This window comes from Blautia massiliensis (ex Durand et al. 2017) (assembly GCF_001487165.1).
Taxonomy (GTDB): Bacteria; Bacillota; Clostridia; order Lachnospirales; family Lachnospiraceae; genus Blautia_A; species Blautia_A fusiformis.
Genome location: NZ_LN913006.1, coordinates 462,672 through 520,342, shown reverse-complemented (window position 1 = coordinate 520,342; position 57,671 = coordinate 462,672). Strand labels below are relative to the sequence as shown.

The following is a 57,671-nucleotide window of genomic DNA, read 5'->3' as shown; positions in this document are numbered from 1 at the left end:
TTTTTTCTGATCTGCACCCAGATCCAGAAGAGCCGCAACTGTCATATCCCCGCTGATCCCGGAGGTACACTCCAGATATAATTTGTTTCTCATTTATTTTCCCTCCGCAAGCCGATTGATCTGGGTTGCCAGATATCCTGCCCCAAATCCGTTGTCAATATTTACTACTGCAATTCCGTTGGCACAGGAATTGATCATTGTCAGAAGCGCTGACAATCCATGAAAGCTGGCGCCATATCCCACAGAAGTAGGTACCGCGATCACCGGACGTTTCACAAGACCACCCATAACACTTGCCAGCGCACCCTCCATTCCTGCTACCGCAACCACACAGTTAGCCTCCTGGATAGTATCCAGCCTGGAAAAGAGTCTGTGCATACCACTGACTCCCACATCATAGATCCTCTCCACATGTGTGCCGAAATACTCTGCTGTCTGGGCAGCTTCCTCCGCAACAGAAATATCTGCTGTTCCGGCTGTACACACTGCCACCTTTCCGATATGCTCCTTCTCTTTTTCAATCTTCAAAATTCCGGAAACCGGATCATAAACCACATCAGGAAGAACCTTTTTTACCAGTTCATACTGATGTTCTGACGCCCTTGTTCCAAAGACTTCTCCATCTTCCTCATAAAGCTTCTGATAGATATTCAAAAGATGTTCGTCTGCTTTTCTCGCACAGTAAACTACCTCCGCAAAACCGGTCCTCGCTTTTCGGGTAGTATCCAGCTTCGCATAATCCATTTCTTCATATCCCTCTTTTTTCAGAAGGCCCTCTGCATGCTCCACAGAGAGCTGGCCTTTTTTTACCTCTTCAAGGATCTGCTGTAAAGTCATCTTTTTGCCTCCCTGTTTTCTTCGTAATATAATAACACAATAGCCAGACATTTGCATCATTTCCGCAAATCGTCTGGCTATCTGCTATTCAAACCGTTCACTGTCCGGTTCTTTTTATTTATGCGACTGCCTAGGCCGCCTTCTGTTCTTTATCTGATCATCTCCGTATATTTGGCCGAGATCTCATCAATATCTCCATATGCGATCAGTTTTCCTTTTTCAAGTATCATTGCTTTATTGCACAAGCGCTGTACCTGTTCCAGAGAATGGGATACAAACAGTACCGTAACGCCCTTATCAAACATACTTAAGACTTTCTTTTCACTCTTTTTCCGGAATTTGGCATCTCCTACAGAAAGGACTTCATCCAGGATCAGGATATCCGGTGATACCAGTGTGGCAATGGAGAATCCAAGTCTTGCCTTCATACCGGAAGAATAATTCTTAATAGGGACATCGATAAATTCCTTCAGTTCAGAAAACTCAACAATCTCATCAAATTTCGATTCCAGAAACTTCTTGGAATATCCGAGCATCGCACCATACAGAAAAATATTCTCACGTCCTGTATACTGCGAGTCAAAACCGGCTCCCAGTTCCAGAAGAGGGACCAGACGGCCGTTTCGGACCACCTTGCCTTCGGTAGGCTTGAATACACCGGCAATTACTTTGAGCAGAGTACTTTTTCCCGCTCCATTAAGTCCCAGGATTCCTACACGGTCACCTTTTTTTACCTCAAAATCAACATTCTGAAGAGCCCAGAATTCATTATATTTAATTTCTTTTTTTAAGAATTTAATCACGTAATCCTTCAGGCTGTCTACCTTTTCTTTACTGAGATTAAACTTCATACTTACATTATCTACAACTACTGCAGGTTTTTCCATATTTTTCTCCTGTTAAATATAAAGGATAAACTCATCCTGTTTCTTCTTGAAACAGAACATTCCGATGGCAATCGTCACAAGGCTGAATACCAGTGCGTATGCCGCATAATGCAGGTTCATCGGCTCCCCGAACATTCCTGAACGAAAAACATCGATGGTACAGTACAGCGGATTATATTTCAGGATCCATGAAAAACCACTTTTCAGCAGTCTGGACGGATAATAAAAGATCGCACAGGTATACATGATCAGCATCAGCGCTACTGACCACAGATATTCCATATCTCTGAAAAAAACGCCAATCGTAGCAAGGATCATTCCACAACCATAAGACAACAGAAATACCAGGATCAGCGCGATCGGGATCTGGAACATATAAAGTGTCGGCTCCACACCAAGTACTGCTCCTACCGGAACCAGCACGATCAGTGAGATCAGGAAGATCACATAGTTAAAAAGTACACTTGACAGCGGATAGAGATATTTTGGCACATAAACTTTCTTGATCATTGCCGAATTCGCTCTTACTGATTTCAATGCCGCTTTTGTGGCACTGGAATAGAATGTGTACAAAAGACGTCCTGTCAGGATATATACAGGAAATGTCCGATCCTTGTTTCCAAACAGGGTACCGAATACGATCGTCAGTACGATCATGGTAAGCAACGGCTCAAGAAGAGACCAGATGATACCAAGATAGGAACGTCTGTACTTCAGTTTGATTCCTTTTTTTACAAGCTCTCCCAGAAGAAACCTGTAACGTATAAAAGTATTTACGTATTCTTTCATAGCATCTCCAATATTCAATTTTATTTTTTCACACGGCTGTAAATCATAATATACTATTTTGAGAAATCTGGCAACCTTATTTTCGCCAAAAAAAGGCACGCCAAAGCGTACCTTTTTGAGAAATGTGTTAGTTATGATCTTATCTCTTGATATTGAATGCCCGGAATCCCGGATATACTGCTGCATCTCCAAGCTCTTCCTCAATACGGAGAAGCTGATTATATTTTGCCACACGTTCGCTTCTGGAAGGAGCTCCTGTCTTGATCTGGCAGGTATTCAGTGCCACTGCAAGATCTGCAATGGTTGTATCCTCTGTCTCTCCGGAACGATGGGAAGAAATCGCTGTATAGCCAGCTTTATGTGCCATTTTGATGGCTTCCAGAGTCTCGGATACAGAACCGATCTGATTCAGTTTGATCAGAATAGAATTTCCGCAGCCAAGGCTGATACCTTTCTCAAGACGCTCTGTATTTGTAACAAACAGGTCATCACCTACAAGCTGTACTTTTCCTCCAAGTTCTTTTGTCATGATCTGCCAGCCTTCCCAGTCTTCCTCATCAAGGCCATCCTCAATAGAGTAGATCGGATATTTTTCGATCAGATTTTTCCAGTGATCAACAAGCTCCGCAGATGTAAATTTCTTTCCGCATTTCGGAAGAACATACTCCCCCTTTTTGTTTCCTTTCCACTCACTGGATGCAGCATCCATGGCAAGTACAAAATCCTTTCCAGGCTCATATCCCGCTTTTTTCACTGCTTCAAGGATGTACTCAATGGCTTCCTCATCGCTTCCAAGGTCTGGTGCAAAACCACCTTCATCTCCAACGCTTGTTGCAAGGCCTTTTTCTTTCAGAAGTGCAGCAAGAGCGTGGAATACCTCCGTACACCAGCGAAGTCCCTCTTTAAAGCTTGGTGCTCCTGCCGGCATGATCATAAATTCCTGAACATCAACGGTATTCGCAGCATGTGCACCACCGTTTAGGATATTCATCATCGGAACCGGAAGTCTGTTTCCGTTCACCCCACCAAGAAATCTGTAAAGGGGGATGTCAAGAGAAATCGCAGCCGCACGTGCGCACGCAATAGAAACCGCAAGAATGGCATTTGCGCCCAGTTTTGATTTGTCCTTTGTTCCATCTGCTTTGAGCATGGCAGCATCCACTGCATAAATATCAGATGCATCCATTCCTGCCAGCGCATCATTAATTACTGTATTGATATTTTCAATGGCCTTCGAAACACCTTTTCCTCCAAAACGGCTTTTATCCTGATCTCTCAGCTCAAGTGCTTCGAATTCTCCTGTGGACGCTCCGCTTGGTGCTGCTCCTCTTCCGACCGTTCCATCTGCCAGATAAACCTCTGCCTCTACGGTCGGATTTCCTCTTGAATCAATGATCTCTCTTCCAATGACCTTCTCAATCTCTAAATAATCCATTTGATATTTATCCTCCTGTCTGGTCTTTTCGCCCTGTCCGTAACTCCTGTTCAGGCCGCATTTTGTCAGGGGATACGGCCCGCCACAAATTTTACGCATTAGTTAGAATCTGCTAACTGTTTACAAGTTTACTATATCTAACTTTAACGGTCAAGAGGAGTTATTGCCATTTTTTTCTCAATTACTCTTCTGATATTTCCATGTTTTTTCAGAACATTCCGCAGGATGTTGCGAATTTTACTTATTGACAAGGCTTTGCTGCTTATGATATCATAATCGCCGGTATCAAGCGGATATTCGTAAACCGCTCTGCTGCCTGTTTACAGCCAAATAACTGCTTCGCAGTTTGATCTGGTCAAAAAACCGAATATGGTTTATGACAAAATTCTGTCATATATTGGAAACGCACATTCTCCTGAATGATTAACGAACAACACATGCTCTGAGGTTTTACATTATCACTTAATCATTTTAAAGGAGGATTTTTTATGCCAAAAAACAAATTCCAGGAAGTTATCTTTACCCTTATCATGGTATTTTTCATGGTTTACGCCATGATCTGCTACAACATTTCCCTGAACACAGGGAGTATGACAAACCGTGTGTTCCTTGACGCTTTTCATGAACTGGTGATCATGGGACCGATCGCATTTATCCTTGACTTCTTCCTTGTATCCAAGCTTGCTTTTGGTTGTGCAATGCGCATGGTAGATTTCAAAAACTGCCATCCGTTCAGCAGGATCCTTGCGATCTCCGTTCCTTCCGTTGCTTTCATGTGCCCGTTAATGAGCCTCGCGGCAACCATTCTCTTTAAGAATGCCGGAAATCAGTTTGTAGCTGTATGGCTTCAGACAACCGCATTCAACTTCCCGATGGCATTCTTCTGGCAGCTGATCTATGCAGGTCCGATCGTACGTTTTATTTTCAGACATATCTTCCCTGAAAAGGAAAACGTAAAAGAAGCGACAGCAACTATGTAAAATTAAAGAAAGCACATTGCTATGGTTGAACCACCCCAAAAGTCATACTTTCCGGTGGCGGCTCATTCCATACAATGTGCTTTTTATTTTTCACGCGAATCTTTCTCATCGGATCTTCGAATCTCTCAGACTGTTTTCTTTAATTCAGGCATCTTAAGTATCTTCACGATCAGCGGGATCACCATAATGACCCAGACTATCGGTTCTGCTACGATCACGCCGGTATATCCGAGAAGTGGCACCAGAGTCACCGCGATCACTACTTTTCCGATCATCTCCAGCGCACTGGAAACCAGAGGGATCACCGTTTCTCCAAGGCCCTGCATAGCATTTCTGAGGACACTGATCACAGCCGTTACGAAATAAAAGATCGTATCAAATTTAAGATAATTGGCGGCATTGCGGATCACCGTTTCATTATGGCTTCCTGTGACCAGATAGATCAGCTGTTTTCCAATGGTAAAACTGAAGATCACAGTCATCACGGACCAGATACAGGTATACAGAACTGCAAGACCGATTCCATGGCGTACCCGGTCCATCCTCCCTGCACCTGCGTTCTGGCCGCAGAAGATCGCCATGGTCTGGCCGAACACGCCAAACATGATCATAAACATCTCTGTGATCTTACGAGCTGCTGTATGTGCCACAATGATATCTCTTCCCAGCCGATTGATGGAGGTCTGAAGTGCCAGTGTACCAAGATTTACAAGAGATCTTACAAGTCCCATAGAAAGTCCGGCACTCAGCATATTTTTCATCATATTTCTTTCGAGACCGAAAAAATCCTCTTTTTTCAGCCGTAGGATCTCATACCTGCGGATCATGTAAAACCAGCATATCAGAAATGCCAGCGTCTGTGAAAGTACCGTGGCAACGGCCGCTCCCTGAACTCCTGCTTTTACTACCAGAATAAAAAACAGATCTCCTGCGATATTTAAAGTTACAGACACCGCCAGGATCACAAGAGGCGTCACCGTATCCCCAAGTGCGCGCAGAGATGCCGCGCAGGTATCATAAAGAAACGTTGCCAGCATACCTGCGATAATAATAAAGATATACTGCCTGGCAGTTCCCGTCAAATGATCCGGAACATTCAGGAACCTCAGGATCGGATGCAGAAACAAAAGTCCCAAAACAGTCAGGATCAGAGAAATCACGCTGCCCATTACAAGAGACAGCGCAAAAGATTTTCGTACTTCTTCCCGGTTTCCGGCACCGAATTTCTGTGCGGTGACAATGGCAAATCCATTTGCAAGGCCCATCAGAAAACCGATGATCAGCCCGCTTAAAGGACTGGTGGCCCCTACTGCCGCCAGCGCATCTTCTTTAAGAAAGCTTCCCACGATCCGGGTATCTGCCAGGCTGTACGTCAGCTGCAGGAGATTTCCCAGAAATACAGGAAGCGCAAAGGACAGGATCAATGTGGAAGGCTTCCCTTTTGTCAAGTCTTTCATGTCATCCTCCCTCAGTCAACGATATCATTCTGAAAACGGGAAAGATGCTCATAAGGAAGGATCATCCTTCCGCGGAACAGTCCGCAGCCATCATTGATCAGGCTGTTGTTTACCGCACCAAACATATTAACGTCCAGCGCAGCAAGATCCAGTCCAAGAAGTCGCATACCCCGCTCATAAGCCTCATCAAAATAGATACATTCCCCCTGGGGAATCGCGTCCCTTCTCCTGCGTTCACTTTCCTGTTTTTTCTCATAGCTTAAATGGTTGGCGGAACCAATCTCCGCAACATCATCCATGTCTTTGGTCCGCAGCTGTACTTCCATATAGCTTCGGGAACTGTTATCATAAAACGTGATATGCAGGGACTGATAATCATCCTCACTGTTATTACAGATGTAATCCCTATAGTAAGGCTTTGCTTCCCTGCTGAGCAGTGGCGATGTACTTTCCTGCACTCCTCTGGCCGGCTCTGCGGTAAATCCTCTTTCTTCCAGAAATCCCGGAAGTATATTGGCGATCTCATAAAGATAACGAAGCTCTTCTTCTCTGACATTCTCACCATTTTTCAAATGACATCTGGGCATGGCGATAACGATCCTGTAGGCAATAAAATCGCGGAAACAGCTTAACCGTTCCTTGATCTGGGATACGGAAGGATATTCCCCATATTCTTTATAGTAGTCATAAATAAATTCTACTACATATCCGTTAAATTTTTCCTCCGCACGGATCAGGGATTTGATTCTTCCCTTGAAGGTAAACGCCAGAAACGGATATTCCCCTGCCATATATTTATAAAATTCCCGGATCTTCTGAGACTGGGCAGTGAGGAAATCATTATGCTCCAGAAGCTCCTGAATCTGGATCAAAAAATTACAGTGTACCAGATCGATCTCATTGTGTTTTTCCTTCGCCTCTGTCCTAAGATCCCGAATGTATTTCTTCAGTATCCGGAGAAGAGTATCTCCGGAATACAGATAATCGTTTAATGTTATCATTTGTGTTTCTCTTTTCTATTTTGGTCTTTTCAGGATCACATATTTACAACAACTGCTGGATAATCTGTGCTCCTGTCTTTTATTTATTTCAGTTTTTCATGGAAAAACTCTGCGATCCGGTTCCACACCTCATCCTGGAAAAACTGGATATCTGCATGGTCTGCACCATCCAGTGTCAGCAAAGTGACATCACAGTCTTTTTTCTCCAGAAGTCCGTATAAAGTTTCCGACTGAACATAAGGAACGACCTGATCGCAGTTGCCATGGATGATCAGAAATGGCGGTGCATCCTTCGTAACCTTGGAAACCGGACTGCTCTGGTATGCCTTTTCTTTATTTAACATGGAATTAAATCCAAGCAGAAGGGATTCTGCGGAAGAAGCACATTTTTCTGCAGATTCACATGGAAATGCGGAAAGATCCGTAGGCGGATACCATGGGCAGGCAGCCTGTACCTTACTGGATTCTTCCAGATACTCTCCCACATCCAGAGCCGGATCATTGTCCAGCGCAGCCATACAGGTAAGATATCCTCCGGCAGACTCTCCCATAACTCCTATTTGCTCTTTGTTGATGCGGAACCGGTCTGCATGGGCTTTCAGGTAACGGATAGCTGCCTTTACATCCTGCAGCGGCATGGGATACGGGCCCTGATTGGAAGTACGATACTCCACACTTGCCACTACAAAGCCACTGGATGCCAGTCTGCTCAGATAAAGATTATGTGCGGATTTATCCATCATCAGCCATGCGCCTCCGCAGATCCAGAGGATGCAGGGATAGATTTTTCCATCTTTTGTTTCCGGGTAGATTATATCCAGTTTCAGATCCCGCCTGCAATGTCCGAACCAGGAATCCACCTGTGCGTAAGTAATATCATTTACTGTAATATACTGAGGCTTCTCTACTGAAAGCTTCAGTGTCTTTTTTTCTGCTTTTATCATAATCTATCTACCTCTCTTCTTCTGATCATTTTAGTTTGTCTTTGAAATATTTTTCTTCTATTTTATCACAATACTGCTTTTTCTGCTTTTATTTTTCGGAGAAAAAGCACTCTTTTTCTGCAAAAGAAATATCTGCATTCTCATTTACAGACATGCCTTACCGCAGGATCTCGTCAATGGTGGAAACGGTACTGAAAGAACCTTTATTCCTTGAAATGATCTCTTTTACTTTCTGCAGTTCAAAATAATTTACATAGCAGATCAGAGTCTTGTTCTCTCCTGCGATCACGCCGGAAGAGTTGATGATGGTACAGGTTTTATTCAGTTCCTCCTTAATATCACAGATGATCGCATCAGGATCCTTTGTGATGATCGTCACCTGTTTCAGTGCCTCAAAATGATCTGTGAAATGATCGATGATGGAAGTCGCCACAATGTATACCAGAAGACTTAAAAGTGCGGAATCTCTGTCAAGAAGTACAAACACAGCTCCATATACACACGCATTAAATGCGATCAATATGTAGGAAATACTGTAGTCCTTTCCGGAATGATTGTAGATCTTTTTTACAATGATATTGGCAAAGATCTCAGAACCGTCAATACAGCCACCGTTTCGAAGGATCAGAGACAGTCCAACACCAAGGATCGCACCTCCAAAGACTACTGCAATAAAATGCTCTGTATTCAGCTCAAAAGGGATTTTTTCAAAGTAGGAAAGACCTATTGTGTAGACAACAAAGCCCACGAACGTTTTTGCAAAGAAATACTTACCGATAAGAATGACCCCAGCTATGAGAAACGGCAGAAACACAAGTAGCACACATAACGACAGATTATACCCTGTCAGCTTGCTTATGATAATGGCGATTCCGGCAGTTCCGTAATCGATGGCATCATTGGGAAGCAAAATACAGGCAACAGAAAAACTGGCCAGGATCGCTCCCACAATGATCATCAGATATGAAAACACTGTCTTAATCTTTTTGTTCATAAAGGCCTCCTCTTTGTAAGCAAAATTATTTGTCAACAATAACAAAAAGCTGTTATAATAGATTTTCTCTATTACAACAGCTTTGTTTTCCTACTTTTGGAATGGATTTATTATATTATAAGTTTTTTTCTCTGTCAACGCCCTCAGACAATTTCACAGCTTTTCTTTATCAGTAAACCTGCATCCTGCTTTCTCAGATCTGATACCAGCGGATCTCATTAGCTTCCAGATGAAGGTCAAAGCTCTTTCCATCCCCTGTGTAAACCGTAGTGTCCTGTGGCTCATAGGTGTTGTTTACCACACAATACTTTTTATTTTTCACATAAGCATGTACTTCCACATTATAATTGGAAGAAAACCAGCAGAAAAGCTCATTTTCTGCCGCTGCTGACCAGAGCACAGCACGATAAAGGATACGGCTGTTGCAGAAGCTGTACGGAAGTCCGCTGATGTAAACACCTCTGCCTTTTCCGAAGGTTTTTACTGCCATCTGGACTTCCTGGTCCTTCTGGATAAGGATCTTCGTATCCGGAAGTGCGAAGATATTCTTTTTCCCCTCACCGAAATCTACGGTTCCGTCTGTATCCTTCAGGATAAAATGCTCTTTATGCTCTTCCCAGTTGTATTTATCGGTATTAAGATTAAATCCTCTTTCTTCCTCTACACCAAGGATGTCATCCAGCTGGAAGAATTTTCCCTGCCACTGATGAGCTGCCGGTTCACCGACGCCAATAAATCCGCCGCCATTATAGACAAATTTCCGCACTGCTGTAAGGATTTCCGGATCTGCCCAGTTCTCACCACCGGACTGTGCAGTGTCCGCATCACCTACATTGATGATCACATCAAAATCATTCAGCAGATCTTTATCCTGACGGATATCATCAAAGCTGATAAAGGACACATCAAAAGGCGCACCACTTAATGCCTCGATAATTCCGAAATAGGAATAATTCTGCTTGTAATAGATGGCATGATGTACCATATGGTTGCCCCAGGAGCGCATTTTTCCCCAGCAATTTAAAACAGCCACACGTTTTACGCAGTATGGTGTGGTTCCCTGGATATTGTCGTAGAGCACACGGAATTCCTGGCAGACTTCCTTGATATACTGTACAAAATCCGGAAATTCCAGAGCCAGCTTCAGATAACCGCCGTATCCAATTCTCTGGATCGGGCTTCGAAGGATAGCTCTTCTTGCAGTCACCCAGTTTACTTTTGCCTCTTTTACAGGATCCCCGCCCTCATGGAAGGTGTCCGGGAAAAAGTACGGCAGAAATCTTCCCTCTGTATATTTTACATGTTTAATATCACTGAACAAACGTAAGGTCGCTCCGTTTCCGACGCTTCCCACTACCGCATCCAGCCCGATGGAAGCAAACTCATCCATAAAGGGCTCCATACCGATCCAGTGATCGCCCATGAACATCATGGCCTCTTTTCCGTATTCATGGACAATGTCTACCATTTCCTTTGCAAGCTTCGCCACTTCCCGTCTCTGGAAAGCCTGGAAATCTTTAAATTCTTTCGACGGGATCCGATAAGTGTTGTTCATATATCCCTGATCAATGATAAACTCCGGGCGGAACTTATATCCCACTTCCTGCTCAAACTGTTCCAGGATATAGGGACTCACCGAAGCAGAATATCCGAACCAGTCTACATATTTTTCCCGTGCCATCTCATCAAAGATCAGTGTGAACTGGTGAAAAAAGGTAGTAAATCGTACTACATTCACATAATCATGGGAATCCAGAAATCTGCGGAGGCGATCCATGGAATGTGCACGTGTTGCGGGCTGACGCACATCAAAAGTGATCTGAGGCTCTACATCCTTCCAGTCATTGACAACTGCATTGTACATATGTACCGGATCCCACATGATATATGCAAGAAAACTTACCGTATACTCATGAAACTCTTTCGCCGGCCTGATCACAACATTTCCGTTTTTTTCATCGTATGACCATTCCTCTGTACTGACAGCTTCCCCTGTAGTCCGGTCAATGACTTCCCACCATCTTCTGATATCATCTCTTGTATTCACAGCCAGCATATCCGGATACAGATGATCCATCAGATGGATTTCCAGAGTATCCGACACTGCCGTGTGAAAGGATGTCATGATATACATCTGCTGGATTTCTTCCGGATGGGCCTTTGCCCAGGCATTATCCTTTCTGGTGGTATAATAAGTTGCATAAATCTTTGCGCCGGTTTTCTTCAACTCTGCCGGAAATTCCGTTCCGTCACAGTCACGGATGGCATCTGCACCCCACTCGTCCAGCATTTTCAGTGTCTCCGGAATCACATCCAGATCTGTCGGAATAGTCACTCTTCCTTTTGTTTCGCTCATCGCTTTACCTCCATTGTAAAAACCCCTGTTTTTTTTATTTCTGATATTTTTTCACGATCGTCTGCATAGTATCCCATTTCTGTTCCATATCAGCCACCAGCTTAAACTGTGTGCGGCAGCGGTCTAGATTGTGTTCTTCCCGGTCGATCTTAAAATAATGATCTCCTTCCAGATAATCGGTAAGAAAGCGAATGCCGCATTCATAAGTCATCACCTTAGCTCCCATGGGAAGCATCTCGATCTCTTTTGCACTGAGCTTATCTCCACAGCTTTCCAGAAAGCCTTTTACATAGATTTCATAGAGCTCCATATCACAGGAAACTTTGCTTAAATCTTTCTCATCCTCCAATGCAGTGCTGGCCCCGAAACGAATGGAATCTCCAAAATCATTCATGGCAAGTCCCGGCATAACCGTGTCCAGGTCCACTACACAGATTCCCCTTCCTGTTTCCAGGTCGATCATAACGTTATTCAGCTTCGTATCGTTGTGTGTTACCCGAAGGGGCACCTCACCTTTTGCCAGAAGCTCACCGAATACATTTGCCAGATACTCATGCTGAAACGCAAATGCGATCTCTTCTTTTACGGATGCGGCACGATGGCAGCTGTCCTTCTCTATGGCATTTTTCAAAGTCTGAAAACGTTTCTTTGTATCATGGAAATCCTTTATCGTTTCATGCAGAGTCTCTGCCGGGTAATCCGCCAGCATTTCCTGGAATTTTCCAAATGCAACTGCACTTTCATAAAAATCCTCCGGTTTTTCCGCCAGATCATAGCTTACTGCGTCGGTAATAAAAATATAAGCTCTCCAGCATTCTCCGTTTTCATCTGTCAGGAATGCCTTCCCGTCCTTTGTCGGAATCAGGTTCAGAACCTCCCGTTCCGGATCTCCTCCCTTCTGAAGAACTTTCTTTTTCAGATGCCTGGTGACTCCGGCAATGTTCTCCATCAGTTCTTCCGGTTTCTGAAAGATCTCCCGATTGATCTTCTGAAGGATCACCTTAATGGACCCCATCTCTCCGATCCGATATCTAAGCATATAGGTTTCGTTGATATGCCCGCTTCCGCAGGGGCCGCAGGAAACCAGTTCTCCGGTAAATGCAAACTGATCCGCTATTCTTTTTATCTTTTCTTTTGGTGTACCTGCCATTTTACCTTCTCTTTCCCAGACAGCAGTAAAAAGCATACCGTCCGAAACCAAATATGCTTTATACTTTTTGCTGTGATTTTTTTACTATGATTATTTTTTCCGCTTTAAGATCCTGGTGGCAAGCGGAGCAATATTTTCATCTGTTGATCCGTAGAGAACTTCGTAATCCCCCGAGACAGAAACTGTTTCTGTCTTTTCTCCGAAGTTCTGGATAAACAGATATTCCGTATCCTCATTTTCTCTGGTTGTCACAGAAATACCTTCCGGTATAAATGTAAGCGGCATCTTCACGCCTGCTTCCTCTGCTGCCCTTCCCAGAAAATCCTCATAAAAGGCTGCTTCCATATCTGCCGCTACATAGTAAACATGGCCTTTTCCATATTTCTTGTGAGTCAGTACCGGATACCCCTGATAGAAATCCCTTCCATAACGCAGCAGTACTTCCGCATCGGAAACCTCTGCAAGCTCGCAGAGATTTTTACAGGTATAGCTTTCTGTAAGTCTGAGATGATTTCCTGTTTCCGGGATACCTACGTTTTCTTCCCAGTCATAAAGTGCATCGATCTCTTCCGTACGGATACCAGCTGCTTCCATCAGTCCGTGAGGGGTTCCCTCCAGATAACATTTATCTGTTTCATCTACAAGTCCGGACCAGTAGGAAATTACCAAAGTACCACCGTTTTTTGCAAAAGCGCGAAGCTTTTCGGCATATCCATGATAAAACATGTAGGCCATCGGTGCCGTTACCAAACGGTACCGGGACAGATCATGTTCCATATTGATGACATCTGTATTATAGCCTTTTCTTCGGAGAGCACGATACTGTTTCAGTACAGTTTCCTGATAATGCATATCCTCGTTTCGAGGTCCCTGCGCATCCTTCAGCGCCCAGTCATTTTCCCGGTCATAGAGAACAGCCACCGGAGACTTCGTCACGCTTCCAGCAGTTTCCCGGATCTGCTCCAACGCTTCTCCTACCTCTGTCACTTCGCGGAAAATACGGGTATCATCCCCACCGTAGTGATCGATCACCGCACCATGGAATTTCTCAGAGGCTCCCTGGCTCTGACGAAGCTGGAAATACAGAACACTGTCTGAACCATGAGCAACTGCCTGCAGAGAGGCAGCCAGATGTATTCCTGGTTTTTTCAGCTTGTTGATAGGCTTCCAGTTGGTCGCAGAGGGACAGGATTCCATCAGAAGAAACGGTGCTTTCTTGATGCTTCGCATAAGATCATGCTGCATGGCTCCGTCCAACGCTGTGGTATAATTGTCTTTTTTATGCCAGCTTGGATAATTATCCCAGGATGCAATATCCATAACATCCTTAAATTTTTTATAGTCCAGTCCGTTGTAGTCATACATCAGATTGGCGGTTGCCGGAAGCTCGGAACCACCTGCACGGATCGCAGAAATCTCATGCTTCATAAAATCCACAGTCCTGTCTGTAACAAAACGTTTCCAGTCCAAGGTAAGTGCATGAAGAGCATTTTCCCCCTTTGGCGAAGGACTTTCGATCTGATCAAAGCTGTTATAGGTATGGCTCCAGAACGTTGTGCACCATCTGGAATTTAAATTTTCGATGGTCCCGTATTTTTCTTTCAGCCATTCCCGGAATTTTTCCCGGCACAGAGGACAGTGGCATTCTCCGCCATATTCATTGGAAATATGCCACAAAAGCACTGCGGGATGTTTTCCGAAACGTTCAGAAAGCTTCTTATTAATATTGTAGACTTTTTCCCTGTATACTGGAGAAGTATAACAGTGATTATGTCTTCCACCGAAAAATCTTCTCGTGCGATCCGGATCCATGCGAAGAACTTCTTCATATTTATCTGCCATCCATTTCGGTCTTGCTCCGGATGGTGTGGAAAGTATCGTATAAATTCCTTCTTTATACAGATTATCGATCACTTCTTCCAGCCAGTCAAAGTTATATCTTCCCTCTTCTGGCTCCAGCACTGCCCAGGAAAACATTCCCATGGAAACGGTATTGATATGGGCTTTTTTGAAATATTCGATATCTTTTTTCAGAATATCCGGTCTGTCCAGCCACTGCTCAGGGTTGTAATCGCCACCGTGCAGATAATGGCTGTATCTAATCTGCTCTGCCATTTTTTATCTCCTTATGATTTGATTCACATCAAGCGGACAAAAGCATCCTCTTCTCTGAGAAAATTTATACCAGACAACTGATCCACAGTTGATCTGGTATAAAAAGAATGCTGCGTGATCCAGTTAAAGCATATTATACAATATACCTACAGATTTCGGCAGCATCCTTTTTGTTTTAAAATTATTTTACAGCTCCGGTAATACCCTCTGCGAACTGTTTCTGTAATACGAAGAATACGATCATGGTCGGAATGGAACAGAATAATACGCCGCACATCAGCATGCCGTAATCCGTTACATATCCTGTGATCAGATTGGCGATCAACATCGGCATGGTCATCGCCTTATTATCTGTCATGATTACCTTCGGCCACAGATAGGAATTCCATGCATTCATAAATGTGATAACTGCTGCCGCCGCATAAGTAGATTTCATAGTCGGGATAAACATCTGGAAAAAGATCCTTACCTCGCTTAATCCGTCAATCCGTGCTGCCTCAATGATATCGATAGGAAATGCTCTGGCATTCTGACGGAACATCATGATCATAAATGGTGTGGAAATGATCGGAAGGATAAAACCTACCGCTGTATTTAAGAGTCCGGCTTTTGAAAACATCTTAAATAAAGGAACCATCGTTGCAACCTGCGGAACCATCATTGCAAGAAGCAGGGTGGAAAACAGTCTGTCTTTCCATCTGTCATGATATACCTCAAAGCCATAACCTGCGATAGAACAGATCAGAAGGCAGATCACTGTAGTAAGAACTGCATAAAACAGAGAGTTTCCAAGAGCTCTCCACAGCGGCTGCTGTGCAGTCAGGTTTTTAAAGTTCTGCATAAAATATGTACCCGGAAGGATACGGCCTCTGGATACATCTGTGGATGTATTGGTTGCCGCAGAGATCATCCAATACAGTGGAAATACAGAGATAAATGATACGATGATCAGAAAAATATATGTAGGGATCAATCTTCTCTGAATTGCGGATTTATTCTTTTTCTCAGTCACGTGTATCACCTACTTTCAAATTGATAAAGGCCAGGATCGCTACCATGATAAATATGATAAATGACATTGCTGCCGCATATCCGAAGTTTGGCACGTTGATGAAGCATGTATTATAAACATAATGGGACATTGTGATGGTTGAGTTCGCCGGGCCACCTTTTGTCAGGTTGACAGACTCATCAAACAACTGCAGTGTACCATTGATCGACATAATAAATGTCATGATAATTGTCGGTTTCAGAAGTGGTACGGTAATTTTCCAGAAGGTCTTCCAGCCATTGGCACCATCGATCTTTGCTGCCTCGTATACAGAATATTCAATATTCTGAAGACCTGCCAGATAGAACACCATGTTATATCCTGTCCATCTCCAGATCAGTGCGATGATGATCACGATCTTTGCACTTGTGGAGTTACCCAGGAAGTTATAGCCAGTTGTTAAAATTCCAAGTTTGATCAGGATGCTGTTGATCAGACCGTCTGTTGCAAACATAGAACGGAAGATCAGAGAATAAGATACAAGAGATGTTGCACATGGAAGAAATACACATGTACGGAAAAAGCCTTTAAATTTCAGATCCTTGTTATTCAGAAGCTGTGCAAGCAGGATCGCAAGGACCAGCATGATCGGTACCTGAATAATAAGATACAGGAAAGTATTGACGATGGACTGCTGGAATACCTTATCCATCATGATACGTTTATAGTTACTGAAGATCGGATCCGCAAACCTCATGTTTGCTCCGGCACCTGTCTGTAAAGAAATGATAAATGCGCGGATCATCGGATAAAAACTCATGACAGCGATCATAATGGTTGCCGGTGCCAGAAAGATCCAGCCGGCCGCTCTTTGTTTCGCTACCAGAGACATGCCACTTTTTTTGGAATTCACAGGAACTCCTCCTTTCAAACATCTAAACCTTTACATAAGACAAGGGACTGCATGCAGTCCCCTGCCCTGTATTTCATTAATATTTCAGCTTTACTCTGTCATCTTGAATGCCAGTGTATCCTGTGCTTCCTGAAGTGCAGATTCTTTATCTGCGCCGTTTACAATATTAACAACAGCTGTGTTGATGCACTCTCTTGCCTCATAGTGGTACGGAGTTTTTGTAAATTCCGGAATGTGTGAAGAGTACTCTACAATTGTTGAGAAGATCGGCTGGTTATTGAAGAACTCGCTTGGCTCATTGTAAACCTCAGACTCACCAGCCGGCAGGTAGCAGGAAATTGCACCTGTTTCCGGAAGGATTGCATCATAGAAGTCTGTGCTGGAACCAAATGTGCTTGCAAGGAAGTCCTCAGCAAGCTCTACATTCTTGCAGTTGGATGTAATGTACCAGGAAGATCCGCCATTGTTTGCATAGTTTGTAGCTGTATCAACGCCGTCAACTTTCGGCATTGTTGTGATCTGCCACAGACCCTTCTGATCCTCTGTTCCCATCAGTGTAGCTGTGATCCAGTTACCGTTAACGATACCGGCAGCCTCTCCGCCTGTGATTGTGGAGATGTACTCATCCCAGTTATTTACTAATTTAACAACATTGTTCTTTACAAGATCCACATAAAGATCTACGCATTTCTCTGCTACATCGTTGCCAACGATATAAGCCTCTCCGTCATCATTTACGAAGTTTGCTCCACAGGACTGGATCATCATCATCAGAGTATCGCCACCTGTTGCTTCACTTGTAAGGAGATATTTACCTGTTTTTTCGTGAACGTCTTTTCCGATCTCCATGAATTTGCTCCATGTGATATCTGTAAGATCATCAATGGTATATCCTGCTTCTTCCAGGATATCTGTACGATAGCAGGCAATTGTTGCACCGTTATCAAACGGAACTCCGTAATGTGTGTCATCTACCATGGAGTAGGACTGTTTCAGTTTTCCGAAATCATCCCAGTTGATATCCATATCCTTCAGATCTGTAAAAGCATCCGGATAACTCTTCAGATATTTCTGATAGCTGTTGTCCTGCATCAGAACGATGTCCGGAAGTGTGCTGTAATCTCCGGCGTTTGCTGCTGTTGTAAGTTTGGTCTGGCAGTCATCAGAAGATGTCTCAACTACATCAACCTTGAATCCTTCGTGATCCTTTGCATACTGCTCACCTGCAATATTCATAGCCTTGATGTTGAAGTTCTGATCCCATGCCCATACAGTCAGGGTGTTATCGTCATCACCTTTTGCATATACTGCTGTAGTAGTTGCAGCAAAAGACATTGCCATGATACCTGTCATTAATACTGCGAGTAATTTTTTCTTCATTTACTTTTCCTCCTTTATTAAGCATTTCCCGTTTGCTTATGAATAGATTATAGCATCCGTATTTCCTCTATAGTTTGCAGAATTGTTCATATAATGTGCAATTTCAACCATTTTATTGATTGTGCACTATTGTCACGCTATATTTTTACAAAAAATATGCACTTTGAAGATTTTTTCTTTTTATATTCGTCAGGATGCCCCAAAAAACCTTCTTTTTTGACATTGTGCGAACATTTTTTGTCAAAAAAGAAGGTTTTTGTTTCTATTTCATAAAATTTTATGTTGTTTTTCATACATATTTCACAAACATTTCTGCATATTATGCAAAATAAACCCTTTCAGGAAACTGCGTTTTCATCGTATGCAGCATTTCCTCTGTCAGATCCAGAAGAAGTTTTATTTTACGTCCATCTTCCTGAATGATCATGGTATAGTAAGGCACATCATCTTCATAAGAGGTATAATCGTATTTTTTCAGTTTCTCCGTTCCGGTATTCTTTTTATATTTTGCCACTTTTTCATGATAGTGAGGTGCTGTCACTTCCATCTCCTCAAGCTTCAGCACGTGAGCTGTTTTACGATATTTTTTACCATAGATCACATCTATGGTCAGTTGTCCGTTTTCCATGGTATATTCATAGTCTCTCTGGCTGAATATGTCATAAGCAAAGTAAAGCAGCGCCAGAAGAAATCCCGGAAGCATGAATGCCTGAGAGATCGTGATACCCATCAGTACAAAAATTGCCGCAAAGATCACCATTACTTTTCTGAGAGCTCCTGACATATGTTTCTTTTTTCTGGAGACCTGCTCCACAATCCTGTAATCGTACATTTCTTACCTCTTTCTATCTGCCCGATCCGCATACAGTCTGATATTTCTATTCTGTCGTGACAGATCCACAGATCTGGTTTTGTTGTTTTACCAGCCTTCCTCTGAATGGATGTCAAACTTAAGAAGCTGCTGTTCATAGTTCTCCGGACGTTTTCTCCACTCCAGAGGTGTCATTCCCGTAACCTGACGAAAATTCCGGTTAAATGTGGAATTGGTGGTAAAACCACACTTATGTGCTATATCTGCAATTGGCTGATCTGTTTTTTTCAGATAATCACAGGCCGCCTGGATACGGATCGTATTGATATATTCCAGCGGACTCATCTTCATGTAAGTCGTAAATATCCGGCGCAAATGAGTTTCACTGATATGACAGTATTCTGCCAGTTCGTCAATACGAAGATCCTCCATGTAATGATCAGAAATATAATCCTGGAACCTGGAGATCATATCCATGACTTTTCCTCTGCCTTCGCTGCAACGTTCTTCGCCTGAATCCCGGTTTATCCTTGCGATTTCCACAAGAAGCGATGCCAAAACTCCCTTAGCTTCTTCCAGATAAAATTCCTCTCCATCCCGCATGATATCCAGGATCTTAAGGATCTTACCTGCCATGGATCGGTTTTCTTTTTCATTCAGAAAAAGTGCTCTGGAGTTGATACGCTGAACGATCTTTTCCTTTTTCACGGAATTGTCAATAAATTTATTCAAAAATCCTTCCACGTCAATAAAAAGATACTCCCACCGACTGACAGTTCCAATGTCGCTGTTTGTGGTATGGGGATAATTGGGCGGGATCACTGTAAATTCCCGGTCATGAAACCGTACCTTATCTTCTCCAAGAATCAAGAACCCCTGACCTTCATAGCAGAAACCAATCTCCAGATAATTATGAAAATGAAGATAATCGATATCGTTTCCGTAATTCTGGATCCATTTCTGACCAAGCAATGCAAGAATCGGACTCCCTTCCGGCATTTTGTAATACCGAAGCTCCATTTTGGGTTTTCGTTTTTTTGCCACAAATATTCCTCCGTATGTTTTCTGTTCCGATATTTACTGATCTTTCTGTTATATTACAGCCATACATAAAAAAAAGCAACCTGCAGGATAACAATACTTGATAACTCTTGTTTCTGCAGATTGCAATTTTTATATCAGCTATTTACTTTTTATCTGTTTATTCCTCATCCAGGTAATATCTTCCATATGCATCTGCCGCTTTGATTGCTGCAAATACAGTTTCCGGTGTAACTTCAAATGGCATGTTGTGAAGTGTATCATTCTCCGCACATGCAGTTGTGGCAACTTCCATAAGCTGCTCATCCGTTACCTTCCCAGCTCCAAGCTCTGCCAGAGTAACAGGAAGTCCTACTTCAATGCACCATAAGATGATCTCTTCCAGATCTTCCTGGGGAATATTCTCCAGTACCAGCTGTGTGATGGTTCCGAATGCAACTTTTTCTCCATGATACATATGATGGCATTCTTCCAGTACAGTAAATCCGTTATGGATCGCATGTGCACCTGCAAGTCCTGCACTTTCAAAACCAATTCCAGAAAGAAGTGTATTAGCCTCAATCACTTTCTCAACTGCCGGTGTGCATACGCCTGCTTCCAGAGCTATCTTAGCTTTTACGCCCTCATCCATCAAGGTATTAAAGCAAAGTTCAGCCAGTGCCATGGCAGCCTCTGTTGTCTTACCTCCTGCACAGGAAGTTGCTCCGCTTCTCTTGCATGCCCTTGCCTCAAAATATGTTGCCAGTGCATCTCCCATACCAGCCACAGTAAGACGAACCGGCGATTTGGTGATGATATCTGTATCCATCAGAACAAGATTCGGATTCGCCGGAAGAAACAGATATTTTTCAAAAACTCCTTCTTCTGTATAAATAACAGACAAAGCACTGCAAGGGGCATCTGTAGATGCGATCGTCGGACAGATAAATACCGGTGTTCCCGCATAGTATGCAACTGCCTTCGCTGTATCAAAGATCTTTCCTCCACCAATACCAATGGTAAGATCACACTGCTCATCTTTTACGATCTTTACCAGACGATCAATCTCACTGTTACAGCATTCTCCGTTAAAATAATCAAAAACCACCTCACAGGTACTCTCAGCAAAGCTCTCTTCGATCGTTTTACCGATTCTTTTATATCCGCCTTTACTGATCAGAACCAACGCTTTTTTTCCGCTCTTTGCAGCATAAGTTCCAAGATTCTTCATTTCTCCCGCACCCTGTAAATATTTGGACGGACTGATTAAAATTTTCGCCATTTTATACTTCCTTTCTTTGTTTTCAGAAGTCAGCCTCCGCATCCGGCTTTTGTATTTATATTATAATTGCTGTATTTTTTTATTGCAAGGAGTATTTGAGGATTTATGCAGCATAACCTGAGTTACTGTTACTGTTCACTCTGTTCCTAGTAATATACTTTGTGATCACATGAAAATCAGTTACAGCCAGCTTTCCAGAACATCATTCAGCTTATTCATATCCAGCGGTTTCGCGATATGTCCATTCATGCCTGTATTTTTGGCCAGCTGTACATCTTCTGCAAAAGCATTGGCAGTCATGGCAACAATAGGCAGTTTTCCCTTTTCACCCGGAAGGCTCCTGATTGCTGCAGTTGCCTCATAACCATTCATGACAGGCATTTGGATATCCATAAAAACAAGATCATACAATCCATCCGGAGAAGCTTCCACTTTTTCAACTGCAATTTTCCCATTTTCTGCCGTTTCCACTTTTGCACCTGTCATCTGCAAAATTTCACCAGCAATTTCTCTGTTCAACTCATTATCCTCAACCAGCAGAATTCTTTTTCCCGTATAGTCTGATTCTGACAGCTTCTCCAGATAATTTCTTGCCGTTTTTTCTTTTCTTCCTGAAGTAAACTGCCGCAGTGTTGCCGTCAGCCGGGAACGGAACAGCGGTTTTGCAATAAAAGCATCTACACCTGCAGCCTTTGCTTCTTCTTCAATTTCGCTGAATTCATAGGATGTCAGTACAATGATGGGAATCTCTTTTCCTATCCGTTTCCGGATCTGTCTGGCAGTTTCTATACCATCCATCTCCGGCATCTTCCAGTCTAAAATAACAGCAAAGTAATCATCTTTCAACTCATGCCGTGCATAACAGCGCTCAACCGCTTCCCTGCCAGAGAGAACCCATTCACCCATAATACCGATTTCCTTTAATGTTGCAACTGTACTTTCACAGCATGTCCTATCATCATCCACAACCAGGACCGGCAGATTCATCAGATCTCTGTCCTGTTCTTTTTCTTTTTCCTGAAGCTCCAGATAAATTGTTACTGTGATTTTAGTTCCCTTGTGCAAGGTACTGTCCACTTTAATAGTGCCATTCATCAGGTTCACAATATTTCTGCTGATTGCCATTCCCAGACCAGTTCCCTGGACTCTGGTTGTCCGGTGGTCATCCGCGCGGCTGAACGGCTCAAACATGATTTTCTGGAATTCCGGTGACATGCCGATCCCATTATCCTCAATCGTAAATTCATAGCATCCAAGTTCTGAAAATCCATTTGGCTTTTCCTCTATGGAAAAAATAATATTCCCGCCATCCGGTGTATACTTGATCGCATTACTCATCAGATTCACAAATACCTGCTGAATCCTCAAGCTGTCACCACAGACAGCCTCATGTTCAATATGATTGATATGTATATCAAAATTATGTTTATGTTCATCAAGCACCGGTTTCGTAAGTGTAATAAGATTATCTACCAGCTCTGACAGATTGAAATCTTCCTGTGCCAGTGTCATTTTTCCACTTTCAATACGTGCCATATCCAATACTTCATTGATCAGCCCCAGCAGATGGCGGCTTGATTCTGTGATCTTGCCGAGGCATTCAATGACTCTGTCCTGGCTCTCAACATTTGCTCCTGCGATTGCTGTCAGACCCACAATCGCATTCATTGGTGTCCGGATATCATGGGACATATTGGAAAGGAATTCTGTTTTCGCACGATTTGCATTTTCTGCGGACCGGTAAGCCTCTTTCAGTGCCTGACGGGATTCAATCTCTGCTTTCTTCTCCTGTGTCACATCCATGGATGCCAGCAATACCTTTTCCAGCTTTCCATTCTTCCATTCCAAGGGAATATAAGAAGCGATTTTATAAGTCTTTTCATCCAGGCTGCAATACTCAAACTTATAAATATCATTTTCACTTTTCAGTTTTTTCCGAATATTATCCGGGGCTATCAGGATATCTATAGCTTCCAATGGTTCCAGTGTCTTATATTTTTCAAGAACCTGCATCTGAAAATCATGATAAAATCCCAGAGGTTTATATATCATCTGTCCATTCAGATTGTAGAATTCATATCTGTCATTTTCCAGATCACAGACAACAAAGCGGTCAACCAGACGCACTATGCTCTGGATCAGCTGCTCCATGGAAGCATTATCTGCTGCCATCTGCAGATGCCGTGCGCTCTCTACCTTTGTCTCTGTGATATCACGCAGAAAGATCATGGCATATTCTGAATCCTCTATTTCGCCACGTATGACCACATTGCGGACCCATCGTTCTTCTCCATTCAGAGTGATACGGCACTCTAAAGCCAATTCGGTTTCCAGCCCCTTCAGCCTTTCTGCAATATAACCACGGTCGTAAAAAGAGGATACCGCCTTCTTATCTGTCTCCACAACATAGGAATCCACAAAATGCCGGATCAATTCATCCCACGTATGACTCTGTTCAAAGACGGTCATCAGGGACGGTTCAACCTTAAAGGTATCAAAAGTATTCGCTTCCAGATTCACATAATACTCGCACAAATCTGCTTTCGTAAAAGCCCGGTGGAAAGCAGCAGATTTTTGTGCCTGCATGATTTCTTTTTTCTCCCCATCAATGTTAATAAAAATCCCGGCAATCCTGCTGGCAGAACCATCCAGACGGCGTATTACTTCTGCCGATGCCCGAAACCACTGGTATTGATTATCCTTCATTCTCATACGATACTCTACCTGGTATTTTATCTGGTTCGTCTTATCCTTAATTGCCGCCTGAAGCTGCACCATTACTCTTTCTTTATCCTGTGGATGCAGAAGATCTGACCAGGATTCCAGTTTATTCGGAAAGTCCAGGGTGTCATGATAGCCAAGCATTTTTCGAAATTCATGACTCCAGTTTGCATTCACAATCTCACTGTTTTCGTCACAGTCAAAATACCAGAAGCCAGAACAGATAGCCTCATTGAGCAGTGCCAGATTTACATGATCCCAGTTGACCTGTACGGACATAACCCAGATCTGTCTGCCCGCCTCATCTGTCGCATCCTCTTTACAAAGCCGTACATTATTCACTGTACCGTCTGCTGCAAGGATCTGTGCTTCCCCTGTTCCATGAAGCTGCAAAAAACGGTCTCGCTCCAGTATATCTTCCTCGTCATAAAAGAAATTTCTCAATGAGCCTTTTGTCTGTTCCATGAAAGTATCGAATGTATATCCTGTACTATGCAACAGCAGATTATCCACAGACAAAATAGACAGGTTTTGGTCATAAGATCCTGTCATTATACCTACCCCGCCATTATTTTCCAGTGTTTTCTGTACGGCCTGTGACATGGCCTGTGTCTGCCCCGTTACAGTCTCACCTAAGGAATATATTTTGTCTTCATAACTTTTCATTTTATAAAAGTCCTCTCTCCGTCTTATGCCTTCTTCATCCTGCTTTTATCTGTATACAGAAAACCTGTCCCTGCTAGTTTTGTTACCCATTTTTGCATACAAAAAGGACATCTGCCAAAATCTGCCAGTGTCCCTACTATATTCTTTAAAATCACACATCTATATAGTATAAAAGGTATCGGAATCTCTCCTGTTCAAACATCTTTTCCATATATTATGATGATATGGAAACAGTGGCAACCGGCTGACATGGTCAAACTTTCTGACTTTAGTCCCTTCTGGCTTTGCGACCCTGCCTTTCAACAGGTTTGCCTTTAAAATAATTTTCATTTTTTCCAAAATAAAATACCATGTGGTTTTTCTTACGTCAATAATATTTTGGTGGAAAATTTACATATATTTTAACCGAATCAAGTAACTCCCCTGTGGAGGTTGCGAAAAGCAATAAGCAGTGGGTGAGGACCTCTCGTAACTAACCTCTCATGTCTACCAGGATCACCATCCTCTGACGAGTCCTAAATTGTCGGGTAGAAACACCTATTACTAGGTATATCCCCCACAGATCCGTACGTGCCCAATTCAGGCATACGGCTCTTCACGACACTTATGCCTCAGATTATCCATATAGGCTCACGGCTGTATACCAGGTCTCTTATTTCGGCATAAATGCCTTCTGGCATGTATGGGATTGAATATCTCCCATCCACAACTAGTTTTGCGATTGTTTTTGGATCTTTTGAATCTGTTTTCTTTGGACTGTTATCATCAAGTTCCTTGATCTTCTTAACCGAGAATGGATTGACCATTACTAATCTTTTCTGATGATCATTTACATACTTCGCAAACGCAAACCAGTAATGACCTGTTGGCTCGCAGCCGATCAGAACTGCAGTCTTTTTATTCTCAGTCTTAAGTGTCTCTGCCCAAAGGTTGAAAGAATTGAACCCTTCCAGATCGTTATGAAAAGAAAAAATACGTTTTGTAAGTTCGCGTCCTCTGTTATCAAAAGCTCTTGCATAATGTATCTGGCTTCCTATATCAACTCCGACAACCATTGTTGAATCTGTTACTTGCTCAATCTTTTCATTCTGTGTATAATTCATTTGGAACCTCCAGTGCTTGATTGTTTTGTTTACATCCGCCAAGATGCAACTCAATCATACCTTGAGGTTCTTTTTTATTCAATTGGCGCTTTTAATGAATTACAGGAATGCTCCTTTCAAGCATATTCAGCACTTATATATTGCTTCCCAAATATTTTAAAGAAAAGCGTACCACTATTTTAATGATACGCTCATCATTATTAAATCACTTCAAAATGCTTCAATGCATCCTTTATTGCTTCAACCTTCTCTGGAGTTGGATGCTTCCTCGGCTGTTTCAATTTCTCTACCGCATTAGGAGCATCGTACATCGGCAAGCCTAAATCTCTCTTTACCTCTGCAATATATGCGGTATGTACTTTGAAGCCGTATTTAGCTTCTATGTACTCCTTTATCATTTTGTAGGTCACTCGTTCTTTGGGCTTATAGCTTTCCGCTCTTTTAGCAATATTATCAAATGGAACTTTTCCCTCACCCTCGCCAAACTCAACTTTTACGTTGATATGTCCGTCTGGCTTTTTGTGGGAAAGCAGTACTACCGTCTCCACATGCGGTGTCGTTTTTCACTGCTTTAACAGTACGCGAACCCGCATAGTTACTGAGTTTTTACACCCTTTGACAGGTTGCTAATATCTGCAATCATAAGGTTAAGACATGGCGTACAGACCGTTTGACTTTGTAAACGTGTGGCGGGTACGCCGATATTTTGTAACACTTTTATAATACAAAATTATTCTAAATACTGCTACCATATTTGGTAATATATCAGTACGCCGATTTGTTTTGGGCATTTTTGCGAATGGCATTAACACCCTTTCAATGTTCACTTTTATTGAAACCGATATTTTCCTTTTCCATGTCCTGTTACAGGTACGATTACCTCACTATCAACCAACAGTTTTATTAACTTGGAAGCTCTTGATGGCTTTAATCCAGTAATTTCTTCAACTATCGTTCTTCCGAAACAATTTTCTTTTCCACATTTTGAAAATATTTCTACTGTATGATTTATTGTTTTTTCTGAAATCGTATCTGAGAAAGAAAGTAATTTATTTCGAATGTCCACTTTTGTGCTTTCAATGTCCACTTCTCCACTCTTAATGTCCACTTTTACTCTTTCAATGTCCACTTCTGCAAACCTTCCACTAATGTGCATCGTACGATTATGAAGTTCATTCTTCTCATCCAACAATAAATTTCTTAAAAACAATTCCAAATACTCGGTTGTTTCATGAACACCATTTTTCAAATCGTTATAATTGGCCCTAACAAGTGCATTTCTAAAATACCATGCATTCTCCGCAAAAATGTCGTTAGTTGCATCAAATCCAAGTGTTCTAAGATACTTAATAAAAAATACTGCCGTAGTTCGTGTGTTTCCCTCTCCGAATACATGTATCTGCCATAATCTTGATACAAAAAACGCCAGGTGGTGAATAATTTCTTCCATGCTCAAGTTTTTATAACTAAACTTCTTTTCCTCTGCAAAATCATAGTCCAAGGTTGCGCGAAGTTCTGATGCACTTCCATAAAGAACCGTTGCTCCATTCAGCACCCATTCCTTTTTTGTAATATTATAATCTCTCAGTTTTCCTGCATGTCCATAAATCCCAGCAAACAACTTTTTATGAATAGAGATATACTCATTCGGAGTAAAACTAAATGCTTTCTCCGATAAAATTTTTGCAATTCTAACAGCAACTTTGTCGGCCTCTTCCGTACGGTCGTCTGTATCTGCTTTTGGATTTTCTTCATAATACGTATTTAGAAGTTCCTGCGCTTCATCAATCGAAATATCACCTTCAATATTCTTTATTGCAGTATCAATCAAATACTTCGAAGGCTTTAATCCATCCACTGCTTGAAGTCCGATAGCTGTATGCCAGGCGTAACCTTTGTCTCTTTTACTTGGTTCTGATTGCCTTATATACTCTTTAAAAGGATCTTTATCCATCAAATTGCCTCCATTCATTTTTACCAATACCAGCTCTTTCTGATACTGTCTTGCAAAGATTTTTCCTTTTCTTCAGCACTTTTTTCATGCTGACGTTTTCCCAGATATTCATCCTCAGTCTCTATAGACGGATCATACCAGTCAGCTTTCTTCAGCGCCCATTCAATCCATTCTGGAGTAATATCTTCATTTCCACTATCTATCATAGCCTGAATATATTCTCTTATTTCCTTTGCAATTCTATAGTCTTCAGCTTTGTTTACAAGTTCTTTTACAAGACGAATTTCTTGTTCTTTTCTTTGTCTATTTTCTTCTCTACATCTCGCTTCTTCAACTCTCTTACGTTCTGCCTCTTCACGTGCTTCTCGTACAATTCTATTCTCTTCTGCCTTCTCATACAGGGTAACCAAAATATCACCCAGTCTATCTTCTAATTTTTCAGAATCCTTATCTCTAATGTAGCTTCGCTCCCCAAACTCAATACGAAATTTACCATTATATACCTTGTCATATTTTCTAATTTGCGGTTTTGAAGCCCATCTATGATTTTTGATATCATCATTATACTTTACGAGCTCCTGTGCCTCTTGCTTAGTCATTTCATGCTTTACTTGGTCTTGACTCTCAACCATACGAAATCTAACAATATCATCTCTAATTTTCACAGACAAATCACTATTAATACTTCCACCTAAAGATTCAATTGATTTGAATACGGTATCTAATATAGCAATTGCACGTGACATACACTCATCAGACATTTCCTTAAAGAATGCAGGTTCGTTTTCTGGTTTATTATGTCTTGGATTATAGTATGGTCTACTCTGTGCTTCTTTCAGTTTTGACTTATAATCTGCAATATCCTTCTTGTATTGGACCAACATTTTATGCAATCGTGTACTTTGACTTATCTGCAGATTGCATGCATATTCTAATACTTTATTTCTTTCCGTCTCATCCAAATAATCAAGAATTCCATCCGGCCACTTAGGTATATTCTCCATTTTTTTCTGTGATAAATCTTCCTCGACTGCTACGTCCAATTCTTCTGTTACGTCAGTATGCACTTTCTCTACTACTTCTGCCTTAGCTTTCCGAATACGCTTAACAACCGCGTCTTTCGTTATCAATGAAATTTCTGTATCTTCCAATCCAGAAAATTCTACAATCTCATTCGATACATCTTTTCCCATATTCTTCTTAGTCCAATAACCAGAAGAAGGAAAAGATATATTTTCTACTTTACAAGTTGCTATCAGTTTACCATAATTCAAGTTATATTTTCTGGCTACCCCTGCAACTGAAAGAGCCCATATTTCATCATAGAGCTGCTTACGAGTCAATTTAACTATTCCTTTTTCATTCTCCATCCTGGCAGCTCCTTTCCTGCATATTTTTTGTCAACATCTTTGTATTTTCCCAGCGAAAACGCATATTCATAAAGCTCTAATCCTGCTGATCCTCGTTTTCGCTTAATAGAAAAACCAAATCTTTTTTCATTTCTTCAAACTGTTCTATTATAGTATTTAGACTCTTTTCTATATTTTGAACTTGTACTTCTGATGTTTTCCCATACTTATATGCAATCAATCTCTCACCAATTATGTGATAGGACCAACTCTCAGAATATGTTCTATCTCTTTCTTCATTGTGAATTGCAAAACCGATCGGTAAAAGATCATTTCTCATGCCGATACTAACCGCCATAGGGGATATGCCTAGGTAATCTGCCGCTATCTTACATGTTATTTTACTCATATTTCTAATATCTTCATCTGTATATTTAGGCATAATTTATCTCCTTTAATAAAAATATTTTTCCGCCCTGAACAAGAAAAACTTTTTAAGCTATAAGTAAGTCGCCTTAATCTAAAAAATCAAACCGAGATGCTTTTGATGCAGTTTTGAACCCATCATTTCTATCATGCTTTCCTTCTTCGTTTATTTCTGTTAATATATCTTTAATTTTACTTAGGCCACTTATCTTAAATTGGTATACGGTAAACTATCCGTACTGCTCTAACTTTAAGCCGCCGTTTCCGGCGGCAAGGTTTTAAATATTAGTTGCTTTTGTTTTGCTCCGGCATATTGCTGGAAGTTTTTCAGACCATGGCAGGATATCATCTATAAAACTATATTCCCTGTCATCCTGGTGGTCCTTCAATACAGTCAGGACATGTTCAAGATACCGAAAAGGATTCAGATTGTTAGCTTTTGCCGTTTCTGTGATGCTGTAGATAATGGCACTGGCATTTGCGCCATCCAGACTGTCGATCAGCTTCCATGTATGCTTATGGAGACAAAAGCTACGCAGAGCACTTTCTGTCGCATTGTTATCCATAGGAATATCACCGTCTTCCAGAAAGGCTTTCAGAGAAACTTCCTGATTGATACAGTAGTTGATCCCATCCAGAGTCTTTCCTCTGGAAAGCTGATTTTTAATCTGGATCTCTTTTGCCCATGCAAAGAAGGCCTCTACAAGAGGTCTGATATTGGCCTGACGGTACATCTTTCTGACTTTTGCAGGCTGTCCCTCCATCTGGTTGTCCAGATGATAGATTGCTGCGATCCGGCTGACTGCTTCGTAAGCTACAGTCTCTTTCGCATTTTTCTGTGCTGCTTTCGGCAGGGCTTTCAATGCCTCCGCAAACCTGCGCCTTGCATGTGACCAGCAGCCGGCAAAGACGATGTCTGGATTTTCCCTGTCCAGCTTCCTGTATGCAGAGTAACCGTCGCATACTACGATCCCTTTAAAATCCTTCAGGAATTCTTCCGGATGGTCCGCTTTTATGATTGTCTGGTTGTCCTTACCAGCGTAGACTGCCACATGATGTTCTTCAACAGTATAGACTGCCGGCTGCACACGTACCCTTTTATATATCTCGTCTGGAAGCTGTTTCCATCCATCTGTGCCAAAGACATCCTGGAGTTTTTCTTCTGACAGGGTATGGACGATCACTTCAATCGGAAGATCTTTTAGATCTGCCTCCCGTTTTCCTTTATTTTTACGACGCGGCTGTATCACATCTTCCTCAACAGGCTCAACCACATACGGTGTTTCCGTAAGTGCTTCAGCCTCATTAAATATAAGCTCCAGTTCCAGCTGTCCGGAGATCGTTTCCAGTTTTTCGGAAGAACGGCCGTAACGCTTAGTGTTTGCATCAGCGATCTGCTCGATCAGGCGCTCCATGTTTGTATTCAGCTGGTGAATCTGATCCTGCATGGACAGGATGACTGCCATAAGTGTTTCCCTGCTGAAATTATTCAGTTCTTCTTCTGTATATACTTTTGCCATGGATGCCGTTCTCCTTTATCTGATGTTCCTATTGTAACGCAAAGATAAAGAAAAAGCGAATCAGGCAGACAGGGTATTCGTCATTTTTACTAATAGATGAATACTCTGAAAAACTCAAAAAACTATTAGTTTTTCGGGCTTTTCAGAGTACTTATCCACAAGCCCTGTAAAGGGGCCTGAAAGTACTCCTGAATAAATGAAGGCAGCGGAATTATGAAAAGTGGATAACTCTTTTTCGGGACTTATGATGATTGGAAGATGTTTTTTTATTTTCTCTGTTTTGCACAGGATCTTATAAGATCTTATCCGGTCTGACTTCCTGGATCGGATGGCGTGCAACAATTTCCAGTCCCTGCATGAGATATTGGTACTGCTCTGGGGTGATCTCCAATGCTTCTTCTTTTGTGCGGGGCCAGTTGAATGCACCCAACTCCAGTCTTTTGTATAGAAGCAGGAAGCCATCGCCTTCCCAGACCAGCCCTTTGATGCGGTCAGTACGTCTTCCGCAGAACAGGAACAGAATATCTTTTTGATACGGATCCAGCTGAAAATTGAACTTGATAATGGATGCAAGCCCCTCCATACCACGTCTCAGATCTGTGTAGCCGGTAGCGAGATAGATCCTGCGGAACCCGGAAGCATCATTCAGCATGAAAGATATCTCCGATACGTGACAGGAGTTCTGCTGAAACGGAATTGGATATCTCTACAGAGACCGGTCCTTTTCGGAGGATGATATCCGGATGGAATCCATTTCTGACAGACTCCTGTTTTATTGGAATGCTGATCTCTGCGAACGAAATCTTTTGTGGGCTGGTTTCATCTGCCGGGTCTGTGATAACCGAAAGGTCCTTTGATGTCGAAGCAGCAAAAGCTTCTTTTCTGAGAATCCTTTGCCAGTAAAAGAATTGTTTGTCTGAGATCCCATTAGCCCGGCACCATTCAGTTTTATTCATACCGCTGTTCAAACATTCATTCATGATCTGGGTCCAATGTTCAATGCGGACCTGACGTGTGATCTTATCCATAAGATCCTCCTTTAAAAAACTTTTAGTTTTACAAAGGGATTATCTCATGGTTTTAGGTGAAAAGCACGGTACTAACTATTTACCGTATACAGGAGAATTGCCAACCTCCTGGTTTTATTTCTATCTATACTTCATTGCACTTCGCTGAATCAAATGATGAATCTCATTTACATCAAGGATGCTCATCATCGTATTTTGCTTTTCGACAAAACGTCTAGCGCCTCTAGTTACATGTCCTGTTGTCACCAAGATTGACTTATTTATCTGATCTGATGTCTGAACTCCATATAGAGAACGCACAATACTCACTCCAACCGAATTTCTTCTACCATATCGTTTGCATTCTATGTAAAACACAATAGGTTTTCCCATCTCATATTTTGTAGCAACAATATCACGTCCACCGTCTCTCGTTGCCTGAGTTAGCTCGGTCTCAAAGCCTTCATCTTGAAGCACCCTATTTATTACTTCTTCAAACTCTCTCGGCGAAATATTGTAAATCAAGTCTGGATTGTCTGATATTTCTAAAATAAGCCGTTCAACCCTATTAAACTCATTGTAAGCATAATCAATATCAAATTCTTCCTGACTATATACGATTCCTACGATTGGTGATTTTTCAAAATCGCCGCCATATATTTCGTAATCATCGTAGTTATATGCGCCTACAGGATATTCAAATCCTGAGATTCTGAATTGGATCTCGTTTCCGCATTCTTCACATACAATCACCCCATCATATCGATATTCAATTTCATCTCCCATGCCATTCTCGCCATGATCATATGTGAAAGCGTCAAACTCGATTTCTTCCTTATGTATTTCTATTACACTTCCGCATTCTGAACACCTTATTAGTACATCTTCTAACAATTCCATCATTCTAATATCACCACCTAAATCACAAGTTTGAATCAATAAAATCACTTTCCCTGTTCATTAAGTGATTTTAATGTAATACCCTCGGATGTTTTCCATTCAATATTGCCATTTGTGCTAGCTCCGCACGCAAAGCTAGATGCACCTGAAGGCGTATTAAATAAAATATCTTCTGTTAACATATTATTTGCATCGATAATGTTCTTGTGTTGAGTTCTCTTTTTTAGAACATAATCAGGACAGCTCTTAGTAATCTTTTGAGAAATTATACTTCCCTTCTTAACTACAAATCCGTCACTTGTTCTTACACCGATAGAATTTATGCCATTTCGTGTACAATACAAAATTATGCTTTCTGAAGTAGTGTTCTCGCCGTCATTATTATCTGCTAATAGTGGAACAAAAACCTTATGACCAAGAGTACCTACAATAACTTTAGCGTACTCAATGAACTCATCTAACTCGCTTTCTTTTTCTTCTGAAATGTTACCCGGTGTTGGATCATTATCATTTTTTACATCATACCGTTTTGCTTTAACAGCAAGCTGATAAAACTGATGCTCAAGATAGCTTATCTCTGTCGGTCCAAGAGAATCATTTGAGGTTGTCAGGGCTATTGCTTCTGTCCAATAGTCTTTTTTAGAGTTGCGATTATGTTCAACTAAACGATTCAATATGCCCTCTCCATTTTTTCGCACTCCTGCCTGTCCTATATAGACGACACTTTTATCATTCTCATCTTTGCCGAATAGCAAATATACACCAGTTTGCTTGAGTTCCGGCCTATCTTTACACAAATCAAGAGCCGTCCTTGGAATTTTGAACGCTAATCCCGTCCAATTTGCAAGCGTACATTTAATCCGTCCATTAACGTCACCATCCATCAGATATAACTGTATGTTTTTTCCTCTTGCCATAGTATCCCTCTTTTCATCACATTTCTTCATTCAAGAACAATTGAGGAATATTATATATAATTGATTCCGCATCAGTTCTTACCGTATTATTGCTACATTCGAGAAGATTCTTTTTTAGTTTGATTTCGGAAGTTTCTCCATCAGCATACACAATATATTCTTCTGCATGATCTTTAATATAATTTGCTGCTTCTCTCGAAAATCCATTTCTCTGAAGGAATATTGTTACTTCATTTGTTGTACCGTATTCAACGAATTCATACCAGTTATTTTTATCCAGAGAATTCTCACCGTGAATACTTTTATACATATTTGCATAACGCAAGAAATAGTTTGAAATACTGAAAAGAATAATATTTTCAATAACCTCTAGCGTATTAGCAAAAACAACATTTTTATGTTCTGGTGAATCATCATAGGTTACAACTGTATAGCGGTTCAAGTAAAACGGATACGGATTTTCTCTTCTGAATGTCAAGGCCTTTCTCATAATATTGTTTAATCCATGGCCTTCCATCCACTGTGAAAGAATCACCGCATACCAGGATAACATTCTGTATTCTCCATCTTTATCTTTCTTACCAAGAGTAGAATACTCGTATCTATCCCAATCAAATATTTGCCGTAATTCATCGAGAAATTTATAGACCATCTTATGGCTAAAATAGCCATTCTCGGCTTCAGGGAAATGACTACCTTCTCGTATAGCCTTTGCTAATTTCTTCGTTTGGTCAACCGATATATTGATATCGTTATCAATATAATTCTTGCTATTGTCATAGAGATTCTTTATTTTCAATAAATCTTCATTACTTAATTGCTTTGAAAATTCCCTCTTCACAAGACTATCACGCTCATCAACAATATCCTGTAATAAAATCAGCCCAAACTTACGCATCATAATGTATTCTTCTTCCGGCTGAGAATCATTGTATTTATCAATGACTGCATCTCCCTCAAGTAAAGCTTCCACAATATGCTTCTTAAGTTTTGGTTTTAGATCTTGAACCACAGATAGCTTCTGCTCTTTAACAGGCTCCCTTAAAAGTTCTAAGTACTCTTTCTCAGTAGTTCTCTTTCCGTCTGTCACGAAAAAAACATTCCCATATAAATTAAATTTTATTCGTCCAACACGACCAATGAGATTCTTAAACTCAACCCCACTCATCTTTGGACGCCCATTATAATTATTTGCAATGAAGAGATTATCTGCCGGAAGATTCACTCCTTCAATCAACGTACTTGTACAGAACATAGTTGTAATTTTTCCATCTTTAAATAGCTCTTCGATTCTACTTCTGATAGAGGAAGGAAGGTATCCAATATGATATGCCACACCCTTTTCAACAATATCTGACAAAAAATAATCTCCGTGAACCTCTCTCTTAATATCGCTAGCTAAACGCTTGAGTTCTGGATCATTAAGAGGGGCTCTTCTATCTGCAAACAAACGTGCATTTTCAATAGCACTGTTTTTGCTATTTACGTACGCGAGCGTTCTCTGTTTGTGTTCGGGATCATATTGTTCCATTAACAACATATAAGACATTAATTCTGTCCCAGATCGCTTTATTTTACATACGAACACCGGAGTTTTCGTATGATCGTTATATATACTAATGGTCTGATCTTCACAATTAATAATAAATTTAAACTGCGTAACTGGTGCATATGATGATGTTATTGCATTCTCCGCTCCCTTTTCAGCTTCAGTTACGAGCTTTAGGTATTCCTCCGGGTTCGGAATATTAGGCGATGCAAAAATAAAATGAGGCACCTGTTTCTTTCTTGAAAGAAGATCCACAACTTTATAATAGAATGGTCCTCTGCTATTACGACCGCCTATTTTATGAGCTTCATCAATAAACAAATAATCTAACTGAAAATCAGGATTACTAATTAAAAAATATAGCAATCTTTCAGGAGTCATAATAAGAATAAAATTATGTTCCTCTTCAAGAGAAATATCACTAGCAGCTGTTACCACACGATAATTCTGTTCTTCTAGAATATTTTTTAGATCATTAATAGTGTCATTACGCATTTCATTGATTAAGGCTTTAGTAGGAACTATTCTTGCAAAGTTCATCTTAACGCCATTCATTATCTGTTCCTTAATAAACATGTGCATAATGAACGATTTTCCCATTGACGTCGGAGCAGAATAACTCAAAAAATTGCTACTTAATCTATCATAAATGTTTTTTTGCTGTAAAAAAAACGTCTTACTTTTATCTGCCGGAATTGTTAAATACTGCTTACAAAAAGTAGCAAATGCCTTTTCCTGTAAAGTCCTTTCTGTATAAGAGGATTTTACAAGCTCTCGTCCGCGAAAATTTCCTACGTTGGTAAGAACTGAACCAGCGTAATATTTCACTTGTTCATTCTCTGGTTCCAATTCTAGCAGCAACGAAATTATTTCTTGCGCCCACATTTTATGATCATCCGCTTTAGATGTATGTGTCGAATTCGATAATAAGTCGGCAAATTGAAGAGCTGCATTAACATCATAATCACGTCTCTGACGAACGCTTGTAAGATGAAATTTGATTAGAGCATAGTTATAGAGCATGTTGTCGTATATGCTATTCAAATAGTCATTTTGATCAATTTCGTTGAAGATAGATTCGCCAAGATTTATTAGTTCTTCACTCATAACGTCACTTCCCCCTTCATAATATGCTCCATAATTTCTTTTTTATCTGTCTCAGCATCGTTAAAAGGTAAAATGTAAAAATAAAAGGAGTGTCCATCTAGTCCTTTCGTAATAATTTTATTAGCAATATAAGATGCATGCTGTTTGATATCCAATTCCAATCGCCTGTTAACTTTTTCTTTGTATTCAGCACTACTTAGACCTGTGGAATTAAGTCCAAGTGTGTAGCCAAGAAAAACTCCATATGCAATCTCATAATCTCCGCTTTTCCCTGGTTCTGGAATAATATGCTTTTTGATAAAATCAATTTCACTCTTATTATAAAAACCACTTAAAGCGGTCTTCTCTACCATTTTTATATCCTTATTACCATGCTTCTCGATACGTTCTATTTCTTCAAAGGCATTATCAATAGCATCTTTTATGTCTCCTATAATATTTGATGCACCAAATACCATCTCATACGAAATTTTTCCATTTGAATCAGTACCGGATAACAAATGAATACTCTCACATTCCGATCCATTGCTTAAAGGATTAGAATCAATTTCAACTCGGCTCATCAACTTTCTAGCACCAAGCATCTCCTCAAGCATCGCATAAATAAGCATTTCGCCTAACTCGTTACCAGTTCCCTTAGCATCAAACTCTCCATTTTCTGACATGACCTTAAGAGCCTGGGAAATGATACTATCGTCGTCATCATTAATATGAAAATCCTCTAATGCTGCTCGTGAAAATACATAACGTCCTATATTACGATAGAGAGCTGTTTGGAGGTCTTCTGTATAGAATTTATTTCCACGCACAGCCAAATAGAATAGGTGTAGTTCTTCGTTGTTACTAATTCCAAGTTTTTCATTATGTACTACTTCATTGAAGATTCCATCTAACGATTTCTTCTTCAACGTACGTGATATATCTTCTACCATAATGACCTCCTAACTTTTATTTCTCTATTTTGTATTCTGTTTTAGATTCAGCAACCATAAGTGTTGGTGTATCTACATTTTGATACGATGTAACTTTCCCAGTTGTCGGCGCCTCATATGTGTTTCCTTCTTTGTTATAGGTCAAATTAAATACCAAATCCGACAACCATTTTTTAAATGATGGATTATCTTGATATTGCTTAAATATCTCCATATTATCTGCCATTATTGAAAAGATCACTTGCTGCAATGCACGCTCGCTTTCCAATTTTGCACTCTGCTCATCAGAATTTCTCATCGCATTTCTGTACTTTTCATCCTTAGAAACCATCGCTGGAATTTCAAGAATCTGACGTCTTGCATTATCAGGCTCTTTCCAATCAATATTTCCAAACATATCATTGAACTCGCTAACAATGATAGATAGCAAGTCCATCTCAGGACTTACAATATGTCCACTTTTACCAGCTGGAACTGGTGCCATTTCTGAATCGGCATCATCAAGTTGGATCGACATTGTTTCACGAGCTTCAGTTCGATAACTATCTAAGTCTATCGTTTCAAGAATTCCCTGGGATAAATCATCATCCTGAGGTGATGGTAGCTTAGGAATCAATAAATTAAGGAAGATTGATAGCTTTTCCCATTCTGGATTTCCATAAGGCAAAATTGCCCCCAAGAATCCATATGTACGACAAAATGCCTTTGCACTACTCTTAAATTCTATTTGTTCTTCAATCTCTAATGTTTTGTAAATATTTGTACAAACGTCAAGAATATAATCTAACTTATCGCGTTGAGCACCGTTTAGGTATAAATTAACTTCGTTTTCAATATCATCACGCGAATATACCTGATGCTTCTCCATTGCTGAAATTAAATCATATAGTTTATTCGGATCTGTTTCTCCAGACAATATCGTCGTTCTATAATATCTTGAAAATGACTCTTGTATAATTTCTGGCTTATTAGCAAAGTCCAAAACACATGTATCGTGCTTTTTCGGATGGCAGCGATTTAATCTTGATAATGTCTGCACAGCCTGAATATCATACAATTGCTTGTCAACATACATTGTGTGAAGCAATGGCTCATCAAATCCGGTCTGGAACATATCCGCAACAACAAGGAATCTGTATGGATCTTTCTTAAATTCCTTTGGTATCTTTGAGTCTGCAAAACCATTCATAATAGCTGAAGTGAGTGGAGGCTCCTGACCGTTATATTTATGATCACCAGAAAATGCAACTATCGCCTTGTACGGACTATGTCTTTCTGCAAGATGCTTATTAATCGCATAAAAATATTCAATACATCTAGGAATACTAGAAGTAACCACCATTGCTCTCGCCTGTCCACCAATTTTTCCTTTTGCGATTACTTGCTCATGAAAATGTTCCACCATCATAGCAGCCTTCTTGTCGATGGTATAAGAATCGCTCTCTACGAATGCACGTAATTTCTTTTGAGCTTTTTTCTTATCGAATTGAGGATCATCTTCGACAATCTTCTTTAACTTATAAAAACTGTCGATAGGTGTGTAATTCTTCAGCACATCAAGAATGAATCCTTCTTGGATTGCCTGCTTCATTGTATATACATGGAATGCAAGAGCCTTCTGTGTTCCATCCTCGTTATAAATTGGATTTCCCTTTTCATCTGTCAACTTTTTACCAAATGTCTCCAAGGTTTTATTCTTAGGCGTAGCGGTAAAAGCAAAGTAGCTGGCATTCTTCAAAAGTTTTCTGCCTTCCATCATGGCATTAATTTTATCTTCGTTATCCATATCGTTATCAGAAGCAAGACCTGATAGAGCAAGATTCATTTGTGCAGAGTTACGCCCGTTTTGACCGGAATGAGCCTCATCGATAAGAATTGCAAATTTATTATCTTTGTGTTCAGCACCAATATCCGGTACAACATATGGAAACTTCTCAATTGTGGTTATGATAATACGCTTGCCGTCAGTGATAGCTTTACGTAAATCACCGGAATGTTCTGCCCACGCCACAACATTACCTACCTGTGCAAATTGCTTGATATTATCTCGGATTTGCTTGTCGAGAATTCGTCTGTCAGTAACAACCAGAATAGAATTGAAAATTGGATGAGCGTCCTTTTCTAATTCCATTAATCTGTAAGCAAGCCAAGCGATAGAGTTCGACTTACCACTCCCGGCACTATGTTGAATAAGGTATCTGTTACCGACACCATTTGCTTCGACATCGGCAATTAGTTTTTCAACAACATCAAGCTGATGATAACGGGGAAATATCTGTTTTACAGTCTTTTTCTTTGTTTCTTCATCAACTTCAGTTACAACTTGAGCATAGCTTTCAATAATTCGTGTCAGCTTATCCTTTGTAAGAATCTCTTTCCAAAGGTAGTCTGTTTTTAAACCATTAGGATTAGGTGGATTACCTGCACCATCGTTATAACCTTTATCAAAAGGCAAGAACCAACTATCTTGAGCTGCAAGTTTGGTGCAAAACTTAACTCGGTCGTCATCCACAGCAAAATGAACCATGCAACGTTTGAAAGAAAAAATCTGTTCTTTTGGACTGCGGTCATCTTTGTACTGCTGAACGGCATTTTCTACATTCTGTTTGGTCAGTTGATTCTTAAGCTCGAAAGTAATTACAGGCAGACCATTGATGAATATGCAAAGATCAAGAGCCAGTTTTCCTGCATCGATAGAGTAGCGAAGCTGTCTTGTAACGCTGAATATATTCTTGGCATAAAGCGCCTTCGCCGTATCATTATTTTCATTCGGTGTCAGATAGAACATAATGAGGTCAGCTGGATACACCTTGATTCCGTTGCGAAGAACATCGATGATTCCACGTTTGGCAAGTTCACCCTGGAGGCGATTCAAGAATGTTCTCTTTTTCTGCTCACTCTTAAAGACTGCCAGCTTTTCTATCTCATCCGGCTGAGTGTCAGCAAGGAAGCGGAAAAGGCGTGTTTCGTCTATAGCATACTCTTTGTTGTAGTCTGCATTTGTACCTTGCTCGTAGCCATTATGCTTAACAAGCCAATCAACGATTATTGTTTCTAAACCGTCTTCTTTGGTATTTGAAAATTGCATACTTAATCCTCCTGTTCCCCATCACCATCAAGATCCGCATCTTCAGAATCACTGTCGGCAGATTCCTCTGTAAATTCATATTCTGGTATTTCTATATCACGAACATCAATTTTGCCAGTAACTGTGTCTACGATAATCTTTGTCTTATATTCCTCTAATACCTCAACTTCCGCAGTTAGCTTTTCAATGGCGTTATTGTATGTTGGTAATGTATTTTTTATATGTTCTACGATGACATTTTGTTCGTCGGCGGGAGGAATAATAAAAGGAATTTCCTTCATCTTATCCATCTGCAAATCCCACTGTCCCACACGAATACCATCGGATGCCTGCGCAAAGAAATTCACATACACTTTGCTACGGATAGCATAGTGAAAGTACTCCAAATTATCAAAAGCGACATCAAAGATGAAGTAAGCAGGGCTGACGATTCCAGTATAGTCTGAAATTCCATAGGAACCTTGCCATGCTTTCATTTTGTTCATGGCGAATTGTCCTTTTTTCACAACCTTATATCCGCTCAAATCGTCTGGAATAAAATTGTGATTGGACTCTGTATCTTCAACATCTCGCAGTATGACGCCCTGTTCGCGGACAACGGACAGCAGCGGAAGCTCGGGATGATTTTTCACGCTGATAGAGTGCAAGATTTGCCGTAATTTCATAATCTGCCAATGAGCCGGAATGTCTCCGAGCCATTTAACACCGCTGTACTTCATTGGTGTATCTGCCGACAGCCCATGCGTAATGGCGTGGCTTATCAGAGACCTTTTCAAAGCATCAATATCTTTGATTTCCTTTTTCTTGATGTTGATCAGCTTATTGATGTTCGAAACCTTCCAATCCAAAAATCGCACAATTTGGTCTTGTTCGGAGCGGGGAGGCAGATAAAATGGAATTTCTTTCATTCTTTGTATCGATAAGTCCCACTGACCAACTCGTATGCCATCTGATGCTTGACCAAAGAAACTAACATACACCCTGCTTCGAATAGCATAGTGAAAATAATCAGGGTTCATATCATAATTAAAATCAAACACGAAATATGCTGGACTTACAATTCCTGTATATTTAGACACTCCGTACGATCCCTGCCAGGCCTTCATCTTATTCATGGCAAATTGTCCTGATTTAACCATTTTATAATTACTCAAATCATCAGGAATGTAATTATGATTATCGTCATTTTCTGTATCTCTAACAATTACTCCCTTTTCTCTAACAACAGACAATAACTGCAAATCAGCATGATTTTTTTCACTAAATGGTCTAAGGATTTGTCGTAACTTGAGAGCTTTCCAATGTTCAGGAGGAGTTCCTAACCAATTTAAATTTATATTCTTCATCGAATCCCTCCCATAATATCCGCCATCATTCCATCAGCTTCTTTCTCAAGTGAGTTAAGGCTTTCGATAATTTCTGACATTTCACGAAGTTCTACTGGCTTGTAGAAATACTTTGTAAAGCTGATTTCATAGCCAATCTGTGTTTTTTTCTCATCAATATAGGCATCCGGAGCGTAAGTAAGGACTTCATTCTGCATGAAAGCCTCGATGCCACCTTCATATGTGAATGGGATATTCTCTGTGTCACGAAGATCGGTGTCTGGCTCATCTGTTGCCACAGCGGTTGCATCTTTCTCAGTGATAAATGGACGCACTTTATTAAGTTGTGCCTTCTTGAGTTTTGTTACCTTTGCAAATGCTTTCCAATCATCAAGCGGAGCAGTAGCAGAGGCTTTTGCAATGGCAGTGGTTACTGTCTCGTATTCATCAGCTTTTTTGAAAGTATTTGCAGGAATCGTTCGTTCCGGGAACACTCTCAAACGAAGAGGTCTTTCTACAGTTACATTCCAATAAGCAAAATCGTTATTATCCAAAATCATGCTGACTTCACTTTCTTCCATATCAAGGAAGATACGAATAATTTCTTTTCGGATGTCAGGTGTGAACTCGCAGTTCTTTTTACCCATATTTTTACGAAGAGGTGACTTCATGTCAGTAGCATCAATTAATTGTATTTTACCTTTTCTACGTTCTTCTTTTTTATTGGAAAGAACCCAGATAAAGGTTCCAATACCAGTGTTGTAGAACATATTTTCTGGCAATGCGATAATAGCTTCAACAAGATCGTTTTCAATCATATAGCGTCGAGCGTTGCTTTCTCCACTACCTGCATCTCCTGTGAAAATAGAAGAACCATTATGCACCTCTGCAATACGACTTCCAAGTGGGGAGTCTTTTTTCATTTTTGCGACATTATTAAGAAGGAATAGAAGTTGACCATCGCTTGTACGTGGAATCATCTTCATTTCAGTTCCATCTTCTAAATAAGTATTGAAACGGGTATCAAGGATTTCTTTCTTACCACCCATTTTTTCTGCGTCAACCTTCCAGCTCTTTCCATACGGCGGATTTGCAAGCATAAAGTCAAATTGACGAGTTGCATTTCCATCAGCAGATAAAGTGGAGCCATATACAATGTGCTCTACTTGTTCACCGTCACCTTTCAAAAGCATATCTGCTTTACAGATAGCATATGTTTCTGGTTGTACTTCTTGTCCAAATAGATGGATTGATACATTCTTACCACGTCTTGTTGCAAGTGTCTGAAGTCTGTCCTGCGCAACAGTAAGCATACCTCCCGTACCACACGCACCATCATAGCATGTATAAGTAGCATCCTTGATCTGATCCGCAATTGGTATAAAGATAAGATCTGCCATAAGTTCTACAACATCACGAGGAGTCCAGTGTTCTCCGGCTTCTTCATTGTTTTCTTCGTTAAATTTACGAATAAGTTCCTCAAAAATAGTACCCATGCCATGATTATCAAGGCCTGGATGCTTGAGGATCGTCTTCTCATCATCCTTATATACCGGGTTTGGACTAAGATTAATATCAGAAGACACGAACTTCTCTATAACTGAACCGAGAATATCAGCGTCAACCATTGTTGCTATCTGATTTCTGAATTTAAACTTTTCAAGTATCTCCTGTACATTAGGAGAAAAACCATCCAGGTATGTTTCAAAATCAGTTTTTAATTTTTGTTTACTAGCACGGCTCGTCAAATCTTTCAAAAGAAATGGTGATGCATTACAAAAAGGCTGACCAGCAGCATTACAAAGAGCAGGCCATTGATTATCAACTTTTGCTTCATCAAGAAGCTTCTTTGTATTTCTTACATTTTCAATAGTGCCTTCAAGCATGGCATCAAGTCTTCTGATAACGGTCATTGGTAGAATAACATCACGATATTTTCCTCTAACGTATACATCTCGCAGGCAATCATCCGCGATACTCCATATAAAACTAACAATTTGTGTATGTACTTGATTATTCATAACAATTCCTTTCATTCCGATATTTTTACAATTATCAGTATATATTTCGTAATGTCCAATTATCAGGACTTACATATCACTTTTTACCGTTACATCAAATGAAAACTCTTTTTCTTTATTCGGAAAGCACAAGGTTCCATCTGACATTTTCATTTCCCAAATCACGGTATAAGTTCCTTCAAAATAACGTGAGTCCATTTCTACATTCACAACAGCTGTATCACCTGGTTTCAATGCAGGGATATCAAACTGATCCTGTATAGCTTTTACTCGAATCTCACCTTTATTTTGAAGCGTTAAATATCTGTTTTCCCAAGGAATTGTCCCAGTATTTTTAATTCTCCACTTATGGGTAAATTTCTCATAAATGCCTACACTATGATCACCTTTAGGATCTTCATATATAATACTGTAATCATCGCCTGCAACAGCTGGTTGAATCGCATTTATTACAATCTTCTCTTCAGGTTTCTGCACAATCTGAAGAGTAATTCTCTGAGCAGATGATTTCAATTTTTCAAGGAAAGAAGGATTAATATTTTTAATATCTTCTTTTCCATCTTGATTATTCTGCTGATTACAAACGCTAAATAGTGCATTTGCGATAAATTCTATCGGTTCAACTGTAGTTGCATTTTTCATATTTCCTTTTGTATAGGATGGCAAATATCCAACTTGTGTTGAATCAGCTATCGACAAATCTTCTTCTAATATTTTTTGAATAGCAGCAATCAATATTGGTTGTTTCTCTGAACTTATTACCGTAAGAAATACCTTTCTAACTGCTCTATTCAACGTATCTATAATTTCTTCCTGATCTGTATCGCTCATATATTGAGTTATCTCATCAGGAAGATTTTTTGTGCAGTCTTTCACATGACCTATGTAGTTAGTTGTGTACTCAACATTCGGGAAAAGCATCTCAGCAATTTTTTCATCTGAATATCTTCTCCCACTTTTACATAAGGAAATCACTTTAAATAATGATCCGGATGTAAATCGTATCAATTACTCTTCCTCCTTAGTGTCATCAATGACCACGTCAACTATATCTCCAATATTGCATCTAAATGTCACGCATATTCTGCCTAAAATTTCCATACTCACCGGCATATCTTTACCCATTTTTGCCATTGTTGTGGAGGTTATATTAGCTCGTTCTGCAAGGTCTTTTTTCATCATTCCCTTATCGATCAGTATCTTCCATAACTTGTTATAGCTGAATTTCATATCTTTCCTCCATATCTATATAAATGAATTCATATCACTACCTTTAAAGAATATCACGTAACTACACATAAAGCAAGTTAGAATCAACATATAGCAAGTCAGTATTACTAAAGTAACATATGAAATTAACATTTATACATATCGCTACACAGGGCATTTTCGGGCATAAAACCGGGCATAAAACTGCCAAATCCTAGGCATAAAAGCATTTCATTAAAAATATTAAACTCGAATCATCAAAATTCAATGTGGCCACTAAAACAGGAAGGAAGTGATGCTAATGAGTAAATCTGATTGGGAAATCAACATCGAGAATGCTGCTAATGCAGCGGCTGCCGAGTATGGTTCCTCTACTGTAAAGTCCGTGTTTGCCAGATACGACGCTCACGGTTTCTATGATTTATCTTCTTGCTATTACAGCGAAGTATTCTCTGATTTAGAAATGATAGCAAATGACAACTAATACATTGTCCGGAGGCCGATGTTAAAGGTGCCCATCATCAGACGATGCGTTTCCTGATCAAGAACGGTCCTATCTGAATCTGATGAACAACTAAATAACCAAACCAGCTGAATAGGACAAGCTGGCCAACCAATAGGAGGAAACTCGCTATGGCAATGGCCAACTATATTCAGGTATCGCACATGTGGAATTTCCTCCGCGTCAATCCAAGGAGGAAAGCTACATGGCAGAGAAAATTTATGATTACAGTAACAAGCACAGCTACGATGGCGTAGCACCAAAAGAGAATGAAGCTTTGGTTCCATTCTTAGCACATGAAGTTTTAAAGAATTACCATCAGGATATTAAAGACGGTATTCGCAAGCGTAATGAAGGAATTATCGAAGATAACTTCGAAACCTGGAATATTCGCGGTAGAAAGATTCTTGTAGGTTTCACAGCTATCCATAAGGATCAGGTCGAATCCTACATGGAAGGATTCTGGAAAGAAAAAGATGCGTATCTTGAATCGACTCGTAAAAAGAGATGCTTAATTCTTAATTCCAAGGGCGAATACATCCGCTGCCCTAAGTGCAATAAATGTGAAGGGTGTGAACGTTCTGAAAAGGATCTGTACCTCTCGCGTTATATTTCATTAGACAAGTTTATGGATGATAACAACGACAACGATACTAATTGTAACGGTTGGGAGCCAACAGATAATACTTCAACTGAAAACTCAGTTCTCAGTCTTATGATGATCGACGATCTCATCAACGAGGTATCACTTAAGTACCCGGAGGCAAAAGCTGTCTTCTCCCTTTTGATGGACGACCCACAAATCAGTAATGCTCTGAAGCAGGTCGACTTGAAAAAGGGAAAGAGCCAGGCATATGAGTACGTAAAGAAAATGCAGGCATACGCCAAAGAACTCTACAATAAGAATTATCGTTAATGACGTGCAGCGGCCGGAGCCTTCTCCAGCCGCTGTTTTTTCTCACTTTTACAATCGTTACAAGGTGAACCCCAGGGTTCATTTTCCTTGTTATCTATCCCCTAGTGTCAACCCTGCATTATGAACTAATTCCCGCAAAGCCATTTTCAAGCATAAAAAGAAAGGCTTTCCAGCAGCCAATCGTACTCAATAACGATAGCTCTCTGAAAAGCCTTTTATTTACTACGTTATTTTTACTTCTTAGGGTTCACTTTTGACATCAAAACTACCGTCTCCACATGGACTCCCTGCGGAAACATATCAGTAGTAGAAACCCGCACCAGTTCATAATCCTCCGCACACAGCACCTTCAGATCCCTCGCCAGTGTCGCACTGTCACAGCTCACATACACAACCCTCTCCGGCTTCATTTTAAGGATCGTATTCAGAAGTACCTCATCACAGCCCTTCCGTGGCGGGTCTACCACGATAACGTCTGCATAAACGCCATTCTTCTCATACTCTCTCGGCAGCACTTCCTCTGCTTTTCCGACAAAAAACTCTACATTCTCAATGCCATTGAGTTTCGCATTCTCTCTTGCATTGTCAATGGCCTGTGGTACGATCTCCACGCCGCGGACGAATTTTGCTTTCTGGGCCAGGAACAGGGAGATAGTTCCGATTCCGCAGTACAGATCCCAGACAGTTTCATTTCCCGTAAGGCCGGCGTACTCCAGAGCCTTTCCATACAGTTTTTCGGTCTGGATGGGATTGACCTGGAAAAAGGACAGGGGAGAGATCTGATAGGAAATATCTCCGATGCTGTCCGTTATATAGGACTGTCCCCAAAGGAGGCGAAGCTGATCACCCAGGATCACATTGTTCCGTTTTTTATTAACATTGATGGTAATGCTGGTCATTTCCGGAATTTCACAGAGTGATTCCACAAGAGCCTTTTCTGCAGGGATCTTATCTCCGTTTAAGATCAGACAGACCATCATCTCATCTGTATGGAAGCCGTAACGAATCATAATATGACGTACAAGGCCTTTTCCCGTGGCCTCATCGTAGGGCTGTACATGATATTTTTCCATGTGTCCGATCACACGGTCCAAAACCTCTTTATTCTGTTTCACTCCCAGAATACATTCTCGGTTATCAATGATGGAGTGGGTTCTTCCTGCATAAAAGCCTGTGATGATCTTTCCGTCTTTATTTTTTCCTACCGGAAACTGTGCCTTGTTTCGATAATGATAGGGGTCTTCCATCCCCATGATCGGTTCCATATCAAGATTCTGAAAACCTCCGATTCTTTCCAGATGTCCACGAACCTTTTTCTCTTTAAATTTCATCTGCTGCTCGTAGGATAATGCCTGAAGCTGGCATCCTCCGCACTGGCGGGCAATAGAGCAGGCAGGTTTCACACGGTATGGAGACGGTGTGATCACCTCCATCAGGCGGCCATAGCCATAGTTCTTTTTTGCCTTGATGATCTTGGCTTTGATCCGGTCTCCGATCACGGCGTCTTTCACAAAAACGGTGAAGCCATCGGCTTTCCCGATACCTTCACCGTCAACTCCGCAATCCTCTATATCTAAAGTGAGTATATCGTTTTTACGGAATTCCATGTATTAAATATCTCCTGTTCTTCTTAAATTGGACTCAAAAAGCCGGTTGAAACCAAGCCATTCTTTTTTGCCTTTGTCTGCGTGGAAAATTTCTGTCAGTGTCTCCATCCTTGCATCTGTATTGTCTGCCAGATTCAGGGCAACTGCCTCCGCAAGTGCCGGTTTCTTGGGAGAACCGTACTCCAGCTCACCATGATGTGCAAGAATACAATGGATCACCTGATTCTCAAGCTTCTCCGGGAAACCCGGGATCTCTTTTGCAAGATCATGTACCATCTGTGCCCCGATCACAATATGTCCAAGAAGCTGTCCCTCATCTGTATAATCATTCATCGGAAAAGCAGAAAGCTCCTTCGTTTTGCCCACATCATGAAGAAGTGCGGTTGTGATCAGAAGATCACGGTTCAATAGCGGATATGCATTTGCCATGTAATCACAGAGACGTGTCACTCCAAGAGTGTGTTCCATCAGTCCGCCGATAAAGCCGTGATGTACGGTCTTGGCTGCAGAATGTCCCTCAAATATCTTCATAAATTCCTGATCTTCCACAAAGAGCTTCTTCAGAAGCTGGGAAAGATAGGGATTCTTCACACTGTTGATAAGCTCTCGCAGCTGGCTCTGCATATCATCCACACTGTTCTCACTGGTAGGAAGATAATCTGCCGGATCATACTCCCCTTCTCCTGCCTTGCGTGCTCTCTTGATATTCAGCTGCATGGCGCCTGCAAAGCTTGTCACATCTCCCATGATCTCAATGTAATCCAGCGCATCAAACTCATCAATTCCCAGAGAATTGGGATCCCAGATCTTACCATCGATCACACCTGTTTTATCCTGAAGGATCAGATTCTCATAGGGCTTGCCATTCTTCGTTGTAGCTGCCTGTTTCTGTTTGCAGAGATAGATCCCGTTTACTCTGTCTCCCTCATGTAATTCATTTAAAAAACGCATAAAATTCTTGCCTTTCTGTTCTTTTTACTTTCAAAGCAGACATACTCACGAACACATCCGCTTCACACTTTGCATTCATAGCCAGACTTTCTTTATGATCTTTGGCCGCATCCCGGTCCGGGCTTTCTGGCATTTTTGCACAGTTTCCACTTACTTCCGGGCTTTATTCAGTATCATAACACATTTTACTTTCCTTTGCTATGGAAATCATGTAAAATAGGAAACGAAGTGTTTTTTTGCATATCCTGTGTTACGCAGAAAAGCACAGAAGTAACAGAAGTAACAAAAAGGAGTAACTATAGCAACAATGAACAAAAAAGCATACAAAGCACTTGAATACTATAAAATCATAGATCTGCTCACAGACAAGGCATCCTCCCCCATGGGAAAGGATCTCTGTCGGAAGCTTACCCCTTCCACAGACATTGAAGAGATCCGGGCCATGCAGCTGCAGACACACGATGCCCTTGCACGCCTGTTCAAAAAAGGCGGCATTTCCTTCGGCAGTGTCAAGGACATCCGTGGCACATTAAAACGTCTTACTGTTGGCAGCGCCCTGAATGCACCGGAGCTGCTTTCTGTCTGCAGTCTTCTTGAGAATACCGGTCGTGTAAAGGCCTATTCCAGAAGTGACCGTGATGACGGAATGACCGATTCCCTTGACGGAATGTTTGCGGCACTGGAACCTCTGACCCCCCTCAGCACAGAGATCCGCCGCTGTATCCTTTCTGAGGATGAGATCAGTGACGATGCCAGCAGCACGCTTCGTCAGATCCGCCGCAGCATTAAAGCCACCAACGACCGGATACACACCCAGCTTTCTTCTCTGGTTGCAGGAAGTGCCAGGAATTATCTTCAGGATTCCGTTATCACCATGCGCGACGGTCGCTACTGTATCCCGGTAAAAGCTGAATATAAAGGCCAGGTTCCCGGTATGATCCACGACCAGTCCGCCACAGGTTCCACTCTTTTCATTGAGCCCATGGCTGTTGTCAAGCTGAACAACGACATCCGCGAGCTGGAGCTGAAAGAGCAGAAAGAGATCGAAGTAATCCTTGCATCCTTAAGCCAGCAGGTAGCTGCTGAGCTGGAGGCTATTCACGCAGATCTTTCCATCATGGTACAGCTGGACTTTATTTTTGCCCGTGCCGCACTTGCCATGGACATGAACGCCAGTGAACCTGTTTTCAACACAGAAGGCCGGATCCGGCTTCGCCAGGCCCGTCATCCACTGATCGATAAGAAAAAAGCCGTTCCTATTGACATCCGTCTCGGGGATGATTTTGACCTCCTGGTTGTCACCGGACCAAACACCGGTGGTAAAACTGTTTCTCTGAAAACCGTAGGTCTTCTTACCATGATGGGACAGTCGGGTCTCCATATCCCGGCGCTCGATCGTTCCGAACTTGCACTTTTCCGCGAGGTTTATGCTGATATCGGAGATGAGCAGAGCATTGAACAGTCCTTAAGTACCTTCTCCTCTCATATGACAAACGTGGTTTCCTTCCTGAAATCCGCAGATCAGGATTCCCTGGTCCTCTTCGATGAGCTTGGTGCAGGTACGGACCCTACAGAGGGTGCCGCTCTTGCCATTGCGATCCTGTCACATCTTCACGAGCAGGGTATCCGTACCATGGCAACCACCCATTACAGCGAACTGAAGATCTATGCCCTCTCCACTCCAGGTGTGGAAAATGCCTGCTGTGAATTCGATGTGGAAACCTTACGTCCGACCTACCGCCTTCTGATCGGTGTTCCGGGAAAAAGTAACGCATTTGCCATTTCTTCCAAGCTGGGGCTTCCGGATTTCATCATCGACAAAGCAAAGGAACAGATCAGCGAGCAGGATGAATCTTTTGAAGATGTTCTGACATCCCTGGAGCAGAGCCGTGTCACCATCGAAAACGAGCGTGCTGAAATTGCCCGTTACAAAGAGCAGGTAGAAGAGCTGAAAAAATCCCTTCAGGAAAAAGAAGAAAAACTGGATGAACGTAAAGAGCGGATTCTCAGAGAAGCCAATGAACAGGCACATGCGATTCTCCGCGATACCAAGGAATACGCAGATCAGACCATGAAGCTTTTCCATAAATTCCAGAAGGATCACGTAGATACCGCTTCCGTGGAAAAAGAGCGCCAGAACCTGAAAAAACGTATGTCAAAAGCCGAAAATGGAATGTCTTCCAGGCAGCAGAAGCAAAAGCCAAAGAAACAGCTGAAGCCATCCGATCTTTCTCTTGGCGATACCGTAAAGGTGCTCAGCCTGAATCTCAAGGGAACAGTTTCCAGTCATCCGGATTCCAGAGGATATCTCTTTGTGCAGATGGGTATCATACGTTCCAAGGTTCATATCTCCGATCTGGAGCTTGTGGACGAGCCGGTGATCACTACTCCGTCCATGCAGCGTACCGGCGCCGGAAAAATCCGTATGTCCAAGGCAGCCAGCATTTCCACAGAGATCAATCTTCTCGGAAAAACTGTAGATGAGGCAGTTGCAGAGCTGGATAAATATCTGGATGACGCCTATATCGCACACATGAAATCCGTCCGTATCGTTCACGGAAAAGGTACCGGTGCCCTCCGCAAAGGTGTCCACAATTACCTGAAGCGCCAAAAGCACGTAGCTTCCTTCCGTCTCGGCGAATTCGGAGAAGGCGATGCCGGCGTGACCATTGTAGAATTCAAGAAATAAAAAGGAGCTGAAGCCATGGCTACAAAACAGAAAATCCTCATTGTTGACGATGACAACAACATTGCAGAGCTGGTTGCTCTCTATCTCACAAAAGAATGCTTTGAGACTAAGATCGTAAATGACGGCGAGGAAGCCCTGAAGCAGTTCCATATTTTTCACCCGGATCTGATCCTTCTGGATCTCATGCTTCCGGGCATTGACGGATACCAGGTATGCCGTGAGATCCGTCACACCTCCGATGTACCGATCATCATGCTTTCCGCCAAGGGAGAAACCTTTGACAAAGTCCTGGGACTGGAGCTTGGAGCAGATGATTACATCATCAAGCCTTTTGACTCCAAAGAGCTGGTGGCACGTGTCCGTGCGGTACTGCGCAGATTTCATGTAAAATCTCCGTCTGCCGCACCAAAGGAAAAATGTGTTTCCTATCCGGATCTAGTGATCAACCTGACCAACTATTCTGTAACTTATATGGGACACCAGATCGATATGCCGCCAAAGGAGCTGGAGCTTCTCTATTTCCTGGCAGCTTCTCCCAATCAGGTTTTCACAAGAGAACAGCTTCTGGATCACATCTGGGGCTATGAATACATTGGCGATACCAGAACCGTAGACGTTCACATCAAACGTCTACGTGAGAAGATCAAGGATAATCCAAACTGGGCTCTTTCCACAGTCTGGGGGATCGGCTACAAATTTGAGGTAAAGGATTCATGAAACAGCATCTTTATACTAAACTGCTGATCCTGTACTTTATGCTGGGCGGAATCTGCTTTCTGCTGCTTTCCTCCGGTGGCTCCTACCTGGTAGAAAAAAGGCTGGAGCGCTCTACCGGAGAGTCCCTTTACCGCACTGCCAGCCAGCTGGTTTCCAAAAATGAACTTCGTCAGGCTGTAAAAAACCCCAAAAACGAATCCCTCACCCTGGCTCTTTCCTCTGCAGCAGCCTTTCAAAATGCAGATTTCTGGGTTATGGATACAGATGGGAACGTTCTGATAAACACAAACCAGCAGTCCTCTGATTCCGGTGATATCACCGTCAGGAACTTCCGACCGGAAGATTACGAAGATACCTGCTATTCCTCCGGTACGTTTTACGGGACATTAAAAACCACACAGCTAAGCACAGTCGTTCCCATAAAAGATACGGATCTGGTGACTGGTTATCTGGTGATCCACTACCCTATGAAAAACCTCTACGAAAGCCGCAGCAATATCGTAGAGGTTATGATCCTGATCTTTATTGTGATCTATGCACTGTTTTTCAGTTTTCTTCTGATCTATTTTTACAGAGTCCACAAACCTCTGAAAGAAATCTTGAAGGGTGCCCTGGAATTTGCCAACGGAAATCTTACCTACACGATCCCCGTAGATTCTGAAGATGAGATGGGATATCTTTCCCACTCCCTGAATTACATGGCAGACAAGCTGAACAAAAACGGAGAGTATCAACGACAATTCATTTCCAATGTGTCCCATGATTTCCGCTCGCCTCTGACCTCCATCAAAGGCTATGTGGAAGCCATGCTGGACGGTACCATCCCACCGGAAATGCAGGAACGTTATCTGAAAGTCATTGCTTTTGAATCCACCCGTCTGGAGAAGCTTACTCGAAGTCTCCTTACCTTAAACGAACTGGATGTCAAAAAGCGTATGATGCATATGCGGCGTTTTGATATCAATGAAACGATCCGTACCACAGCCGCCACCTTTGAGGGAACCTGTTCAGAACGAAACATCCGTCTGGAGCTCCTCCTTGCGGGAAAAGAGCTTTTTGTCCGTGCAGATATGGAACAGATCCAGCAGGTACTGTACAATTTATTGGACAATGCAGTAAAATTCAGCAACGACAATTCTTCTATCACACTGGAAACCACAGTCAATCATGGCAAGGTTTTTGTCTCAGTCAAAGACCATGGAAGCGGAATTCCAAAGGAAAGTCTTTCCAGGATCTGGGATCGTTTCTATAAGATCGATGCCTCCCGTGGAAAAGACCGCAAGGGTACCGGGCTTGGCCTTGCCATTGTAAAAGAGATCATCAACGCTCATAAGCAGAATATCAATGTGATCAGCACCGTAGGTGTTGGAACAGAATTTATCTTTACACTGGAAAAAGCAAAATAAAACATCAAAAAACCTCTGATCCGGAAGGCTGTAAAAGAAATATCTCTCAATATCTCCTACAGTATTTCCGGATCAGAGGTTTTTATTTACTCTTTGCAGGCTTATTTCCAGTCGTAATTTCTCAGATGGCCTTCCAGATTCATATGCGTAAAATTATGCTGTCGCAGCGCCTCATAAAGCACAATGGCAACTGAATTGCTTAAATTCAGGGAACGGATATCTCCGATCATCGGGATCCGCACGCAGGTTTCCTGATTGTTTACCAGGATATCCTCCGGGATTCCCGCACTCTCCTTGCCAAACATAATGAAACAGTCATCCTCATACTGCACATCTGTATAAGTCTGAGGTGCCTTGGTGGTTGCGTAATAAATCTTTGCTCCCGGATTCTTTTTGAGAAAATCCTCATAGTCCAGATATCTGGTCACATCCAGATGTTCCCAATAATCCATACCTGCACGCTTGATGGCCTTTTCATTCAGGCGAAAACCAAGCGGTTCGATCAGATGCAGCCTGGTTCCTGTTGCCACACAGGTTCTTCCGATATTTCCTGTATTTGCCGGAATTTCCGGCTCATGGAGCACAATGTTCAAAACTCCCATTTATTTTTCCTCTTTTCTACATAGCATTAAATATACAAAATATGCATTCGCAATCCGCTTCGCTGCTTGCTCATGAGATCAAAAAGCCAAGCTTTTTGGTCTCATCTTCTGCCGGGCGTTCCAGATATCTGGCATTTCCGCCGCTGTAAAGAAGCCTGTTATTTCCGGAATCGGTCTGCCCGATCACTGCTGCCATGATCCCCTCTCGCCGCAACTGCTGCACAAACGCATCACCGCCATGGATTCCCATAAGAATACTTCCGCCGGAAAGCAGCTTGTACGGATTCACATCAAAGATCTCACAGATCTCTATGGTTTCCTGTCGGATGGGCACACTTCGAAGATCTGCACTAAGACCTACTCCGGATGCCTCCGCCATTTTCCAGAGGGCAGCAAGAAAGCCGCCTTCTCCCATCCGATATCGGGCACTGGCTCCGGATTCTTCCGCCATTTTCCAAATTTTATCATTCTCTGTTCCTGTTCCGTAAACCTCAGGAAGCTTTACAGCATCCTCGAGAAACCGTTCTGCAAAAAACTCTCGCAGCCTGTCATGATAATTCTTTGTGATCCATGCAGTTCCTTCTGCTGCCACAGGGCCTGCCACGATCAGCTCGTCTCCCGGCATAAGCCGTCCGTCTATCTCTGCCTGAAGCGCCTCCAGTGCTTTTTTTCCAAGTTTCATAACTGCCGCCTTAATAAAGGATAAGCGAAAGCACAGTCGGAACTACCATTGCCAGTACCAGAATAACTGCGATGATCGCTGTGATCACTTTTCTTTTTTTCGGATCAAACATTCCCATAATTATTATTCACCTCATCTGTAATATCCGTTAATTGCGCATTGTTGGTCAAAGGATCCCTGTCTGTATAATCAAAAAGAAGCTTCTTTCCGTCCCGGAACACCTCGATATGGGCGGTTTTCGGGATTTTTTTCGCTTTCCGGTAATCCCAGATCAGCCGCTCATACGGCTTCTGGTCTGAAGCAAAGGATGGTCTGCTCTTTAAATTCTCTCGAAGATAAAGATCCAGGAGCATTACATCGGAAAGTGCTTCCGACGGAATCTCTTTCTGTTCTCCGGCAAACTCCATAAGGATCTCATAGCGCCTCATCCTGGAATGAGAGATCTCCGAGTATCCTTTTTTCTCATAAAATCTGCCAAGTGCCTCATACATCCGGAAAGGATCGTCAAAATACTTCTCCAGAAATACAAGGGTATTTTTGAACTGCCCACTATTATAATACACTTCCACCATACTTTCCACCATTTTCAGCCTTAAAATCTCCCCGTAGGTCAGCCAGGCTGTGGAAAGTACCTCATAGGGTTCCCGATCCTTGTAAAGAATCTGATATTCCCCTGTCATTTCCATCATGTGTGAGCCCTTCAGCACTTTCAGAAAACCAAGCTGAAACTGTTCCGGACGCAGTGCGTAAACATCGCAGAAGGACTTGTGGAAGCTATCATAGCCCTCATAGGGAAGTCCTGCGATCAGATCCAGATGCTGGTGGATATTTCCAAAGCTGTGGATCTGTTCTACAATCCCTTTCAGCTTTTCAAAATCCATGGTTCTCCGAATGGCTTTGATGGTCTGAGGATTGGTAGACTGTACACCAATCTCCAGCTGGATCAGTCCCGGACGCATGGTTTTCATCAGCGCCAGCTCCTCCGCACGGAGAAGATCTGCTGAAATCTCAAAATGAAAATTGGTGATCCCGTTATCATGCTCCGTAATATACCTCCAGATCTCCATGGCATGGTCATGCTTGCAGTTGAAGGTACGATCCACAAATTTGACCTGAGGAACTTTATTATCAATAAAAAACTGCAATTCCTTTTTTACAAGCTCAATATCACGGAACCGAAGCTTCTTATCTATGGAAGAAAGGCAGTAGCTGCAGGAAAAGGGGCATCCCCTGCTGCTCTCATAATAAATAATGCGGTTTTTAAACTCTGTAAGATTACTGTATGCAAACGGAACTTTACTTAAATCCATCAATTCCCGCCAGCCCGTATGTACAATATCCCTGCCTTTGTTTTCATCACGAAAAGCCACTCCACGGATCTCACTCAAAGTTTCCGGTTTTCTTTCTATATAATAACCTGCCAGTTCATGGAAGGTTTCCTCTCCTTCTCCCACCATCACTCCAAAAAACGCAGGATTCTTTTTCAGAAACTCCACCGCATCGTAGGATACCTCCGGGCCTCCTGCCCAAAACTCCACCTGTGGAAGGATTTTCTTAAGATCCGGCACCAGCTCCCTGACAAAAGAAATATTCCAGATATAGCAGGAAAAGCAGACCACATCCGGCTGCTCCAGATAAATATCTTTTAAAATGTCATCCCTGATCTGATTGATCGTATACTCTTTGACCACAACCCTGGAGCTATATTCTCCGGAACAGGATTTCAGGTTATATACCGCAAGATTGGAATGGATATATTTTGCATTGCATGCTGCAAGTAAGATTTTCAAATTTTATATTCTCCTAACTTCTGTCGGATAATTTCTTTCCCCGGCAGTTTTCATTATTTCTCTGTTGATCCTTTTCGCTTTATGATTATAACGTTCCCGCCACCGGATGTAAATAGAAAAACAGGGGTTACTGTTCACTGGTAATATTCCGCGAGGTGTTTTTTGTGAGCGAAGGTCACAGAAAACCCGAGACATACCGCGCGAATTTATGCGATCAGCATAAATTCTGTGCATCGCGAAGCGTGTTGCTGAGAACGGAGTGAACAGTAACAAACAGGGATTTCCCTCCTGCCGCAAAAATGCCGTTTTTGTTGTATTTCCATCCAAACAGCGTTAAAATGAGTACTATATATTTTTATAAAGGAGTAATCTTTTTATGGATCGAAACAGCTGTCTGAATTATTTTCAGGCGTTTCCCTTCTGGGAACATATGACGGAAGAAGATCGGAATTTTCTTCTTGATAACATTCGCGAGCTTCATTACCCGGCAGGTGCTGCCATACAGTCTGAAGAGCGCCAGTGCCTAGGAACTCTTTTTCTTCTGAATGGAGTTCTCCGTGTTTATCTACTGTCCGCTCAGGGAAAAGAGGCTACCCTGTACCGTTTAAGGGACAGTGACATCTGCACTCTTTCCGCCTCCTGCATGCTTTCTGCCATTACATTTGATGTACAG

47 protein-coding genes, 1 pseudogene and 1 riboswitch (2 of these 49 cut by a window edge) are annotated in these 57,671 nt (G+C 41.7%); of the genes and pseudogenes, 7 read left to right on the top strand and 41 right to left on the bottom strand.

All coding sequences use genetic code 11. From position 1 onward, the window contains the following. From larC to eno, 5 genes are all read right to left on the bottom strand, one after another. On the bottom strand, positions 1 to 93 hold the start of the coding sequence (gene larC, locus BN3261_RS03400; protein ID WP_059085464.1) for a nickel pincer cofactor biosynthesis protein LarC. Its footprint begins 1,299 nt before the window's first position; the window shows 93 of its 1,392 coding nt (coding positions 1-93); the start codon lies at positions 91 to 93; the stop codon falls past the left edge of the window. Then, positions 94 to 837: a nickel pincer cofactor biosynthesis protein LarB gene (gene larB / locus BN3261_RS03395; RefSeq protein WP_059085463.1), complete on the bottom strand. Its 744-nt coding sequence runs from the start codon at positions 835 to 837 to the stop codon at positions 94 to 96. A gap of 149 nt (positions 838 to 986) precedes the next feature. Continuing rightward, the gene (locus BN3261_RS03390) at positions 987 to 1,724 is read right to left on the bottom strand and encodes an ABC transporter ATP-binding protein (RefSeq protein ID WP_021651749.1); all 738 of its coding nucleotides are present in this window, start codon (positions 1,722 to 1,724) and stop codon (positions 987 to 989) included. A 12-nt stretch (positions 1,725 to 1,736) separates the two neighbouring features. Further along, a complete protein-coding gene (locus BN3261_RS03385) occupies positions 1,737 to 2,513 on the bottom strand; it encodes an ABC transporter permease (protein WP_059086856.1) in 777 nt (258 codons plus the stop codon). A 139-nt stretch (positions 2,514 to 2,652) separates the two neighbouring features. After that, positions 2,653 to 3,948 carry a phosphopyruvate hydratase gene (eno, locus tag BN3261_RS03380; RefSeq protein WP_044961624.1) on the bottom strand — a complete coding sequence of 432 codons (1,296 nt, stop codon included), beginning with the start codon at positions 3,946 to 3,948 and terminating at the stop codon, positions 2,653 to 2,655. 488 nt (positions 3,949 to 4,436) lie between these two features. Here eno and BN3261_RS03375 point away from each other — a divergent pair, with 488 nt between their 5' ends. Beyond that, complete coding sequence (locus tag BN3261_RS03375; protein WP_059085462.1) at positions 4,437 to 4,928, top strand: DUF2798 domain-containing protein; 492 nt, start codon at positions 4,437 to 4,439, stop codon at positions 4,926 to 4,928. Positions 4,929 to 5,053: 125 nt separating this feature from the next. Here the strand turns inward: BN3261_RS03375 and BN3261_RS03370 are convergent, their stop codons facing one another. From BN3261_RS03370 to BN3261_RS03220, 31 genes and pseudogenes are all read right to left on the bottom strand, one after another. Next, on the bottom strand, positions 5,054 to 6,385 hold the full coding sequence (locus tag BN3261_RS03370) for an MATE family efflux transporter (protein ID WP_059085461.1): 1,332 nt from the start codon (positions 6,383 to 6,385) through the stop codon (positions 5,054 to 5,056). An 11-nt stretch (positions 6,386 to 6,396) separates the two neighbouring features. Further along, positions 6,397 to 7,386, bottom strand: coding sequence for a nucleotidyltransferase family protein (locus BN3261_RS03365; protein ID WP_059085460.1), 990 nt, complete (start codon positions 7,384 to 7,386; stop codon positions 6,397 to 6,399). Between the two features lie 83 nt (positions 7,387 to 7,469). After that, on the bottom strand, positions 7,470 to 8,330 hold the full coding sequence (locus tag BN3261_RS03360) for an alpha/beta hydrolase (protein WP_015524395.1): 861 nt from the start codon (positions 8,328 to 8,330) through the stop codon (positions 7,470 to 7,472). Positions 8,331 to 8,487: 157 nt separating this feature from the next. Continuing rightward, a complete protein-coding gene (locus BN3261_RS03355) occupies positions 8,488 to 9,324 on the bottom strand; it encodes a YitT family protein (protein WP_059085459.1) in 837 nt (278 codons plus the stop codon). Between the two features lie 193 nt (positions 9,325 to 9,517). Then, a complete protein-coding gene (gene gnpA, locus BN3261_RS03350) occupies positions 9,518 to 11,680 on the bottom strand; it encodes a 1,3-beta-galactosyl-N-acetylhexosamine phosphorylase (RefSeq protein ID WP_059085458.1) in 2,163 nt (720 codons plus the stop codon). Positions 11,681 to 11,714: 34 nt separating this feature from the next. Next, positions 11,715 to 12,830 carry a phosphotransferase enzyme family protein gene (locus tag BN3261_RS03345; RefSeq protein WP_059085457.1) on the bottom strand — a complete coding sequence of 372 codons (1,116 nt, stop codon included), beginning with the start codon at positions 12,828 to 12,830 and terminating at the stop codon, positions 11,715 to 11,717. Between the two features lie 90 nt (positions 12,831 to 12,920). Beyond that, entirely contained in the window at positions 12,921 to 14,945 is a 2,025-nt protein-coding gene (locus BN3261_RS03340) for a beta-galactosidase (RefSeq protein WP_059085456.1), read from the bottom strand. 181 nt (positions 14,946 to 15,126) lie between these two features. Further along, on the bottom strand, positions 15,127 to 15,957 hold the full coding sequence (locus BN3261_RS03335) for a carbohydrate ABC transporter permease (RefSeq protein WP_021651760.1): 831 nt from the start codon (positions 15,955 to 15,957) through the stop codon (positions 15,127 to 15,129). After that, the gene (locus BN3261_RS03330) at positions 15,950 to 16,849 is read right to left on the bottom strand and encodes a carbohydrate ABC transporter permease (protein ID WP_022426329.1); all 900 of its coding nucleotides are present in this window, start codon (positions 16,847 to 16,849) and stop codon (positions 15,950 to 15,952) included. The genes BN3261_RS03335 and BN3261_RS03330 overlap by 8 nt, the downstream gene beginning before the upstream one ends. Positions 16,850 to 16,939: 90 nt before the next feature. After that, complete coding sequence (locus tag BN3261_RS03325) at positions 16,940 to 18,229, bottom strand: ABC transporter substrate-binding protein (RefSeq protein WP_015524390.1); 1,290 nt, start codon at positions 18,227 to 18,229, stop codon at positions 16,940 to 16,942. A gap of 319 nt (positions 18,230 to 18,548) precedes the next feature. Beyond that, the gene (locus tag BN3261_RS03320; RefSeq protein WP_021651763.1) at positions 18,549 to 19,061 is read right to left on the bottom strand and encodes a hypothetical protein; all 513 of its coding nucleotides are present in this window, start codon (positions 19,059 to 19,061) and stop codon (positions 18,549 to 18,551) included. 87 nt (positions 19,062 to 19,148) lie between these two features. After that, entirely contained in the window at positions 19,149 to 20,084 is a 936-nt protein-coding gene (locus BN3261_RS03315; protein ID WP_059085455.1) for an AraC family transcriptional regulator, read from the bottom strand. A gap of 157 nt (positions 20,085 to 20,241) precedes the next feature. Beyond that, positions 20,242 to 21,342, bottom strand: a complete 1,101-nt coding sequence (locus BN3261_RS03310) for a glycerol dehydrogenase (protein ID WP_044961632.1) — start codon at positions 21,340 to 21,342, stop codon at positions 20,242 to 20,244. 180 nt (positions 21,343 to 21,522) lie between these two features. Further along, entirely contained in the window at positions 21,523 to 24,729 is a 3,207-nt protein-coding gene (locus BN3261_RS03305) for a hybrid sensor histidine kinase/response regulator (RefSeq protein ID WP_059085454.1), read from the bottom strand. Positions 24,730 to 24,961: 232 nt separating this feature from the next. Then, positions 24,962 to 25,052: riboswitch (cyclic di-GMP riboswitch) on the bottom strand. A 288-nt stretch (positions 25,053 to 25,340) separates the two neighbouring features. Continuing rightward, positions 25,341 to 25,832 carry an IS110 family transposase gene (locus tag BN3261_RS03300; protein ID WP_110925741.1) on the bottom strand — a complete coding sequence of 164 codons (492 nt, stop codon included), beginning with the start codon at positions 25,830 to 25,832 and terminating at the stop codon, positions 25,341 to 25,343. A gap of 200 nt (positions 25,833 to 26,032) precedes the next feature. Then, a pseudogene (locus BN3261_RS03295) lies at positions 26,033 to 26,389 on the bottom strand (23S rRNA (uracil-5-)-methyltransferase RumA); the annotation flags it as partial. Between the two features lie 272 nt (positions 26,390 to 26,661). Then, on the bottom strand, positions 26,662 to 27,786 hold the full coding sequence (locus BN3261_RS03290; RefSeq protein WP_059085452.1) for a Fic family protein: 1,125 nt from the start codon (positions 27,784 to 27,786) through the stop codon (positions 26,662 to 26,664). A 20-nt stretch (positions 27,787 to 27,806) separates the two neighbouring features. Beyond that, positions 27,807 to 29,156 carry a hypothetical protein gene (locus tag BN3261_RS03285; RefSeq protein WP_059085451.1) on the bottom strand — a complete coding sequence of 450 codons (1,350 nt, stop codon included), beginning with the start codon at positions 29,154 to 29,156 and terminating at the stop codon, positions 27,807 to 27,809. Positions 29,157 to 29,232: 76 nt separating this feature from the next. Then, complete coding sequence (locus BN3261_RS03280; protein ID WP_059085450.1) at positions 29,233 to 29,577, bottom strand: hypothetical protein; 345 nt, start codon at positions 29,575 to 29,577, stop codon at positions 29,233 to 29,235. 262 nt (positions 29,578 to 29,839) lie between these two features. After that, positions 29,840 to 31,081, bottom strand: a complete 1,242-nt coding sequence (locus BN3261_RS03275) for an IS66 family transposase (RefSeq protein ID WP_059085449.1) — start codon at positions 31,079 to 31,081, stop codon at positions 29,840 to 29,842. A gap of 292 nt (positions 31,082 to 31,373) precedes the next feature. Further along, the gene (gene tnpB / locus BN3261_RS03270) at positions 31,374 to 31,733 is read right to left on the bottom strand and encodes an IS66 family insertion sequence element accessory protein TnpB (RefSeq protein WP_015524382.1); all 360 of its coding nucleotides are present in this window, start codon (positions 31,731 to 31,733) and stop codon (positions 31,374 to 31,376) included. Beyond that, positions 31,723 to 32,109: an IS66 family insertion sequence element accessory protein TnpA gene (gene tnpA, locus BN3261_RS03265; protein WP_059085448.1), complete on the bottom strand. Its 387-nt coding sequence runs from the start codon at positions 32,107 to 32,109 to the stop codon at positions 31,723 to 31,725. The genes tnpB and tnpA overlap by 11 nt, the downstream gene beginning before the upstream one ends. Positions 32,110 to 32,229: 120 nt before the next feature. Continuing rightward, positions 32,230 to 32,991 carry a restriction endonuclease gene (locus BN3261_RS03260; protein ID WP_059085447.1) on the bottom strand — a complete coding sequence of 254 codons (762 nt, stop codon included), beginning with the start codon at positions 32,989 to 32,991 and terminating at the stop codon, positions 32,230 to 32,232. A 41-nt stretch (positions 32,992 to 33,032) separates the two neighbouring features. After that, a complete protein-coding gene (locus BN3261_RS03255; RefSeq protein ID WP_059085446.1) occupies positions 33,033 to 33,905 on the bottom strand; it encodes a GIY-YIG nuclease family protein in 873 nt (290 codons plus the stop codon). A 16-nt stretch (positions 33,906 to 33,921) separates the two neighbouring features. Beyond that, positions 33,922 to 36,561 (bottom strand): DEAD/DEAH box helicase, encoded by a 2,640-nt coding sequence (locus tag BN3261_RS03250; RefSeq protein ID WP_059085445.1) that lies wholly within the window; start codon positions 36,559 to 36,561, stop codon positions 33,922 to 33,924. After that, complete coding sequence (locus BN3261_RS03245) at positions 36,558 to 37,493, bottom strand: HamA C-terminal domain-containing protein (RefSeq protein WP_059085444.1); 936 nt, start codon at positions 37,491 to 37,493, stop codon at positions 36,558 to 36,560. The genes BN3261_RS03250 and BN3261_RS03245 overlap by 4 nt, the downstream gene beginning before the upstream one ends. A gap of 16 nt (positions 37,494 to 37,509) precedes the next feature. Continuing rightward, positions 37,510 to 40,581, bottom strand: a complete 3,072-nt coding sequence (locus BN3261_RS03240) for a type I restriction endonuclease subunit R (RefSeq protein WP_059085443.1) — start codon at positions 40,579 to 40,581, stop codon at positions 37,510 to 37,512. A gap of 2 nt (positions 40,582 to 40,583) precedes the next feature. After that, positions 40,584 to 41,927 (bottom strand): restriction endonuclease subunit S, encoded by a 1,344-nt coding sequence (locus BN3261_RS03235; RefSeq protein WP_059085442.1) that lies wholly within the window; start codon positions 41,925 to 41,927, stop codon positions 40,584 to 40,586. Next, positions 41,924 to 43,927 (bottom strand): type I restriction-modification system subunit M, encoded by a 2,004-nt coding sequence (locus BN3261_RS03230; RefSeq protein WP_059085441.1) that lies wholly within the window; start codon positions 43,925 to 43,927, stop codon positions 41,924 to 41,926. The genes BN3261_RS03235 and BN3261_RS03230 overlap by 4 nt, the downstream gene beginning before the upstream one ends. Before the next feature lie 69 nt (positions 43,928 to 43,996). Then, positions 43,997 to 44,935, bottom strand: a complete 939-nt coding sequence (locus tag BN3261_RS03225) for an NBR1-Ig-like domain-containing protein (protein ID WP_059085440.1) — start codon at positions 44,933 to 44,935, stop codon at positions 43,997 to 43,999. Then, positions 44,936 to 45,157 carry a helix-turn-helix domain-containing protein gene (locus BN3261_RS03220; protein WP_059085439.1) on the bottom strand — a complete coding sequence of 74 codons (222 nt, stop codon included), beginning with the start codon at positions 45,155 to 45,157 and terminating at the stop codon, positions 44,936 to 44,938. A gap of 280 nt (positions 45,158 to 45,437) precedes the next feature. On the opposite strand from BN3261_RS03220, the gene BN3261_RS03215 reads away from it, so the two are divergent. Together BN3261_RS03215 and BN3261_RS03210 are read left to right on the top strand one after the other, a co-directional pair. Beyond that, the gene (locus BN3261_RS03215) at positions 45,438 to 45,620 is read left to right on the top strand and encodes a hypothetical protein (RefSeq protein ID WP_059086854.1); all 183 of its coding nucleotides are present in this window, start codon (positions 45,438 to 45,440) and stop codon (positions 45,618 to 45,620) included. A gap of 223 nt (positions 45,621 to 45,843) precedes the next feature. After that, positions 45,844 to 46,554, top strand: a complete 711-nt coding sequence (locus tag BN3261_RS03210; protein WP_059085438.1) for a hypothetical protein — start codon at positions 45,844 to 45,846, stop codon at positions 46,552 to 46,554. A gap of 233 nt (positions 46,555 to 46,787) precedes the next feature. Here the strand turns inward: BN3261_RS03210 and rlmD are convergent, their stop codons facing one another. Continuing rightward, the gene (rlmD, locus tag BN3261_RS03205; RefSeq protein WP_059085437.1) at positions 46,788 to 48,161 is read right to left on the bottom strand and encodes a 23S rRNA (uracil(1939)-C(5))-methyltransferase RlmD; all 1,374 of its coding nucleotides are present in this window, start codon (positions 48,159 to 48,161) and stop codon (positions 46,788 to 46,790) included. Between the two features lie 3 nt (positions 48,162 to 48,164). After that, entirely contained in the window at positions 48,165 to 49,112 is a 948-nt protein-coding gene (locus BN3261_RS03200) for a 3'-5' exoribonuclease YhaM family protein (RefSeq protein WP_059085436.1), read from the bottom strand. Between the two features lie 307 nt (positions 49,113 to 49,419). Between BN3261_RS03200 and BN3261_RS03195 the strand changes: the two genes are divergently transcribed. The 3 genes from BN3261_RS03195 to BN3261_RS03185 are packed head-to-tail and all read left to right on the top strand — an operon-like array spanning position 49,420 to position 53,924. Next, on the top strand, positions 49,420 to 51,801 hold the full coding sequence (locus tag BN3261_RS03195; RefSeq protein ID WP_015524368.1) for an endonuclease MutS2: 2,382 nt from the start codon (positions 49,420 to 49,422) through the stop codon (positions 51,799 to 51,801). A gap of 15 nt (positions 51,802 to 51,816) precedes the next feature. Further along, on the top strand, positions 51,817 to 52,518 hold the full coding sequence (locus tag BN3261_RS03190; protein WP_015524367.1) for a response regulator transcription factor: 702 nt from the start codon (positions 51,817 to 51,819) through the stop codon (positions 52,516 to 52,518). Further along, positions 52,515 to 53,924, top strand: coding sequence for a sensor histidine kinase (locus tag BN3261_RS03185; protein ID WP_059085435.1), 1,410 nt, complete (start codon positions 52,515 to 52,517; stop codon positions 53,922 to 53,924). Before BN3261_RS03190 ends, BN3261_RS03185 begins: the two co-directional genes overlap by 4 nt. A 101-nt stretch (positions 53,925 to 54,025) precedes the next feature. On the opposite strand, the gene trmL is transcribed toward BN3261_RS03185, so the two are convergent. The 3 genes from trmL to BN3261_RS03170 form a co-directional block, all read right to left on the bottom strand. Next, positions 54,026 to 54,526, bottom strand: a complete 501-nt coding sequence (trmL, locus tag BN3261_RS03180) for a tRNA (uridine(34)/cytosine(34)/5-carboxymethylaminomethyluridine(34)-2'-O)-methyltransferase TrmL (RefSeq protein ID WP_015524365.1) — start codon at positions 54,524 to 54,526, stop codon at positions 54,026 to 54,028. A 70-nt stretch (positions 54,527 to 54,596) separates the two neighbouring features. Next, a complete protein-coding gene (locus tag BN3261_RS03175; protein WP_059085434.1) occupies positions 54,597 to 55,208 on the bottom strand; it encodes an AIR synthase-related protein in 612 nt (203 codons plus the stop codon). A 104-nt stretch (positions 55,209 to 55,312) separates the two neighbouring features. Beyond that, positions 55,313 to 56,998: a B12-binding domain-containing radical SAM protein gene (locus tag BN3261_RS03170; protein ID WP_059085433.1), complete on the bottom strand. Its 1,686-nt coding sequence runs from the start codon at positions 56,996 to 56,998 to the stop codon at positions 55,313 to 55,315. 376 nt (positions 56,999 to 57,374) lie between these two features. Here BN3261_RS03170 and BN3261_RS03165 point away from each other — a divergent pair, with 376 nt between their 5' ends. After that, on the top strand, positions 57,375 to 57,671 hold the 5' end (the start) of the coding sequence (locus BN3261_RS03165) for a Crp/Fnr family transcriptional regulator (protein WP_059085432.1). It continues 384 nt past the right edge of the window; 297 of the gene's 681 nt are visible here — the first part of the coding sequence; its start codon is at positions 57,375 to 57,377; its stop codon lies off the right edge, out of view.

Coding starts and splice junctions, on each gene's coding strand:
- larB (WP_059085463.1), bottom strand. CDS start 837: ATGACTTTACAGCAGATCCTTGAAGAGGTAAAAAAAGGCCAGCTCTCT.
- BN3261_RS03325 (WP_015524390.1), bottom strand. CDS start 18,229: ATGAAGAAAAAATTACTCGCAGTATTAATGACAGGTATCATGGCAATG.
- BN3261_RS03185 (WP_059085435.1), top strand. CDS start 52,515: ATGAAACAGCATCTTTATACTAAACTGCTGATCCTGTACTTTATGCTG.
- BN3261_RS03280 (WP_059085450.1), bottom strand. CDS start 29,577: ATGCCTAAATATACAGATGAAGATATTAGAAATATGAGTAAAATAACA.
- tnpA (WP_059085448.1), bottom strand. CDS start 32,109: ATGGATAAGATCACACGTCAGGTCCGCATTGAACATTGGACCCAGATC.
- trmL (WP_015524365.1), bottom strand. CDS start 54,526: ATGGGAGTTTTGAACATTGTGCTCCATGAGCCGGAAATTCCGGCAAAT.
- BN3261_RS03300 (WP_110925741.1), bottom strand. CDS start 25,832: ATGAATTATACACAGAATGAAAAGATTGAGCAAGTAACAGATTCAACA.
- BN3261_RS03365 (WP_059085460.1), bottom strand. CDS start 7,386: ATGATAACATTAAACGATTATCTGTATTCCGGAGATACTCTTCTCCGG.
- BN3261_RS03210 (WP_059085438.1), top strand. CDS start 45,844: ATGGCAGAGAAAATTTATGATTACAGTAACAAGCACAGCTACGATGGC.
- BN3261_RS03230 (WP_059085441.1), bottom strand. CDS start 43,927: ATGAATAATCAAGTACATACACAAATTGTTAGTTTTATATGGAGTATC.
- BN3261_RS03345 (WP_059085457.1), bottom strand. CDS start 12,830: ATGGCAGGTACACCAAAAGAAAAGATAAAAAGAATAGCGGATCAGTTT.
- BN3261_RS03190 (WP_015524367.1), top strand. CDS start 51,817: ATGGCTACAAAACAGAAAATCCTCATTGTTGACGATGACAACAACATT.
- BN3261_RS03385 (WP_059086856.1), bottom strand. CDS start 2,513: ATGAAAGAATACGTAAATACTTTTATACGTTACAGGTTTCTTCTGGGA.
- gnpA (WP_059085458.1), bottom strand. CDS start 11,680: ATGAGCGAAACAAAAGGAAGAGTGACTATTCCGACAGATCTGGATGTG.
- BN3261_RS03175 (WP_059085434.1), bottom strand. CDS start 55,208: ATGAAACTTGGAAAAAAAGCACTGGAGGCGCTTCAGGCAGAGATAGAC.
- BN3261_RS03320 (WP_021651763.1), bottom strand. CDS start 19,061: ATGTACGATTACAGGATTGTGGAGCAGGTCTCCAGAAAAAAGAAACAT.
- BN3261_RS03360 (WP_015524395.1), bottom strand. CDS start 8,330: ATGATAAAAGCAGAAAAAAAGACACTGAAGCTTTCAGTAGAGAAGCCT.
- rlmD (WP_059085437.1), bottom strand. CDS start 48,161: ATGGAATTCCGTAAAAACGATATACTCACTTTAGATATAGAGGATTGC.
- BN3261_RS03375 (WP_059085462.1), top strand. CDS start 4,437: ATGCCAAAAAACAAATTCCAGGAAGTTATCTTTACCCTTATCATGGTA.
- BN3261_RS03240 (WP_059085443.1), bottom strand. CDS start 40,581: ATGCAATTTTCAAATACCAAAGAAGACGGTTTAGAAACAATAATCGTT.
- BN3261_RS03370 (WP_059085461.1), bottom strand. CDS start 6,385: ATGAAAGACTTGACAAAAGGGAAGCCTTCCACATTGATCCTGTCCTTT.
- BN3261_RS03255 (WP_059085446.1), bottom strand. CDS start 33,905: ATGGCAAGAGGAAAAAACATACAGTTATATCTGATGGATGGTGACGTT.
- BN3261_RS03305 (WP_059085454.1), bottom strand. CDS start 24,729: ATGAAAAGTTATGAAGACAAAATATATTCCTTAGGTGAGACTGTAACG.
- BN3261_RS03290 (WP_059085452.1), bottom strand. CDS start 27,786: ATGGATAAAGATCCTTTTAAAGAGTATATAAGGCAATCAGAACCAAGT.
- BN3261_RS03250 (WP_059085445.1), bottom strand. CDS start 36,561: ATGAGTGAAGAACTAATAAATCTTGGCGAATCTATCTTCAACGAAATT.
- BN3261_RS03220 (WP_059085439.1), bottom strand. CDS start 45,157: ATGAAATTCAGCTATAACAAGTTATGGAAGATACTGATCGATAAGGGA.
- BN3261_RS03285 (WP_059085451.1), bottom strand. CDS start 29,156: ATGGAGAATGAAAAAGGAATAGTTAAATTGACTCGTAAGCAGCTCTAT.
- BN3261_RS03245 (WP_059085444.1), bottom strand. CDS start 37,493: ATGGTAGAAGATATATCACGTACGTTGAAGAAGAAATCGTTAGATGGA.
- BN3261_RS03195 (WP_015524368.1), top strand. CDS start 49,420: ATGAACAAAAAAGCATACAAAGCACTTGAATACTATAAAATCATAGAT.
- BN3261_RS03260 (WP_059085447.1), bottom strand. CDS start 32,991: ATGATGGAATTGTTAGAAGATGTACTAATAAGGTGTTCAGAATGCGGA.
- tnpB (WP_015524382.1), bottom strand. CDS start 31,733: ATGCTGAATGATGCTTCCGGGTTCCGCAGGATCTATCTCGCTACCGGC.
- eno (WP_044961624.1), bottom strand. CDS start 3,948: ATGGATTATTTAGAGATTGAGAAGGTCATTGGAAGAGAGATCATTGAT.
- BN3261_RS03235 (WP_059085442.1), bottom strand. CDS start 41,927: ATGAAGAATATAAATTTAAATTGGTTAGGAACTCCTCCTGAACATTGG.
- BN3261_RS03310 (WP_044961632.1), bottom strand. CDS start 21,342: ATGGCGAAAATTTTAATCAGTCCGTCCAAATATTTACAGGGTGCGGGA.
- BN3261_RS03215 (WP_059086854.1), top strand. CDS start 45,438: ATGAGTAAATCTGATTGGGAAATCAACATCGAGAATGCTGCTAATGCA.
- BN3261_RS03355 (WP_059085459.1), bottom strand. CDS start 9,324: ATGAACAAAAAGATTAAGACAGTGTTTTCATATCTGATGATCATTGTG.
- BN3261_RS03390 (WP_021651749.1), bottom strand. CDS start 1,724: ATGGAAAAACCTGCAGTAGTTGTAGATAATGTAAGTATGAAGTTTAAT.
- BN3261_RS03275 (WP_059085449.1), bottom strand. CDS start 31,081: ATGGCAAAAGTATATACAGAAGAAGAACTGAATAATTTCAGCAGGGAA.
- BN3261_RS03340 (WP_059085456.1), bottom strand. CDS start 14,945: ATGGCAGAGCAGATTAGATACAGCCATTATCTGCACGGTGGCGATTAC.
- BN3261_RS03200 (WP_059085436.1), bottom strand. CDS start 49,112: ATGCGTTTTTTAAATGAATTACATGAGGGAGACAGAGTAAACGGGATC.